Origin of the sequence: Agrobacterium tumefaciens, from assembly GCF_013318015.2 — a bacterium.
Classification (GTDB): domain Bacteria; phylum Pseudomonadota; class Alphaproteobacteria; order Rhizobiales; family Rhizobiaceae; genus Agrobacterium; species Agrobacterium tumefaciens.
In genome coordinates this window covers 114,882-164,530 of record NZ_CP115844.1, presented here as the reverse complement: position 1 = coordinate 164,530, position 49,649 = coordinate 114,882, and the positions used below count along the sequence as shown (strand labels likewise).

46 protein-coding genes are annotated in these 49,649 nt (G+C 55.0%); 31 read left to right on the top strand and 15 right to left on the bottom strand.

The features are described from left to right. Window positions 1-294 precede the first annotated feature (294 nt). The 3 genes from G6L97_RS26840 to G6L97_RS26830 all read right to left on the bottom strand — a co-directional run bounded on the left by G6L97_RS26840 (window position 295) and on the right by G6L97_RS26830 (window position 2,277). Window positions 295-735, bottom strand: coding sequence for a hypothetical protein (locus G6L97_RS26840; RefSeq protein WP_174004387.1), 441 nt, complete (start codon window positions 733-735; stop codon window positions 295-297). A 71-nt stretch (window positions 736-806) separates the two neighbouring features. Next, a complete protein-coding gene (locus G6L97_RS26835) occupies window positions 807-1,475 on the bottom strand; it encodes an acyl-homoserine-lactone synthase (protein ID WP_174004386.1) in 669 nt (222 codons plus the stop codon). 79 nt (window positions 1,476-1,554) lie between these two features. Next, a complete protein-coding gene (locus tag G6L97_RS26830) occupies window positions 1,555-2,277 on the bottom strand; it encodes a helix-turn-helix transcriptional regulator (protein ID WP_174004383.1) in 723 nt (240 codons plus the stop codon). Window positions 2,278-3,027: 750 nt separating this feature from the next. On the opposite strand from G6L97_RS26830, the gene trbB reads away from it, so the two are divergent. Genes trbB through G6L97_RS26770 form a run of 12 tightly spaced genes read left to right on the top strand, consistent with a single transcriptional unit; the run spans window position 3,028 to window position 13,224 of the window. Then, window positions 3,028-4,020, top strand: coding sequence for a P-type conjugative transfer ATPase TrbB (gene trbB / locus G6L97_RS26825; RefSeq protein ID WP_174004381.1), 993 nt, complete (start codon window positions 3,028-3,030; stop codon window positions 4,018-4,020). Then, window positions 4,010-4,375 carry a TrbC/VirB2 family protein gene (locus G6L97_RS26820; protein ID WP_174004379.1) on the top strand — a complete coding sequence of 122 codons (366 nt, stop codon included), beginning with the start codon at window positions 4,010-4,012 and terminating at the stop codon, window positions 4,373-4,375. Before trbB ends, G6L97_RS26820 begins: the two co-directional genes overlap by 11 nt. Beyond that, a complete protein-coding gene (locus tag G6L97_RS26815; protein WP_174004377.1) occupies window positions 4,368-4,667 on the top strand; it encodes a conjugal transfer protein TrbD in 300 nt (99 codons plus the stop codon). Before G6L97_RS26820 ends, G6L97_RS26815 begins: the two co-directional genes overlap by 8 nt. A gap of 3 nt (window positions 4,668-4,670) precedes the next feature. Beyond that, window positions 4,671-7,109, top strand: coding sequence for a conjugal transfer protein TrbE (locus G6L97_RS26810; protein WP_174004375.1), 2,439 nt, complete (start codon window positions 4,671-4,673; stop codon window positions 7,107-7,109). Continuing rightward, complete coding sequence (gene trbJ / locus G6L97_RS26805; protein ID WP_174004565.1) at window positions 7,084-7,872, top strand: P-type conjugative transfer protein TrbJ; 789 nt, start codon at window positions 7,084-7,086, stop codon at window positions 7,870-7,872. Before G6L97_RS26810 ends, trbJ begins: the two co-directional genes overlap by 26 nt. 4 nt (window positions 7,873-7,876) lie before the next feature. Continuing rightward, window positions 7,877-8,128 (top strand): DUF2749 domain-containing protein, encoded by a 252-nt coding sequence (locus G6L97_RS26800; protein WP_174004373.1) that lies wholly within the window; start codon window positions 7,877-7,879, stop codon window positions 8,126-8,128. Between the two features lie 16 nt (window positions 8,129-8,144). Continuing rightward, window positions 8,145-9,251: a P-type conjugative transfer protein TrbL gene (gene trbL / locus G6L97_RS26795; RefSeq protein WP_174004371.1), complete on the top strand. Its 1,107-nt coding sequence runs from the start codon at window positions 8,145-8,147 to the stop codon at window positions 9,249-9,251. Between the two features lie 40 nt (window positions 9,252-9,291). Beyond that, window positions 9,292-9,957, top strand: a complete 666-nt coding sequence (gene trbF / locus G6L97_RS26790) for a conjugal transfer protein TrbF (RefSeq protein ID WP_174004369.1) — start codon at window positions 9,292-9,294, stop codon at window positions 9,955-9,957. Window positions 9,958-9,975: 18 nt separating this feature from the next. After that, window positions 9,976-10,797, top strand: coding sequence for a P-type conjugative transfer protein TrbG (gene trbG, locus G6L97_RS26785; protein ID WP_174004367.1), 822 nt, complete (start codon window positions 9,976-9,978; stop codon window positions 10,795-10,797). A gap of 3 nt (window positions 10,798-10,800) precedes the next feature. Next, entirely contained in the window at window positions 10,801-11,256 is a 456-nt protein-coding gene (gene trbH / locus G6L97_RS26780; RefSeq protein ID WP_174004365.1) for a conjugal transfer protein TrbH, read from the top strand. A 12-nt stretch (window positions 11,257-11,268) separates the two neighbouring features. After that, window positions 11,269-12,606: an IncP-type conjugal transfer protein TrbI gene (gene trbI / locus G6L97_RS26775; RefSeq protein WP_174004363.1), complete on the top strand. Its 1,338-nt coding sequence runs from the start codon at window positions 11,269-11,271 to the stop codon at window positions 12,604-12,606. Beyond that, window positions 12,607-13,224, top strand: coding sequence for a hypothetical protein (locus G6L97_RS26770; protein ID WP_174004361.1), 618 nt, complete (start codon window positions 12,607-12,609; stop codon window positions 13,222-13,224). It begins immediately after the preceding gene. Window positions 13,225-13,275: 51 nt separating this feature from the next. Here the strand turns inward: G6L97_RS26770 and G6L97_RS26765 are convergent, their stop codons facing one another. Next, window positions 13,276-13,548 carry a hypothetical protein gene (locus tag G6L97_RS26765; RefSeq protein WP_174004359.1) on the bottom strand — a complete coding sequence of 91 codons (273 nt, stop codon included), beginning with the start codon at window positions 13,546-13,548 and terminating at the stop codon, window positions 13,276-13,278. A gap of 81 nt (window positions 13,549-13,629) precedes the next feature. Then, complete coding sequence (locus G6L97_RS26760; RefSeq protein ID WP_174004357.1) at window positions 13,630-14,001, bottom strand: thermonuclease family protein; 372 nt, start codon at window positions 13,999-14,001, stop codon at window positions 13,630-13,632. A gap of 122 nt (window positions 14,002-14,123) precedes the next feature. Between G6L97_RS26760 and G6L97_RS26755 the strand changes: the two genes are divergently transcribed. The 3 genes from G6L97_RS26755 (at window position 14,124) to G6L97_RS26745 (ending at window position 16,557) form a co-directional block, all read left to right on the top strand. Beyond that, window positions 14,124-14,405, top strand: a complete 282-nt coding sequence (locus tag G6L97_RS26755) for a hypothetical protein (RefSeq protein WP_174004355.1) — start codon at window positions 14,124-14,126, stop codon at window positions 14,403-14,405. 364 nt (window positions 14,406-14,769) lie between these two features. After that, the gene (locus tag G6L97_RS26750; protein WP_174004353.1) at window positions 14,770-15,474 is read left to right on the top strand and encodes an autoinducer binding domain-containing protein; all 705 of its coding nucleotides are present in this window, start codon (window positions 14,770-14,772) and stop codon (window positions 15,472-15,474) included. A gap of 240 nt (window positions 15,475-15,714) precedes the next feature. Continuing rightward, on the top strand, window positions 15,715-16,557 hold the full coding sequence (locus G6L97_RS26745; protein WP_236773701.1) for a serine hydrolase domain-containing protein: 843 nt from the start codon (window positions 15,715-15,717) through the stop codon (window positions 16,555-16,557). A gap of 68 nt (window positions 16,558-16,625) precedes the next feature. Here the strand turns inward: G6L97_RS26745 and G6L97_RS26740 are convergent, their stop codons facing one another. Further along, entirely contained in the window at window positions 16,626-17,864 is a 1,239-nt protein-coding gene (locus tag G6L97_RS26740; protein ID WP_174004351.1) for a D-alanyl-D-alanine carboxypeptidase, read from the bottom strand. A gap of 538 nt (window positions 17,865-18,402) precedes the next feature. Here G6L97_RS26740 and G6L97_RS26735 point away from each other — a divergent pair. Together G6L97_RS26735 and G6L97_RS26730 are read left to right on the top strand one after the other, a co-directional pair. Next, window positions 18,403-18,636, top strand: coding sequence for a hypothetical protein (locus tag G6L97_RS26735; protein ID WP_174004349.1), 234 nt, complete (start codon window positions 18,403-18,405; stop codon window positions 18,634-18,636). A 22-nt stretch (window positions 18,637-18,658) separates the two neighbouring features. After that, the gene (locus tag G6L97_RS26730; protein WP_174004347.1) at window positions 18,659-18,910 is read left to right on the top strand and encodes a hypothetical protein; all 252 of its coding nucleotides are present in this window, start codon (window positions 18,659-18,661) and stop codon (window positions 18,908-18,910) included. Window positions 18,911-19,256: 346 nt separating this feature from the next. On the opposite strand, the gene G6L97_RS26725 is transcribed toward G6L97_RS26730, so the two are convergent. Both G6L97_RS26725 and G6L97_RS26720 read right to left on the bottom strand, forming a co-directional pair. Beyond that, window positions 19,257-19,517, bottom strand: coding sequence for a hypothetical protein (locus G6L97_RS26725; RefSeq protein WP_174004345.1), 261 nt, complete (start codon window positions 19,515-19,517; stop codon window positions 19,257-19,259). Between the two features lie 166 nt (window positions 19,518-19,683). Further along, a complete protein-coding gene (locus tag G6L97_RS26720) occupies window positions 19,684-24,303 on the bottom strand; it encodes a non-ribosomal peptide synthetase (RefSeq protein ID WP_272438525.1) in 4,620 nt (1,539 codons plus the stop codon). A gap of 173 nt (window positions 24,304-24,476) precedes the next feature. Between G6L97_RS26720 and G6L97_RS26715 the strand changes: the two genes are divergently transcribed. From G6L97_RS26715 to G6L97_RS26665, 11 genes are all read left to right on the top strand, one after another. Then, on the top strand, window positions 24,477-25,250 hold the full coding sequence (locus tag G6L97_RS26715) for a TylF/MycF/NovP-related O-methyltransferase (RefSeq protein WP_174004788.1): 774 nt from the start codon (window positions 24,477-24,479) through the stop codon (window positions 25,248-25,250). 189 nt (window positions 25,251-25,439) lie between these two features. Further along, window positions 25,440-26,120, top strand: a complete 681-nt coding sequence (locus G6L97_RS26710) for a GntR family transcriptional regulator (protein WP_174004786.1) — start codon at window positions 25,440-25,442, stop codon at window positions 26,118-26,120. A gap of 70 nt (window positions 26,121-26,190) precedes the next feature. Next, window positions 26,191-27,549: a nucleotide disphospho-sugar-binding domain-containing protein gene (locus tag G6L97_RS26705; RefSeq protein ID WP_174004784.1), complete on the top strand. Its 1,359-nt coding sequence runs from the start codon at window positions 26,191-26,193 to the stop codon at window positions 27,547-27,549. Beyond that, window positions 27,546-28,223 (top strand): sulfotransferase family 2 domain-containing protein, encoded by a 678-nt coding sequence (locus G6L97_RS26700; protein WP_174004782.1) that lies wholly within the window; start codon window positions 27,546-27,548, stop codon window positions 28,221-28,223. The genes G6L97_RS26705 and G6L97_RS26700 overlap by 4 nt, the downstream gene beginning before the upstream one ends. Before the next feature lie 146 nt (window positions 28,224-28,369). After that, window positions 28,370-30,190 carry an ABC transporter ATP-binding protein gene (locus G6L97_RS26695; RefSeq protein ID WP_174004780.1) on the top strand — a complete coding sequence of 607 codons (1,821 nt, stop codon included), beginning with the start codon at window positions 28,370-28,372 and terminating at the stop codon, window positions 30,188-30,190. A gap of 152 nt (window positions 30,191-30,342) precedes the next feature. Continuing rightward, window positions 30,343-31,263 carry an NAD(P)-dependent oxidoreductase gene (locus G6L97_RS26690; RefSeq protein WP_236773751.1) on the top strand — a complete coding sequence of 307 codons (921 nt, stop codon included), beginning with the start codon at window positions 30,343-30,345 and terminating at the stop codon, window positions 31,261-31,263. 55 nt (window positions 31,264-31,318) lie between these two features. Beyond that, the gene (locus G6L97_RS26685) at window positions 31,319-32,587 is read left to right on the top strand and encodes a beta/alpha barrel domain-containing protein (RefSeq protein WP_174004776.1); all 1,269 of its coding nucleotides are present in this window, start codon (window positions 31,319-31,321) and stop codon (window positions 32,585-32,587) included. Window positions 32,588-32,650: 63 nt separating this feature from the next. Next, entirely contained in the window at window positions 32,651-34,534 is a 1,884-nt protein-coding gene (locus tag G6L97_RS26680) for a non-ribosomal peptide synthetase (protein ID WP_174004774.1), read from the top strand. Next, complete coding sequence (locus G6L97_RS26675; protein WP_272438524.1) at window positions 34,524-37,793, top strand: non-ribosomal peptide synthetase; 3,270 nt, start codon at window positions 34,524-34,526, stop codon at window positions 37,791-37,793. The genes G6L97_RS26680 and G6L97_RS26675 overlap by 11 nt, the downstream gene beginning before the upstream one ends. A 237-nt stretch (window positions 37,794-38,030) precedes the next feature. Then, window positions 38,031-38,936 carry a cysteate racemase gene (cuyB, locus tag G6L97_RS26670; RefSeq protein WP_174068957.1) on the top strand — a complete coding sequence of 302 codons (906 nt, stop codon included), beginning with the start codon at window positions 38,031-38,033 and terminating at the stop codon, window positions 38,934-38,936. Beyond that, on the top strand, window positions 38,936-40,018 hold the full coding sequence (locus tag G6L97_RS26665) for a pyridoxal phosphate-dependent aminotransferase (RefSeq protein ID WP_174004557.1): 1,083 nt from the start codon (window positions 38,936-38,938) through the stop codon (window positions 40,016-40,018). The genes cuyB and G6L97_RS26665 overlap by 1 nt, the downstream gene beginning before the upstream one ends. Here the strand turns inward: G6L97_RS26665 and G6L97_RS28285 are convergent. Further along, complete coding sequence (locus G6L97_RS28285; protein ID WP_407655373.1) at window positions 39,995-40,291, bottom strand: 4'-phosphopantetheinyl transferase family protein; 297 nt, start codon at window positions 40,289-40,291, stop codon at window positions 39,995-39,997. The genes G6L97_RS26665 and G6L97_RS28285 overlap by 24 nt on opposite strands. Before the next feature lie 9 nt (window positions 40,292-40,300). Here G6L97_RS28285 and G6L97_RS26660 point away from each other — a divergent pair, with 9 nt between their 5' ends. From G6L97_RS26660 to G6L97_RS26650, 3 genes are all read left to right on the top strand, one after another. Further along, entirely contained in the window at window positions 40,301-40,705 is a 405-nt protein-coding gene (locus G6L97_RS26660) for a hypothetical protein (RefSeq protein ID WP_236773707.1), read from the top strand. Window positions 40,706-40,965: 260 nt separating this feature from the next. Continuing rightward, entirely contained in the window at window positions 40,966-41,271 is a 306-nt protein-coding gene (locus G6L97_RS26655; RefSeq protein WP_323131709.1) for an MbtH family protein, read from the top strand. A gap of 229 nt (window positions 41,272-41,500) precedes the next feature. Next, complete coding sequence (locus tag G6L97_RS26650; protein ID WP_174004551.1) at window positions 41,501-42,517, top strand: TauD/TfdA family dioxygenase; 1,017 nt, start codon at window positions 41,501-41,503, stop codon at window positions 42,515-42,517. Between the two features lie 157 nt (window positions 42,518-42,674). On the opposite strand, the gene cysQ is transcribed toward G6L97_RS26650, so the two are convergent. The 6 genes from cysQ to G6L97_RS26620 all read right to left on the bottom strand — a co-directional run bounded on the left by cysQ (window position 42,675) and on the right by G6L97_RS26620 (window position 49,571). Next, window positions 42,675-43,451 (bottom strand): 3'(2'),5'-bisphosphate nucleotidase CysQ, encoded by a 777-nt coding sequence (gene cysQ / locus G6L97_RS26645; protein WP_174004549.1) that lies wholly within the window; start codon window positions 43,449-43,451, stop codon window positions 42,675-42,677. Next, complete coding sequence (gene cysN, locus G6L97_RS26640) at window positions 43,448-45,391, bottom strand: sulfate adenylyltransferase subunit CysN (RefSeq protein WP_174004547.1); 1,944 nt, start codon at window positions 45,389-45,391, stop codon at window positions 43,448-43,450. Before cysN ends, cysQ begins: the two co-directional genes overlap by 4 nt. Further along, window positions 45,345-46,253: a sulfate adenylyltransferase subunit CysD gene (cysD, locus tag G6L97_RS26635; protein WP_174004545.1), complete on the bottom strand. Its 909-nt coding sequence runs from the start codon at window positions 46,251-46,253 to the stop codon at window positions 45,345-45,347. Before cysD ends, cysN begins: the two co-directional genes overlap by 47 nt. 139 nt (window positions 46,254-46,392) lie before the next feature. Continuing rightward, window positions 46,393-47,475: a TauD/TfdA family dioxygenase gene (locus G6L97_RS26630; protein ID WP_174004543.1), complete on the bottom strand. Its 1,083-nt coding sequence runs from the start codon at window positions 47,473-47,475 to the stop codon at window positions 46,393-46,395. A gap of 27 nt (window positions 47,476-47,502) precedes the next feature. Continuing rightward, on the bottom strand, window positions 47,503-48,147 hold the full coding sequence (gene leuD, locus G6L97_RS26625; RefSeq protein ID WP_174004541.1) for a 3-isopropylmalate dehydratase small subunit: 645 nt from the start codon (window positions 48,145-48,147) through the stop codon (window positions 47,503-47,505). Then, window positions 48,147-49,571 carry a 3-isopropylmalate dehydratase large subunit gene (locus tag G6L97_RS26620; RefSeq protein ID WP_174004539.1) on the bottom strand — a complete coding sequence of 475 codons (1,425 nt, stop codon included), beginning with the start codon at window positions 49,569-49,571 and terminating at the stop codon, window positions 48,147-48,149. Before G6L97_RS26620 ends, leuD begins: the two co-directional genes overlap by 1 nt. Between the last annotated feature and the right edge of the window lie 78 nt (window positions 49,572-49,649).

The window sequence follows — 49,649 nt, the reverse complement described above, 5'->3', positions numbered from 1 at the left end:
TCACGGTAAACCCGATAATTCTCTGTAATCTCCGCAAATGATCTCATAGCGCACCTTTGGGTCAAGTTGTTTTTGGTTAACGTGTATTAACCCTTTTTATCACACCGGAAAATCATTTGACTCCAACTACTTAACGGAATTGTCAGCTGACAACGGGTTTTGCAGCCCCTTCGGGTTCCCGCTTGAAAAACAGCGATCAGAGAGAATCGGTCGAACTGCGCCCCCTAGACCAGCCACCACAATCGAACGTCGAGGTCGCATCGTGGCTCACACCGCTGCCTTTCTAGTGCCGCGTCAACTGTGGTGCTGAACGTCCTGAGGAAATTTTTCCCTATGTTCGTTCGATGGGTTTCCATGTTTGGCAAATGCTCGGTGTCGGTTTTTCGCGATCGCCTTGCGAGTGTATTCAATCAAGGCGTCTTCCGCATTGATGTGAAATTCTCTCGCTATTGAGTTTTGAGCTCGAGCCAGTGTCATCGTCACAAGACCAAGCGATTCCAGATAGCGGACGTGAGGAGCAATCGCATTCTCCGTCAAGCCTGTTTCTCGGGCAAGGGTCTGTCTGGTCACTGTCTCATCAAGCGCCCGGAGGCGAAGAATGACTGTGAATAGCCCTATGCACTTCAGGGACTTGCCGGGCGTATCGCTTCTTCCGCGGCCCTTCAGGATCAGATCGAATGCTTCCTGCAGACCGCCTCTGACGCCCAGATGTGTCCTTTTGACTGCTGTATCCATTGCTCGCGGTTCCGTCGTATCGATAATACCTACCCTTTGAAGGGCAGGGGAGGGGTCTCCACATTCCAGAGCTAAAAAGTTGAAAGTATCGAGGCGTCAAAAGCGGGAGCCTGCACCGGGACGAACGGTACAATGTTGCCGCGTTCGATGAGGTTGCTTCGGGATAATACGGCCCGCTTTTTAACTCCTTCGAAGGCCTCGACTGAGACTTCGAAATATGCGGGTACACACAGGACGCCGTCGATTTCGGCAGCATCCCCGATCACAGTGACCCGCCAACCAAACCGCTTCCACAGGGGCAACCAATAGATCTCCTGAATTCCGCCGATCTGCTCAATGCCCTGGTTCAAGCAATATTCCATGACGGCTGCGCAAAACTGCGCCTTGACTGTCACACCGGCTTTTTCGCGAAATTCAGGGATAACGAAGCCGCGGGTCCACTCAGCGACACGTTCGTGGCGAAGAACGCCGGGGCGGGTGCAAAGGTGAGGGAACACCTCGCTGAGGAGGTGTGGTTGCGTGGTCGGCACAAGCCTTGAGCCCGCAATGATCCGCCCGTCCTGGATTCCTACGAGATGAACAGCATGCTCGGTATCGAACTGGTCACGTTCCATCCCGTCAGGCGATGGCTCCCGCCATCGCTTTTCTTCTACATAAATCTTGTGGCGAATTCGGAACAGTTCGTTCAGTTCGTTCGCATACAAAGCGCTATTTGAAGAAGTAATGACATGAACCAACATCTGCGCGTCCTCATGATTGATGACGCAACTCTAGATGCCTGCTGGATTCGCGAAAGATAAGGTTCCTTATCTTGACAAGCTAATCTGCATTGATAAGGCCAAGCCGAATCGCTTGCGAAACAGTCTGCGGTCTGTTCGTGACATCCAGAATTTGTCGAATTCGGATGAGCCTCTGGGTCACGGAGCCTGCGCTCATACGGAGGATGATCGCGATTTCCGAATCCGTTTTCCCACGAGAAACCCATTGCAGAATTTCTTTCTCGCGGGCCGTTAATCGATGTTCCGCCTGTTCAGCACGTCGAAGCAGACTGTTTGCGGTCATCGCGCAATAGGAAGAAAGAAGATACAGGTCGCCAATGTTCTCTTTTGCCAATCCACCCTTGTCGTCGGTTGCAAGTGAGATCACCGATTGCCAGGAATTCGGGTCGAACATCGGGAAAACGATACCATCGCACAAGCGATACCTGTCCGCTTCCTGCTGGATCTCTTTGGTGCGCGTTGTCGCCTTCGTCTCTTGTCTTGCGGTTTTCCAGGTAAACGGTTTCGACTGGGAAAGAGACCATCGACTGACGGGATCATCGGCGAAGTAGTTAAGCCCCTCGAATTGCTCGGTCCATCCCGGCGGCCACGCATTTTTGACAACGTAATGCTTAACGTCGTCACCCACCGCTGGCAGCCCGGTGTAAATGTAAGAATGAAAGCCGCGTTTCGCGATGACCGTTCCAAAATCCGAAAACAGATTATCGACGCTCTTTTGATTGTCGCAGCGTTCCATGAATTCATAAATGTCTTGATTTTTCACCGCAAATTCCCTTCCTACATCGCACAACTCCCCGTGCCATTCTTACCTCAAATCTGCGCCATTAAAAGCTTCTAACGTGCATCAACTTTCGAGATGCTCGCACTGGTTCGATTAGTGCTCGGAGGGCCCGCATCTGGGCTGGGGGGTGTAGCCAAGGCGTTGGAGAAGGGTACACAATATCCCCCTCAATTCGCACATCTTGCGTTGCGCTTCCAGGAGCCGTTGGCAGGCGTCAGGTGGACAATCACAGGTCGCCTGTCGATCGCACGCAGCCTGCAGAGCCTCAACCATGACCAGCTGATCGGCATACTTATCCATGGCCCGTAGGACATCGTCTTCCAGCTGGGTCTGACTCAACCGCGTCCTCCTCGTCGAAATCGACAAATAACGCCCGGCCAGTGACGTTGGTTCAAGCCCACGATACTGTAAGGCCCTCCCGTGATCCAGCCAGTACACTATGAGAGACGGACCGTAGAGAGCTCAATATGAGAGGATAGCTTTCTCGATCAAATTTTATGTATCCCTGGTTGCGGTTGATTTTCGGCCGCAGCGTTCTGAGCCCTTGACCGCAGTAACCTTTGTCCAACGACGAAGATTTTTTATGTCGTTGTTTTTTATAGCATTTCAAGTGATTGACAGCCAATTTATCGTCGTCTAATCCGGGAACATTAGTTCTCTCCGGTTGTGCTCGTAAGAGTTCCCTGTGCTGTTTGATTGTTTACAAAGGTGCAGGGCGCGAAAGGTGGGTCCGTGCATCCAAGTCGCTCTGGTGAATCCGAAAGGCGGTTGATCGCCAATCTCCGAGACGCCCTTGGCGATGTCATTGTTGCGGCCCTGAATGACTTGGCTGTGGTCGAGGTCATGCTCAATCCGGACGGCAAGTTATTCATCGAGCGTATCGGAGAGGGAATCAGGCATGCCGGCACCATGATTGCCCATGACGCGGAAGCCGTGATTGGCCGCGTGGCCCATGCACTCAGCACCGAGATCAACCGCGAGCGACCCATTATCTCGGGCGAACTTCCCCTTGGAGGACATCGGTTTGAGGGACTTCTACCACCCGCTGCGCCGGCGCCGATGTTCACCATCCGCAAGCGAGCATCGGTCCTGATATCGCTCGATCGCTATGTGGAGGATGGCATTCTCACCACGGCGCAGGTCGCCGTCATCCGAGACGCCATTGCCCAGCGTCTGAACATCGTGATCTCTGGTGGCACGGGGACCGGCAAGACCACACTGACGAACGCCATTCTTCGCGAATTTGTCGAAGTCACGCCCGAACACCGCCTGGTCATTCTGGAAGACACCGCCGAAATCCAGTGCGCGGCGGAAAATCACGTCATCCTTCACACCACCGATACCGTCGATATGAACCGGCTCTTGAAGTCGACGATGCGCTTGCGGCCGGACCGTATTATCGTTGGCGAAGTTCGCGATGGGGCAGCACTTACGCTCCTCAAAGCATGGAACACCGGACATCCGGGCGGTATCGCGACGGTACATGCGAACAATGCCAAAGCCGCCCTTGCGCGTCTCGAACAGCTCGTCGCGGAAGTGAGTTCCCAGCCTATGCCCGAAGTCATCGGGGAAGCGGTCGATCTGATCGTCTCCATCGAACGCACCCCCAAAGGGCGCATCGTTCGCGAGATTCTCAGGGTCGATGGGTTCCGGAACGGCGCATATCAAATCACCCCGGTTGGTAATTCCAACTCAGACAATCAGGGAAAACTCCATGTCGCGTAGATTGCTTACATTTCTCGGCCTTGCAGCTATCTCGATGATGATAATCGAACCGGCCTTTGCTGCCGGGGGAGGGGGCGGCCTGCCATGGGAGGGACCGCTTCAACAGATCCAGCAGTCCATCACCGGCCCCGTCGCCATGGCAATCGCCCTGATCGCAGTCGCGGTCGCAGGTGGCATGCTCATCTTTGGAGGAGAGATCAACGACTTCGCGCGTCGTCTCGCCTACGTCGTTCTGGTCTGCGGTATCCTTCTTGGCGCGACACAGGTTGTCGGCCTGTTCGGCGGGGGAGGGGCCTCGATTGGTGTCCCTCTCGAGGCAACGCTAGGCGTGACGCTGGACAGGGCGCATGGCTGAAGGGACGGGCCGTTTGGACAGGGTGCGAATCCATCGAGCTCTCTCACGGCCGACCCTTCTGTTTGGGGCTGACCGCGAGCTGGTCCTGATGACCGGGCTGACTGCTGTCATTCTCATCTTCGTCGTCCTGACGATGGTTTCCGCCGCAGTCGGGTTCACCATCTGGGTTGTCGTCGTTGGCCTGCTGCGCATGATGGCGAAGGCAGATCCCCTTATGCGGCGGGTCTATCTCCGGCACATGAGATACCGCTCCCACTACCGGCCAACCTCCAGCCCATGGAGGAAATACTGAGCGATGGTTTCACTCAAGAAATTTCGCCACACGGGCGCGTCTTTCTCCGACCTCATGCCGTATGCTGGTCTGGTTGATAACGGCATCATGCTTCTTAAGGACGGCTCGCTTATGGCGGGCTGGTATTTTGCCGGCCCCGACAGCGAAAGCTCCACCGACTTTGAGCGCAACGAAGTTTCGCGTGCCATCAACGCTGTTCTCGCGCGCCTTGGCACGGGCTGGATGATCCAGGTCGAAGCAGTGCGCGTGCCCACGACCGAATATCCGACAAAGGATCACTCTCATTTTCCAGACAGGGTGAGCCAGCTGATCGACGATGAGCGTCGCCAGCGGTTCGAAGCCACTGAGGGTCATTTCGAGAGCCAGCACGCCATCATCCTCACTTACCGCGAACCGGACACGCGCAAATCCGGACTGGTCAGATACATCTATGCGGACCCGGAGTCTCGCACCACGAGCAATGCCGATCGAATTCTTGAACATTTCAAAACATCGATCCGCGAGTTCGAGCAATACATGCAGAACGTGGTTTCGATCCGCCGCATGGTTACACAGGAAGTGCCCGACCGCGGCGGCTATCGTGTCGCCAGATACGACGAGCTTTTCCAGTTCGTCCGGTTCTGCCTCGTGGGCGAAAACCATCCGGTGCGGCTCCCGGAAATCCCGATGTATCTCGATTTTCTGGCAACCGCCGAGTTTCACCACGGCCTGTCGCCCATGGTCGACGGCCGCTTCTGCCAGGTCGTGGCGATCGACGGCTTTCCAGCTGAAAGCTGGCCTGGGATTTTGAACGTCCTCGATCTTATGCCGCTGACCTATCGGTGGTCCTCGCGCTTCATGTTCATGGACGAGATCGAGGCCACCCAGCGGCTGGAGCGTACCCGCAAGAAGTGGATCCAGAAGGTGCGCCCCTTCACCGATCAGCTGTTCAAGACGAACAGTGGCTCGGTGAACCAGGACGCGCTTCAGATGGTCGGCGAGGCCGAAGACGCCATTGCAGCGGCAAATTCCGGCCTGGTTGCTTACGGCTACTACACGCCGGTCATCGTCATGTTCGGCGACGATGATGCCAAGCTGCGCCGCCAGGCCGAAAGTGTCCGCCGTCTCATCCAGTCGGAAGGCTTCGGCGCCCGTATCGAAACCCTCAACGCGACCGAGGCTTTTCTGGGCAGTCTGCCAGGGAATTGGTACGCCAATATCCGCGAACCGCTGATCCACACACGCAATCTGGCGGACATGATACCGCTCAATTCTGTCTGGTCCGGGGAGCCGGTCAATCCAAATCCCTTCTATCCGGAGAACTCCCCGCCGCTCATGCTGGTGGCCTCCGGCTCGACGCCGTTCCGGCTCAACCTGCATGTCGGCGACATCGGACACACATTGATTTTCGGGCCGACCGGCTCGGGCAAATCGACGCTGTTGGCGCTGATCGCAGCGCAGTTTCGGCGATATCAGAACAGCCAGCTTTTCGCCTTCGACAAGGGCCGGTCCATGTACCCGCTCACCCGTGCCGTCGGCGGCGATTTCTACGATGTCGGTGCAAGCGACAACCTCGCATTCTGCCCTTTACAGGATCTCGATACGGACGCCGACAAAGCGTGGGCAGCGGAATGGCTCGAAACGCTCATCGTCATGTCTGGCGAGGCGATGACACCTGACCATCGCAACGCGATCGCGCACCAGATCGATCTCATCTCGAACTCGGAACGTCGGTCTATCTCGGACTTCGTGTCGGGCGTGCAGATGAAATCGATCAAGGAGGCGCTGCGACACTACACGGTCGACGGTCCCATGGGCCATCTGCTCGATGCTGAGCGCGACAATCTCAAGCTCTCCAATTTCCAGACCTTCGAAATTGACGAGCTGATGAACATGGGCGAGCGCAACCTCGTCCCGGTTCTGCTTTATCTGTTCCGGCGCATCGAAAAGCGCCTGACCGGTTCACCCAGCCTTATCATTCTCGACGAAGCATGGATCATGCTCGGCCATCCGGCATTCCGCGACAAGATCCGCGAATGGCTGAAAACCCTTCGTCGGGCCAATTGTGCGGTCGTGCTCGCAACCCAGTCGATCTCGGATGCCGACAAGTCCGGCATCATGGACGTTCTCAAGGAATCCTGCCCGACCAAAATCTGCTTGCCGAACGGTTCGGCGCGTGAAATCGGGACACGCGATTTCTACGAAAAGATCGGCTTCAACGATCGCCAGATCGAGATCATCGCAACTGCCACGCCCAAGCGTGAATATTACGTCGTCTCTCCCGATGGCCGCCGCCTGTTCGAAATGGGGCTTGGTCCTATCACCCTGTCCTTCGTTGGCGTCTCCGGCAAGCAAGATCTCCAGCGCATCAGCGAACTTTACGATCACTACGCGGATGAATGGCCACGCCATTGGCTTCAATCAAGAGGAATCGAAAATGCTGCGTCGCTCTTTGCTTCGTAATGCTCTTGCCGGTCTGGTCCTCACTGTGAGCCCCAGCGCCGTCTTCGCCGGCGCTGCGACGGGTGGTGCGACCGAATGGACGCAGCTTCTCAACAATGCACAGCTTCTTGAACAGTCGGGGCAGGGGGTCGAACAGATCGCCAATCAGGCGCAACAGATCGCCCACCAGGTCACGCAGATCCAGAACCAGCTCGACCAGTACAGGACGATGCTGCAGAACCTCGAAAAGCTGCCTGACAACATCTGGGGCCAGGCTGAGAAGGATCTCAACCGGCTTCGTCAGCTAACCCAGCAGGGGCAGGGCATCGGCTTCTCGATGGGCAACCTCGATGATGTGCTGAAGCAGCGCTTCCCAAGTTTCGAGGAGTTCGCTTCCGTCGTCCAGGGCGGGCAGAACTTCTCGGAGCAATATGGGCAGTGGTCGAAAACCAATCGTGACACGATCGGCGGCACACTGGCTCAGGCCGGAATGACCGCGCAGCAGTTCGATACCGAACAAAGCACCATGAAGCAGCTGCAGGAGCAGTCGCAAACGGCCGTCGGCCAGATGCAAGCGCTACAGGTCGGACACTCGATTGCCAGCCAACAGGTCGAACAGATGCAAAAACTTCGCGGCCTCATCGCCCAGCAGTCGACGATGATGGGCACATGGTATCAGTCCGAACAGGCCGCCAAGGATCTTGCTCAGCAAAAACGGGAGGCATTTTTCTCAAGTACACCGCCGTCGACGTCAGGCGGTCAGAAAATGCAGCCGCGGTGGTAGTCGAATGGTACAGGTGAAACTTCCCATCGTCATCCTTGTTGCCCTTCTATCCGCCGTGGTCGGCGGCGCGATTTCCTATGTCGCGATCCCTGCCACTGATCCGGAAATGAAGGCGTTGCTCGCAAGACAGGTCGCGCTTGCGGAAGAGGAAGCGGCGGCGCGGGCAGCCGCGGCCGAGCGCACGCGCAAACTGATGAACTCCAACCCAGACAATTATCCGACGACAGGCGGACAGAAAATGGCCCCCCGTTGGTAATCTGAAAGGTGTCCTCATGCGTGCCGCACTGATTTTGAGATTGACGCCCCTCGCCATCGTCGCACTTGCCGTGGTGGAACCCGCCATGGCCGCGGATGGATCGATCCTTACAAGCCTCGAAAACAATGTCCGCTCGGCCGCTCAAGGGTGGCAAGACACCGTCATGAATGCGGCGAGGTCACTGTTCTGGATCCTGGCGGGAATAGAATTTGGTATTGCCGCCGTGTGGCTCGCCATTGCAGCGCCATCGCTCGATACCTGGGTCGCAGAGCTGATACGGCGTATTATCTTCATCGGCTTTTTCCTGTTTGTCCTGCAGCAGGGACCCGACTTCGCGAAAGCTGTCGTCGACAGTCTGTTTCAGCTGGGGGCGAACGGCGGGACGGCTTCGCCAGCCGATGTCTTCAATGCCGGCATCAAGGTGGCGAGCACGCTGTCGGAAAAGGTCAAGTTCGGCATTTTCGAAGACAACGCAATGGCGATCGGCATTATCATCGCCATGATTGTCGTGGTGATCTCCTTCTCGCTGGTGGCCGCGATTTTCGTTTCGGTGCTGGTGGAGATGTATGTCGGCCTGCTCGCCGGCATGATCATGCTCGGTCTCGGAGGGTCGAGCTTCACCAAGGATTTCGCGATCAAATATCTCATCTATGCCTTCTCGGTGGGCATGAAGCTGATGGCGCTCGTGATGATCGCGCGCATCGGCTCGGAGATCCTGATTGGCCTTTCCAACGATGCAAACACTGGAGAAGAGCTGCTGGCGAGCCTTGTCATCGCGGGCCTGTCGGTCGTCGTCTTTATGATCGCGATCTACGTGCCGAATATCATCCAGGGCGTCGTACAGGGCGTGTCGGTCAGCAGCGGCATGGAAGCCATGAGATCCAGCGCACAGGTCACGGCTTTTGCGGCATCGACGGCGGCGGGTGTCGGTGCTGGCGTCGCAGCGGCAGGTGCCGCGCAAGCAGCCGGCGCCGGCTTTTTGGGCCAGGCCTCCGCCGGCATGAGGGCGGGTGGTTCGGCATTGGCTGGTACGGCGGCAAAGGCCGCCATGGGTTCGCATGGCTCGGGCGCGGGTGGCTCATCGAGGTCGATGGGACTGCGCAACCACAAAACATCGAAATAGGCGGCATGGCTCGCAACTTGTCAGGAAACAGGATCAGGCCATGGCCAAAAAGCTGAAGCATCTCGACAACCCGTATCTGGCGGCACGTCACGAATGGAATGAGCGCATGGGCGGCGCTAACCGCGCGGCCAGGGCATGGATGACTGTCGGATCGGTGTCGTTGGTGATGGCGACGGTGGGTTTCGGCTTCGCGCTCTATCAGGCCAGCCAGGTCAAGCTTGTCCCCTATATCGTGCAGGTCGACACGCTCGGAAACTCGGTCACCGGCGGCTTCCCGGCACAGATCGAGTATGCCGACGAGCGCGTCGTTCGCAACATGCTCGGCCAGTTCGTTTACAACTTCCGATCGATCACGCCGGATAATGTGGTCCAGAAGGGCTATATCGACCGCACCTATGCGATGCTCAGGCGCACCGACCCCTCCACAGAGAAGGTCAACAACTGGTTCCGGAACAACTCGCCCTTCGATCGCGCCCGGACGGTGACGGTGTCGGTCGAGATCAACAACATCGTGGCCCTCTCGAACCAGTCGTACCAGATCGACTGGACCGAGATCGAGCGCGATCGTTCGGGCAAGGAACTGCGGACCCGGCGCTGGCGCGGCGTTGCCACGGTGACCCTGTCGCCGCCCCAGGACGAAGCAATCATTCGCCTCAACCCGATCGGTCTTTACCTCAAGGACTTCGATTGGACGGCCCAACTTTAAGACGCTCGCGGAGAGACTATGTTCAAATTGACGAAATCGCGTGCGAGCGTTGTGACCGCACTGGCCCTGCTAACTGCTGCGCCCTCCCTGGGCCGCACTGCCGATTACAACGCAAGCAAGGGCACCCGGCTTTCAGGCCAATGGCAAGATGCTGGCGCTGTCATGACACGCGGACCTGACGGGCAGGTCATCTATCTGTTTGGCGAAACGCAGCCGACCGTCGTCTGCGCACCCCTCCAGCTTTGTGAAGTTCAGTTGCAGCCCGGCGAGGCCGTGCGCGATGTTCTCGTCGGTGACACTGTTCGATGGCAGGTCGAGCCCGCATCTTCCGGTTCGCCACAAGGCCAGCGTATCAGTCTGATCGTTAAGCCTGCCGAAGCCGGTTTGAAGACGTCGATGGTCATTACGACGTCACGCCGGACCTATCATATCAATCTGCAGTCCGACGCCACACGCTATATGGCGCGCGTCGCCTTCAAGTACCCGGAAGACGTTCGCCAGCAGCTAGCGGCGGTGAACCAGAAGATCTCCGACAGCATCATTCCGGGCGCCGGCATTCCTGCCGAGAACCTCCGTTTTGATTTTTCCATGCGAGGCTCAGCCCGTTGGAAGCCGACCCGGATTTATACCGACGGTACGAAGACGTACATCCAGTTTCCGGGTCACATGGGCAGTGGCGATGCGCCGGTCCTCTATGTGGTGTCCGGAGGGCAAAACCAGATCGTCAACTACCGGATGAACAACAACATGATGGTGGTCGATTATCTGATCGATCGCGCCGTGTTGATTTCGGGCGTCGGCGGGCAGCAGCAGAAAATCACCATCAGCAGGAAAGGTTAACCTATGAGGGGAAACGCCACACTCGCGCGCGTCCTCGCGCTCGCTCTTGTCTCGGTCTCGCTTGCGGCCTGCACGACGTCGGGCGGATATTTCTCACCGCAAGCCAGCATGGACGCCGCCAATCTCCAGGCGCCGGCCGCCGATGCTGTTGCGGCCGACATGGTTGCTCGGCTTGCCGAGCAGGTGGGGCCGGGAACTGGCACCATTGTTCTCAAGGCGGATAAAACCGCCTTCGCGTCAGCGTTTGACAAGCATTTGCGGGAATGGGGCTATGCCGTCGATCCAGCCGCGACCGGCCCCAAAGCTATTGCGCTTGCCTATACCGTGGATTCGCTGGATGGCGACGTGATCGTGCGGGTTTCGACGCCGAGCGTCGAGCTGGCCCGCCAATACCAGGCAACGACAACAGGTGCAGTGGCCTCAAGCCCGCTTTCGATCATGAAGCACGGCGAAACGTGAAGAGGGCAGGGCATGAGTTCAATCGATCTTGGATCTGCCGAGGATGCTGAAGAGCGGCCAAAAATCCGCCGGCTGAACCGCCTCCCGATTTTCTTCTTTATAGGCCTGATTGTCATTCTGGTGGTTGTCGTGATCTGGGGCATGGCGCAACGCGGTCTGATCGGAAATCGTAGCGTTCAGCCAGAGCAATCGGCTGGCCAACCGGCGTCCGATTTTGCCGACGAGCTGAAGCGAAATATAGGTGACGGCGTCAATGAGCCGCCAAAGCAAGATCCGCTGATCATCACGCCCGGCGAGACACCGATTGAACGCCCGGAAGGCGTCAACCCGTTTCAGCCGGGATCTCGCCAGAGACCGACGACACAGCAACCGGAAACAGCGCTTGAGCCGGAAGCGGATTGGCGCGCACGCCTCATGCGCGAGAATCAAGAGGCTCTGTTGCGCGAACAGAACCGCCAGAGACTGGCGGCGATGCAGGCGCAAGCGAATGCCCGCAACAGCCCCATGGCCGTCGACGTCGGGAAAGTCACCCAGCAACAGGGCGTCGGCCAGCAAGAGCAGGGGCAGGCGAACGGCGTGACGAGCCCGAATGGTACGGCGGATCTGCTTTCGGCCGCGATGCGTGCGGCAGGTGCCGCTCCGGGCGGAATGGCCGATCCCAACAACCAGCAGGGCAAGATCTCGTTTCTGAACAAGGATATTGCCGATGCTGGCTATCTGCCCAACCAAGTCGTTCCGCAGCTGTCGCCCTTTGAGCTAAAACGGGGTTCGGTGATCCCGGCGACATTGATCACCGGCATCAACTCAGACCTGCCGGGGCGGATCACGGCGCAAGTACGCCAGCACGTCTATGACAGCGCGACCGGTCACAGGCTTCTGATCCCGCAAGGGACGAAACTGTTTGGCCGGTACGATTCCGAAGTGTCCTATGGTCAGTCGCGAGCCCTGGTCGTCTGGACCGACATCATCTTCCCGGACGGCGCGACCCTTCAGATCGGCGGCATGGCCGGCGTCGACACGCAAGGGTACGGCGGCTTTAAAGACAAGGTGAACAACCATTTCTGGCGGGTCTGGGGATCGGCAATTCTGGTCGCCGCGATCGGGACTGGCGTTGATATGGCACTGCCCGAGAGCAACAGAAACGCCTTCGGCGTCAGCCAGAACGATCCGACGGATGCGGCTCGCCGAAACTTTGCAGAGACATTCGGCCGCGTTGCTGACCGGACGATCGACAAGAACATGAATATCCAGCCGACGCTGGAAATTAGGCCCGGGTACAATTTCAACATCCTCGTGGATCAGGACATTGTTTTCCCTGGCGCCTATCAGACTGGCTATGTGGAGCGATAAATGCCAATCCTGTCGCGTAAGGGACTGCAGCTTCCTGTTATGATCGGTGTGGCCGCTGTCCTGAGCGGCTGCGTGCTGCCCGAACAGCTCGACGCGATCATTGTCGTGAACGGCTATCAATATAACGTGACCCTTGAGGGCAGGGTGGCCGAACCGCGCACCGTCGGTGCGCTGGCCAAAGGGCAGACCATTCCGCCTAACCACGAGGCGCAGATGAAGGCCCAAGAGGCTCCCGCATTAGCGCTCCCCGGCATGACCCGTTTTGCCTATGTCGGCGAGGGCCGGTACGATTTTGAAATGAAAGTCGACGGCAAACTGACTGAGGCCGCGCCTGTGGTCGGATTTCCAAACACCCGGGGCGGCAGCAGCAATTTTCTGACCATCCGACGCGAAGCCGATGGAACCGTGGTGATCTCGTCGCCGGAAGTGCCGCGGAAGGCTCTTGAGGACCTCAAGGAAATAGGTCTGCAGGCGAGCGGCAAAATCAGCATCGAGGTCGACGGCAAGGTTCTGGAAAGCAACGCTGATGAACAACCGGCCCGTGGGCCTCACGTCTGGAATCGTAAATCCTGGGGAGATCGAGTATTGCTGAAATTCGATCCTGATGGAAGCAAATGAAGATTTTCGCTGGACCAAATCAACAAGCTGATTGGAAAAGTTGCCGAGCGTTCACATCCAGCCAACGAAAACGCCGAATCCGCGCCCCTCGTCAACGATAGTTAGAATGATCCCAAGGAAGACGAATAGCGAAAGTAGTAAGAGCAGTTTGCCGAAATCGAAATCGGCGTAAAGTCCAAAGATAATGATCATCACCGCTGCAACCAAGCCGACCGCTGGCCACATGATCTGCCCAACCATCTTGTAAGCCATCGTTTGCGCGGTCCAATTGTCGCGCTTGCGAAGCTTGTATTTCCGAAAGCGCGGTGTCTGATCTTCCACCATGATTACGGCCTCAACTGCTAGGCATTATAGTCGTCAAGATATAACAACGTTTATCGGTTTAGCCAGTGAGGCCCCTATGAACTAGCACCATGGCTCCCGGCGACCGCTCCAGGTACGTGCCAGTCCCTCCCGCACGAGTTGGTCGCCGACACCACGACCGTCGACGCTGATCGCTGCCAGCGTTCGACCGTACCGATCTTTTTCCTGCTGGCGGATTTGAACACGTTGATTTTCCAACAGGTCTGCCATCCTCCGTTTGGATTGTTGCGCCAGATCGCTTTCATAGAGGCATCGCCCCTCGATCGCGGGCGCGTCGATGTTGAATATCCGGACGGACTCTCCGCATGAACTATCCACTCGGAAGGTGTCGCCATCCCAGATGTGCACCTCAGCGGGTTGCCATCGCAAGGCACAAAGAAGGCAGGGTGGCCGAACCGCGCAGCCTCGGCGCATTGGCGAAGGGGCAGGCCTTCCACCAAAGCGCGATGCGCAGATGAGGGCACAGGAAATACGGGCGCCGGCTCTCCCCCGAATAATCCGTTTCGCCTACGCAGGGAGGGGCGATATACTTCGCCGTGAAGGTCGGCGGTGAATTGGTTCGAAAGTACCCCGTTGTTGGCTTTCCAAATACGAAACGCGACAGCAACAATTTCCTCACCATTTGCCTCGAGACAGATGAAACTGTTGTGATCTCCTCATCTGAAGCTCCGCCGAAAGCTATCGCGGACCTCAAAGATGCTCGCCTTAAAGCGAGCGGTACAATCAGCATCAAAGTCGATGGGAAAGTGCTGGAGAGCAATGCCGATAATCAACCAGGGGACGGCCCGCACATCTGGAACCGTAGAGCGCGGAACTAGCGAGTTTTTCTAAGCGTTGATCCTGATCGAAGACGATAGACACCTGTTTCAACCTCGTCCTCTCCCGCGCTCAGCATTGTTTTTGGCTGCGGGAGGACAGCTTCGTGGTCGCAACTTTTGGTCAACTGAATACGGGACGCACAAATATAGTTAGAGTCCGTATCAACGAAGGTGACCATTCAAAAATACCGGCTGATTGAGCCGCCGCTGTGCCGGAAACATTGTTCTCCGAACTGCGACCCGAGGGGCACGATTCCAATACTTGCTGATCACCTCCGAGGGTCGCATCATTGGCACGATTGTACAGTAATATTAGAATCGCATGCATAGGTCTGCTTCTTCAATGTACTAATCGGAAGGTATCATGAGAAAACGGCTCCTGGATTTGATCGATGCCGTCGCCGCATCGAAAACTCGCGTCACATTAGAAAACTCCTTTCGGCAATTTTCGAGTTCTCTCGGCGTTGATCTGTTTGCGTTCGGGGTTGCAGCCCCCCCATGCCGTCTAGACGGCGTATCGTCATATCCTAAACCTTGGCTAGCTCGATATTTGGCGAAAAACTACATTTGGGTCGACCCAGTAGTAAAAGTCGCAAGAGGCGCCGAGGCTCCATTCGAGTGGTCATTTGACACGCTTCCTTCGATGACGCGAGAGGAGGCCCGGATTATGCACGAGGCGGCCGAATTTGGCATCCGGGCGGGTTACTCGGTTGCTGTAAAACTTCCTTATGGCGCATTTGGCATGTTAAGTCTCGCTGGTGAATCGACTTTTCATCTCGACCTCGAACCGTACGTAGGGCCACTCGCCGTCGCCATCTGCTTGGGAAATACGGTGTTGATAAATGAGCGGACAGCGCCAGTCGTTACGCATCCGATCAACCTAACGAAGCGACAGATGCAATGCCTCATGTGGGCCTCGTACGGCAAAAGCGCGAAGGCCACGGCTGCAATTCTGGGAATTTCAGATAACGCGGTGGCATTTCATATCAAGAAGGCGCGCCAACGATTGCAAGCTCGGACTATCTCCGAAGCTATCCGTACCGCCTACGACATGAATCTCCTGCTTTAATTGGAACTGTGCTTGCTTGGCATTTAATCCACTGACACAATCCGGTTCTGCCGTAGAAGATAGTGATGGGGATGCATTATAGTTAAGAGATATCTGCAAGCCTCGCTATTTCTGCTTCTGTTCACCGCCTCGGCGACTGCGCGGCCATGGCAAACCACCGATCCAGCATCTTCTGGCTGGTCCGTCGCGAAGTTGCAGGCGGCACGAGATTACGCGAGCAGTCTGAAGCCCACCGCGGTCATGGTGGTGCAGGACGGCAAAGCAATCGCCAGTTGGGGTGACGTGTCTCGTAAGGTGAATGTCGCCTCCGTCCGTAAGAGTTTGGTTAGCGCACTTTTTGGAATTGCGGTTTCCGAAGGTCGAATAAATCTCGGTAGCACGCTTGCCGAGCTCGGCATCGATGACAAACCTCCTGCCCTGACCGAAGGCGAGAAAAGGGCTACCGTGCGCGATCTGCTTATGGCGCGATCAGGTATCTACCATCCTGCAGCATATGAAACCGGTGAGATGCGGCAAAACAGACCGGAGCGGGGAAGCCAAGCACCCGGTAAATTCTGGTTCTACAACAACTGGGACTTCAACACGCTCGGCACGATCTATCGGCAGCGAACTGGGGAGGACATCTTCCAAAGCTTCGCGCAGCGCATCGCGCAGCCGACAGGCATGCAAGATTTCTCAGCGCACGATGGCACGTATGTATCCGAACGGCATTCCATTCACCCTGCCTATCCGTTTCGCCTCACCGCCAGAGATGCGGCCCGCTTCGGTCAGCTCTTTCTTGATGGAGGCCAATGGAACGGGCGGCAAGTCATTCCTGCATCTTGGGTGAGGGCATCGACCACTGCCTATTCCACCACAGACCGTGGTAGCATGGGGTATGGATATCTTTGGTGGACGTTGAACCCCAGTGTATTTGGCCCCGGTGCGGCACTGGCGTCCGGTTATGGCGGGCAGGCGATTGCTATCGTGCCGTCAAAACATCTGGTTGTCGTGCAGACCGTGGATCCTGCTCAAAATCCGAAGGGCATAAGGACAAGCCATTTCGTCAAATTGTTGCAGGACCTCGTTGCAGCGTCGCCGTAACGTCAATAGGGCAGATCGGCGCCAGGCGGGAAGCCAGTTTATGCAACTATTTGGTCACGTCTCGACGGTCAACCCTTACTAGGCAGTACTAGGCACAAATAGGAACGGCTTTTCAGCGTTTTACAAGCAGACATTGCCGAGGATCTGCTATCAAACCCACTAAACCGTGCTCGATAAAGCGGCGTAGCGCTGTTGTTGGTCTTTTGTGTATACGGAGAAATCGCTTTGTATCCCGTAAGAACCTCTGACTTTGCCTTGGCTAGAAGCCGTTGTGCTGCGGCGTCAGATTCGGAGGCAGCGATTTGGATCTCCCAACCGGCGCGAACAATTGAAGGCTGGTTTGCTGCGGCGACCTGAATAGAACCCGTCACCTCGTTGCTGACCGAGGCAACTTCGACCCCGCCGGTACGCTCAGCCGGGATTGGAAGCGGAACATTATCTTTTGGATGGACAGAATCTGCTGAGAGCGAGGCATCAGCGATTTGTGCCCCGCTACGAGTCGTTGCGATGGACATGTTTTTGTCCAGCAGCGCCGCCATTCGATCGTCCCGGCTACGTGCGGTTTTGCCGCCCAGAACAACCCCAACAACGCGCCGCCCATGGTCGCTCACCGCGCTGACAAGGTTGAAACCGGAAGCGTTGGTGTATCCGGTCTTAATCCCGTCCATGCCCTTGTAGCGGTACATCAAATTATTGTGCCCGGCGATCTTTCGCCCTCGGAACACGAAAGACCGCTCCGAGAACAGCGCGTACTCCTTGGGGTAGTCCCGCATTAATGCGACAGCAAGGGTCGCCATGTCTCGTGCAGTTGTCACCTGTTGCCCATCCGGAAGGCCCGAAGCATTGCGGAATCTGGTTCGCGTCATGCCAAGTTGACGAGCCTTGCGCGTCATAATCTCGGCAAATTGTGCTTGCGATCCTCCGAGGTAGTCACCCATGGCCTCGGCAGCGTCATTTGCCGATTTGATAATCATACCTAAAACGGCTTCACGCACAGTGAACGTTTTACCGGCCGGAACACCTAGTTTCGTGGGAATGGTGTTGGCTCCATTCTTAGTCATGGGAATGGCCTGATCCCACGCCAGACGACCATCACGAAGCGCCTCAAATGTCAAATAAAGGGTCATCATCTTTGTAAGAGATGCCGGGTGGTTCAAGGCGTCTGCATTATGGCTTTCTAGAACTCGACCGGAGTTAACGTCGAGCACAAAATCTGCACTCCCCGCAAGGGCAGGGGAGCACGCCGCAAAGAGCGAGCAAAGACTAAAGGCTGCTACCACAACCCGTGCGTTTATACGTGATTTCATGATGACATCTCAGAATTGTTTCCAAGCGTTTTAGTGCGACATTCTAATCACTGGAAGATATTTTCGTATGTTCATCAAAGTTTAGATAATTTTTCGTAAATTTTGCATAAAGATGAAGGCGATGTGAGCCTCGGGCGGACGATCGCCCAAAGCATGACCGTCAGTGTGCTTTGCGTCTTCCAGGTCGTGCAGGAAGCTGTTCACGACATACACCTTGTTAGCGTCAAACCATCGTGACGATCCCTTGCGGCAAACAGCGTTGGCCGTAACACAGCAGCCTTGGCTTCCTTTCGCCGGAGCTCGGTAGAGAGTGTTTTGTCTGGCGGGTTATTCCGTCCGCGTGGCGACAAGCGGTCGGCGCCATCGCCGAAGTTATCGAACTCGCTATCGCAACCTTGGAGCGCGAAATCGCTGCCGGTAAAAACCCGCGCTCGGTGGGGTGACATGAACTCCATAAACCGCGTCATCTTTTCAATTGGCGGCGCGGCGCCTGTTCGCGCTAAGGTTTTGCAGTTCCATTTCCGCAATTGAGGTCACCATGTCAGCCAAGATCACAGCCGCAGCCAAGGCCACAGAAACCATACAGAACCATATCGACGAAGCCGCTCTCGCGCTCAAGGTCACTACGGTAAACGGCCACGGCGTCTATTCTGACACATCGAGCCTTTACCGCGATCTCACGACAGCCCAAGCCGAAATCAGTGCAGCACTCGCCGCATTCACGGCGGCCCAATGGCCCACGAACGCCGACTATGAGGCCGAAGAGGCATAGTTAAGCAGGGGAGGGCGTCACGATGGTCGACAATTCGACATGGGCCGGCATGATCGCCATGACCCTGCAGATGCATATCTATTGCTCGCACTGCGATCGCCATGTGGAAGTAGACATGAGCAAGTTTCCGCCCGAGGGCAAGGCGATCGGCGCAACATTCAGATGCAGGGATTGCGGCAGACCGGGCGCAACGACGGTTTCCCATCGAAGCGCAAACCGATCGTATCCCGGCGCCAAACCGGTCAAAGAGCCTTACGACAGCGCCGGGCAATAAACGCACAAAGCCGCCCAGGGCGAACCATGGGCGGTTTTGGTAACATCATAAGATGATTAGGCGCACGACTATTCAAACGCAGCACTTATCGCAATTTCCGCGACACGCCGTAGATCAAGAGAGGCTATCTGTACGTCGCCCGGCTCGAACCAAGCGGTATCCCCCTCGATCTCTGCTTGCTGCGCGCGAGCAAATCCTTGATAGCGTCCAAGACACGGACAATCATCACCTCATCGATCTCGCACCTAACCCTCTCCAATCATTTCCGTTCATTGACAGCATACTACTCGCGGAGAGGCCCGAATAGCTCGGCGACCCCTTCATTTGACGTCAGCCCGGGGTCACTTCACATCGAAAGCCAAAGTTTGAGGGTCGATGTATCGTCGGCCACATAATTGGCTGCGCCCGTCGTATTGGCGACGTTGGCCATCCGCACGAACAGGTACGGATTGTTCGGCATCCCTGCACGGTGCGCAATCCTGCTAACGAAACGCCAAAACCCGTCTCGATCTTTGGTCGCCGTTGCACTCTGATGCACCATGTCCGTCCCATCGTTTCCGGTCATGCGGAAGATAGCGCCGGTATAAAGATCGATGGCGTATTTCATCGCGGCGTGCTTAGGAGCGCCAAAAACTGAGCTGGCACCGAGGCAGCGCCTTACAAGGGAGCGACGTGAATTCTAGTCGCGCAACGAGAGCGAGGCGAGCACAGAGTAGCTAGAATAACCTGACACGCCCTATCGATCAGGAGGTCGATTGGAGCTATCGTGCGCTTCAATGGACGGCGTACTGGTCTCGGTTCTGTCGGGACGCTTCAATCAGAATTTCCTTGACCGGCTTGTTCGGTCGCGAGCAAGCTTCGCTTAGGACAATTCTCCACAGGATGTCGGCACGCTCTGCCTCCTCGTGAGAAAACTTCCAGGCGTTAAAGCGTAAATTGAAAGAAATCTTGGTCCCTGTATCCACAAAACCTACGTTCAGCGCTCTCTTCAAATTGGGTGTTCCTGCATTTGAAAGGCGTTGAGAAACAACGCCTTCGAAACAAGGAAGCGGCTCCGCCGTTTGATAATTCATTGCCACATCGGCAATTGGTTGTGAAAAGACCCCGCTGGCACCCGCGATATCGTTATAGAGTTGCTCGAAGGGATATTCTTGATGGTCGTAAGCCTGGTTCATTTCCGTTTGAACCGTTGAAACGAGATCGCCGAAGCTGCACTTGTCGTCGAGCCTAACTATTATCGGGATATAATTATAGAGGCGCCCAACGACGGACGAGAGCGAAGAGTTTCGGCGATTTGCGGCCGCGAGGAGAATGACCAGATTGGCCGAGCTGCTCAGTTCTTTGATCAATAGCGCGGTGACCACTAGAAACACTGAAAGCGGCGTGGCCTGAGCGCGTTTCGCGATATCGTGAACGGCATCTCGAGTGCTGCTATCAATGATATGATCGAATCTTCGCTCTGGAACTGTTAAGCCATCAGGCGGCGGCTCTTTCGAAAGATTCCCAAAAGGTAAGCTTGGGAGATCCAGTAATTTCTTCCTCCAGAACTGCCGTTGTCCATTGAGTTCTTTGCGGACCTCTTCACTGCCGATCCAGCGGGCATAGTCAACAAATCCAATACCGCCGCTGGACGGATGTTTCGTTGGCACTTTATCGCCGTTGTAAAGCAACTCGAGTTGGTCGATCACCAGGCCCATAGACCAGCCATCAATTGCAATATGGTGGAAAACAAGGATAAGGATAACATCGCCGTTCGCGGCGCTCAGATATCCGCATCTGAACGGAGGCCCATTGCGTAGATCAAAGGGCTTCGCGCAAAATCTTTCAATGACAGAAGGCATTTTGTCGTCGCCAACCGGAGAAGGGTCGAGCTTGTCGAGTTCACTTGGGGGGTAGTTGAACGCGGCAATTTTTACTTCATCGCCATGCTCAATAAAGCGTAGGCCAAGGCTATCGTTCCGAACCTGGAGTTCGCGAATGGCGGCTCTGAGAGTTTCCAGATTCATTGCAGACGAGCATCGATATATTCGGGAAAGGTTTTCCGAGACATGATCCCGTAAAACAACCGCCTGTTTGAATATTCGGGTCTGCCCGGGCGTTGCATTGCAGTACGGTTCGCCGCTACTTGGAACGATGGGAGCTAGGAGACCTTTGGCCCCCGCCTTTTTCGTTGCCTCCAGGAACTTTGCCAAGCGGCCTATTGTTTGTCGCTGAAAAATGGTCTCCACTGAAAGCTGTGTCCCAAAGACCTGTTGAAGTTGAGCGACAAGTTGCATGGCGATGAGTGAGTGACCACCGAGATCGAAAAAGTTGTCGTCGAGCCCTATGGGTTCCACCTTTAGAACGTTCTGCCATATATCCACAAGCGCTCGCTCGGTGTCGGTTCGCGGCGTGACGTGCGATTTGCGCCCTTGGTGCTCAGGATCTGGCAAAGCACTCTTGTCGAGCTTTCCATTGACTGTCAGAGGAAGAGCCTGCAGCGGCACGATAGCTGACGGTATCATGTAGTCCGGCAGGATGGTCTGAACAAATACTCGGAGGTCTGCGATGTCGAGTTCAACGCCGGCTGCGGGGATAACGTAAGCGACGAGGCGAGACGCCTCGGCGCCGCCATAGATGCGCGCGATAACTGCGGCCTGCTGCACGGAGGGATGACGGGCCAGGGCGGTCTCAACCTCACCGGGTTCGATGCGATACCCGCGGATCTTGACTTGTTGATCGGCCCGGCCGAGGAAGATCAGCTGGCCGTCCTCACGCCAGCGGGCCCGATCTCCCGTTCGATAGAGGCGCTCGCCTTTCCCGAATGGACTCGCGACGAACCGCTCCGCCGTCAGATCGGGCCGGCCGAGATAGCCGCGTGCGACGCCAGCGCCTCCAATGAAAATCTCACCCGCAACGCCGATCGGTACTTCCTGCATCTCGCCATCTAAAAGGTACAAGGACAGGCCTGAGAGACGCTTACCGATGGGGCTCATGTGGCTTAGCGTTAAGTCGTCCTTCGTCATCTTTCTAAATGTCGCATGGACGGTGATTTCGGTAATTCCATACATGTTGATGAGCTCTGCCTTGTGACCACAGATATCCCACCAACGCTCGAGGTCGTGAGGCCACAACGTCTCTCCTCCAAATATAACGTAACGCAACCGATTGGAGGTAGAGAAGGCGGGGAACGTCTCAAGGTTTTCGCAGACCCTGCGAAAGGCGGCTGGGGTCTGACTGAGGATTGTAATTTGCTGGTCTGTGATGAGGCGCAAAAATCCTTGCGGGTCTCTTGTAGTCGCTTTCGGAACAATGACCAGTTTTGCTCCGGTGAGAAGTGCGCCCCACATCTCCCAAACCGAAAAATCAAATGCGAAAGAGTGAAAGAGGCTCCAGACGTCTGAGGAACCAAAGGTTATCTCGGTAGCTACCTCGTCAAGCAGACGCAGGACATTTCTGTGATCGATCGCGACCCCCTTTGGCTTTCCGGTTGAGCCGGAAGTATAGATCACGTAAGCGGTCGCGCTCGAGGGAATGGGGGGAAGCACCAGCCATTCTTTTACGGTCCCAGCGTTTTCGACTCTGGCTGGGATATTGATCGTTTGCTTGAAGGTCGGCTCGAAACGGAAGTCGCTCGGAACGACGACGAACAAGATCGCCGAATTCTCGACCATGTACGCTAAGCGCTCCGGCGGATGTTCCGGATCGATAGGCACATAGTACGCCCCTGCTTTGAGGATTCCCAGCATACCGATCACCGTTTCCACGTCGCGCAGGGCGAGGATTCCAATTGGGTCTCCTGGTCTCACCCCGGAACGAGTTAAGCGCCGCGCGAGATCATCAGAATACAGGTCCAGCTGGAAGTAGCTCAGTTCGTCGTCACCGCAGACGACCGCAGTCTTATCGGCCGATAAGGTCACTTGTGTTCGGAAGCGCTCATGGATGGATCCCTGATGCGCAGGGGGCCGTAGCGACAGATTTAGCTCGGATAGGAATTTCTGCTCGATCTTTGAGAGGAAATTGATTTTTCGGAAAGAGCGTGTGGGGTCGTCGATCGCGTTCTGGAGGAAGTTCTTGAAGTGCTCGACGAACCGTTCGGCGGTGGTGCGCAGGAAAAGGTCAGTCGCAAAGTCGAGCCGACCCTGATAGGTAGAGCCGGTTTTTTCCAGATATATGGCAAGGTCGAATTTGATGAACGGGCGCCGATTGATGGCGAACCACTCAACCGCAAGCCCATGCATGATCGGAAGCGGTTCGGGCTCGCCCTGGAGCGTAAGGGTGGTCTGCAGGAGAGGTGTGCGCCCGGCCGTCCTCGGCAAGTTCAGAGCCTCAACGATCTTCTCGAACGGGACCTCCTGATTGGCATATGCTTCAAGCGCAGAGGCCCGGACCCGTTCAAGAAGCTCCGTGAATGATGGGGCGTTACTCAAGTCGACCCGTATCGGCAGAGTGTTGACGAAAAATCCGATGACATTTTCCATCTGTTGATAGGTGCGCCCAGAAACCGGTGAACCCACGATGATATCGTCTGCTTCGGTCCATCGACTGAGCAAAGCTTGATAGACCGCGAGGAAGACCATGTAGGGTGTGACTTTGTGCTCCCGGCAGAAGGGTTCGAGTTTCTCCACAAGTTCGATTGGAAGGTCGAAGCTGACGCTGTCGCCTTGGAAAGTTGGGGCCGACGGGATCGAGTAATCTGTCGGAAGCTCGAGCGGCTCCGGCGCATGCGCAAGGGTCTGGCACCACGATTGAAGTTGATCTTCGAGTGCCTGCGATGAAAGCGCGCGCCGCTGCCAACTGGCATAGTCGCTATATTGGATCTGCAGATCCGGCAGCGTTGGTGGTACTCCACGCTGTAAAGCATCATATGTAAGCAGAAGCTCGCGAGCTAGTAGACCTGCGGACCACCCATCGAAGGCGATGTGATGGATAACCGCTAGAAATATGAATTCCTCTGGCGCGACCTTGATCACGGAAACACGCAAGATCTCCGAGGAAGGCTCCATGCCTTTCGCAAGTTGCCCGTCGATCCACCTGGCCAATTCCAAAGTTGCGTCGTGTCGTCCAGAGAAGTCAACGAACCCTACCTCCACCTCATGCTGGCACGCGCTGAGCATCGGCGTCCCGTCGGCAGCCGTCCGCACTAGGGTCCGCAACACCTCGTGGCGAGAGACCACACCACGCAATGCAGTCTGGACCAAATCCAGATCGACTTTGCCCACGAACCGAAGTGCGAAGGGGACATTATAGCTGGCACTGGCCGCAGGCTCGATCTGGTTATACAGCCACAATCGCTCCTGCCCAAAAGAAACCTCCTCTTTCGAAGCCGCTCCCCATATCGGCCCCGAAATCCCCGTAGATTTTTGCTTGTTTACGGCTCGAAGAAAAGTTTCAGCCACCTCAGAAAGTGCCATTTGTCGATGCCCTCAATCTGTCCATCTGGACTTGATGATAATCGACGGCCCCACCGAAGAATTAATATCGCGAAATATAATATAGAAAATTGCCAGTATTTCGGGAAATGTTTGTCTATAGTCGACCTACAGCAGCCAAAGTCTCCGTTGCACACATGTTGATAGGAGGTCGAATGACGCAGCAACCCGAAGGCTATCGACGCAAAGCTGAAGCTGTGGACCACGAACTGGCCGTCATTATTGACAAGGCTCTTTTTCGTCACCCCACCGAGACATTCCCGCCGAGCCATGAGCGAGAGGTTCGGCCATATGACTACTGGAAGTTCGCTCGCCTCAAAGCGGCCTTCGAAGCGGCTGATTTCATGGAGAATCATTTTCCTCTTGCCGCTAATTTGATAAACCGCGTTGATCTGCTTCAGCACGCGTGTTCGATAGTAAATTCTACCGGTGACGCTCTGGAGTTCGGGGTGATGGATGGCCGGACTCTCAAGGTCATTTGCGAGGCGCTCCCCCATCATTCCGTTTACGGATTTGATTCTTTCCTTGGTCTACCCGAGGACTGGAGGCATGACCGCCGAAAGGGCGAGTTCAGTCGAGGCGGGAGCGTGCCGGCCGGGCTGCCGCCAACAGCGACGATCATCCCTGGAATGTTCGCTGAAACGATACCGTCTTACCTCGCGGAAACGGCCTCGAACGATCTCAGTCTGCTCCATATTGACTGTGACTTGTATAGTAGTACCCGCGATGTCCTCTTCGGCCTCCGCACCCGGATCGGGCCCGGGACGATCATCGTCTTCGACGAATTCCTGAACTACCCTGGATGGCGGGAGCATGAGTACAAAGCACTTACTGAATTCGTCAGTGAAAGCGGAGCCGCTTTCGAATATGTGGCATTCGCCTCAAGCTACCTCTCGGTAGCGATCAGGATTACGAGAAGAGGATCATAGCCGCCAACTCCGGCTGCGGTGACCCTTATCTGAAGCGAATTCACTCGCCGGTTAGCAGGCTACTCCCATATATAGACTACTTAAAATGGTAGCTTGCGCCGTGCCTCAATCTGCGTTTTGTATATGAGGACATGATGAGGAACGACGCTGTTCAACGGATCGCCGCTATATTGCGGAGAGAGGATGCTAATGCCCTCAAATGCCTCCCATGAAGCTAGATCCAGCGCTGCTATTTACTCGCAGTTGAAGGAGATGGTGGTCAGCTACGCATTTTCGCCTTCACAGCAACTGCAACCGTGGAGCCTGGCCGATGCATTTAAAGTCAGCGCCACACCTGTACGAGAAGCCCTCATTCGCTTGAATGCGGAGGGGCTGGTACTGACCCATCCCAACAAGGGCTTTTTTATGAAGCCTTTGAATGTATCGGAAAACTGCGAACTCTACATGCTCCGTTCGCAATTGGTGAAATGCTCGGTGGAACACATTATTGAGCATGCTAAGACTGCGACACTTAATCGGCTGACCGAGGGGTGGCTATTTCACCTCGATGCAATCCGAGAAGGGGGTGCTTCTGCCCTTTCCAGCCTCGAGCTTTTTTTCGAGGACTGTCTTCGAGCCGCAGGTTCTGGAGCTTGCTTCGAAGTAGTCCGCGGCGTCCACGAGAAAACGCGCTATCTCCGGTCGCTTTTCATTGAGCAAGAATCGCAAGCAGCCGTCTATATCGAAATTCTAGAGGCGCTCGTGCACGCTGTACGCGAGAGGAACAAGCAGGCGGCCGCGGCAAAACTGCACGACGAACTAGAATTGAAACTCAAATGTGTCCCGGGGCTTTGCGATGCAGGACTTATTCGGGCCTTTAGGTGCCAGTAGCTCCTGCTACCGGGTTACCCCAGCCGGCGGCGCGAGGCCCGAACCACGGGTTACTCATTCTGAAACAGAGGTGAGAGCCAAGCGTTTTGTGTTTGTTATCGACCGGTACATCGGCCACCTCAACGGAACTCTGGGTCTCGCCCAGCGCCTCTACGAAGCCGGCAATCAAGTTACCTATATAGTCTCCCCAAGCGCTGCTCATCATTTCCGCGGGCAGCCCTTCGGTGTTGTTTCCTTTAAATGGCTGGAGGGCACCAAAAAGCAACGAAGCATCGCCGATGCCTTCTTTCGCCGGGGTACCATTGCCGACCGTCGCAATGCTCGATTGATGGCCATACAGTCTGACATCGCACTTTTCGTGGAGCGTAATGCTCCCGACCTCATAGTATTTGACCCGTTCCTTCTGAAATATCTGCCATTCTTCGATAAGACGGGAGCAAAGTGTGTGTCCGTCAGCACCAAGCCGCTGTTGACACGTTCACCGATGACACCTCCCTACACGTCCACGCTAGTGCCTAAAGCCGGGAAGGCAGGTCAGCTACGCGTCGCTTTAGCATGGAAGAGACAAGAACTTTCCTATTTTTGGTACTGCCTAAAGGAGTCAGTAAATCATCTGATTTTTGCAGATAATCGTTGGCTCGAAGAGGCGGCTATCGAAAAACTCGCGGGGGGCAAATTCCGCCGCATGGATCGTCCTGTTCGTTTCGATATGCGATACGCCGGCGTGCCCGAAATTGTCCTGCAGGCCAGAGAATTTGATTTCCCAAGGGAACCGGAAAATCTTGGTCCGGCAATTTTTGTGGGACCGTGCGTGCGGCAATCTGCTGACACTTCGGATATCTCCGAATTTGTTCCTGAAGGGGATGGTCCCTTGGTTCTCTGTTCGCTTGGAACCGTGCGGCGCGCTTCTCATGCACATATCGTGCCCTTCTATCTCGATGTGATCAAGGCTCTCGGGAACTCAGAATACCGCCTCGTTATCGCGGCGGGTTCTGCGGAAGATGTTGCGGCAATCCAAATGAGCGATCATTTGTCGTACAGTAACGTGCGAGTACATCCCTGGATACCACAGCAAGAAATCTTGAAGGCCTGTTCGCTGCTGATCACACACGGCGGCGGCGGATCCCTGAAGGAAGCATTCGCGATCGGAGTACCTGTTTTGGTCTATCCCATGCGCGCCGACCAACCCGGCTGTGGGGCTCGGGTTAAGTTTCATGGCCTGGGCGAATCTTCAAGCCTTAAACGGGCGACGCCGCGAAGCATACGACGGGCTGTTGAGGCCATTTTGCAGAATGAACGTTACAAAGCAAACTGCGAGAAACTTGCCGAAACCTACCGTCGTTACGACGCCGAGCGCACTGCCGTAACTGTTCTTACAACGCTCGCCACTCCCATGTGTGATCATAACTTCGACGGAGAGAGGATATGACGGGTTCAATTGCGATGCCGTTTAAACGGGTCTACCCAATCAAACCAGAGCAACGCGTCATTTTTATTCATATCCCTAAGTGTGGGGGCACCTCTGTGCACGACTTTCTGGAGGCATCGACGCCTCTGCGACAAAAGCAGTCGGCTGCAGCACAGCTGTCTCAATATTGTGAACACCGCCTACACAAACATATCAAAGCTCGTGATCTTTACACAATTGTCGGAAGCGACCTTTGGGAAAGCACCGGCCGGTTGGCAGTTGTGCGCAACCCGTGGGACCTGATGGTTTCCAGTTATTGCTGGTGGCTTGAGAAAGCGCATCGTTTTTCCAGCTTACGCAACGACGCGTTTGTGGTCGCTAAACTCGGCGACTTCTCAAGCTTCATCATGTCTGAATATGGGGGCAATCGTATCAACGAATGCGAAGGAAATCCGCAGGACTGGTTCATGGACGAGAAAGGGGCGGACATGGTAACAAGTGTCGCTCGGTTTGAAACTCTGGAAGAAGATCTGGCTCTCTTTTGTAAAAAGGCGGAAATTGTTCCGGGAAAAGCATTGGCGCGGCTAAACTTCACTGTTCGAACTGGCTACCGAGATTACTATAACACTGAAACGCGCAATATAGTAGCCAAGCGGTTCGACTATGTGATCGATCGTTTTGGATATGGGTTCTAATCGTATCTCTCGGCAATAAACTGGAATATATTTACCATTCCACTTTCCACTCCACCCTCGGTGTGACCAAGTATCTCGTCATATTCAATCACCGCGGTGCTAGCCCTGTGAATCTTATCCGGGAATTCATCGATCGACTACAGTTGATGGTCGACATCACGCCAGAGAGCGATGAGGTTTCTCTTCCTCCCGACCTTAAGAGCTTTTACCTTTTTTTTATCCGCCAGACTTGGCGCCCTTTGGCCGCTATACTGGTACTAGGAACCATAACAGCTGTGATCGATACGATGATACCAGCGGCGATAGCCTATTTCATCAGGACATCACTAAACGGCGCAAACCAGTTATCCTCCTATACGGTTCCCATCATCGTGTTCTTCGTGGCGTTTCATCCGGCCGTTTCGACGCTGCATCGCTTGTTTACGAACCATGCAATTTCAGCAAATCTGCCGACCCTTGTTCGCTGGCAGAGCCACACGCATATCGCTCGGCAACCCATTTCGTTCTTCCACAGTGACCTTTCCGGCCGGCTGGCTAGCCGAGTTTTGCAGACCGGTCCAGCTTTAAGAGATACCATCGTAACTGCGACGACGTCTGTCTGGTATATCGTCGTCTTCGCGGGAAGTTCGTTGTTTATGTTGGCAAACGCCGACTTAGTACTCGCAGTGCCTGTAACGATCTGGATACTGATTTATACGAGCCTGCTGGCCTGCTTCCTCCCTCGTCTGAAACAACAATCGCGAGAGATGTCAAAAATGCGGTCGTCTGTTACGGCGAGGCTTGTTGACACCTACGCTAACATCCAGACTATAAAGCTGTATTCTGGAGCGGGTGCTGAGAATGATTTTATCCGGGAGGGGCTCCGTGAGCACAACCAGACCTATCAAGCACTGCTCACGCAGAATAGCATATTTAGCAGTTTATTGGCATTTCTAAATGGCGGGCTGATAGGCAGCACATTGGGTCTATCGTTATGGCTCGCTGGCAAAGGCGAGGTGGAGCCCAGTCAGTTCGCGCTAATCATCCCGCTCGTGTGGCATATCGCTAGTGCTTCTGTGAACGTCACTCAACAGCTGTCGTCGATTTTTGAGAACATAGGTGTTGTTCAAGAAGGCATCCGATCCATAGCGCGACCCATTCCGCCCGAGAACAAAAACACGCAAACGCCGTTGGATTTAACAGACACATCGATCAAATTCGATCGAGTCTCCTTCCGCTACCCTTCTTCTGACTCACAAGTAGAAGACATAACATTTGTAGTGCCCGAAGGTAGGCGCCTGGCAATCGTTGGCCCATCAGGAGCCGGGAAATCCACCATTATAAACCTCCTGCTCCGGCTACATAAAGCTGACTCGGGGTCAATTACTATCGGCGACCGATCAATTACCGATATCACCAACGGTAGCCTGCGTTCCACGATGGCAGTGGTGTCGCAGGAAACGGCCATTCTGAGTCGGTCAGTTCTGGATAACATTCGGTTCGGAAAGCCCGGCGCGAGCCTCGCCGCTGTTCAGAATGCCGCGAGCCTTGCCGGTGCTTGCGAATTCATTGAGGAGCTACGGGATACTCAGGGGAGATGCGGCTATAACGCCCATATCGGCGAGCGCGGAGTGAAGCTTTCCGGTGGACAGAGACAGCGGCTCGCGCTTGCCAGAGCGTTGCTGAAGGACGCGCCGATCCTTATTTTGGATGAGGCTACGTCGAGCTTGGATGTGTTGTCCGAAGCTGGGCTGCGCAAAAAGTTGGAAAATCACCTGCAGGGAAAGTCGGTCATCGCGATAGCCCACAGAATAGAGACAATAGTCGGCTACGATGAAATTCTTGTTCTCAAGGACGGTCGCATTGTAGAACGCGGCGCGCATGCTGATCTGCTGGCCCATCAGGGCACATACCACGCGATGTGGATTGAGCAAAGTGGCCGCGGAGCGGGGTCGGGCCTAATTGTCTCCGCTGAATCGCGCATGTAGGGACATAATTTTACGGAATATATTCGGAAATATTCCGGCCCCGTCACTTAACAAGAAACACAACTGAACTCTATTGTCGGTTCACCTCGTATTATTGTGTCAAAAATTCCTTCCTGAAAGAAGATGTAATGTCTTGCTCGGCAGCAAACGGATTGAACATCGGAATCGTTGGAGCAGGAAAAATGGGCGCGCCAATCGCCCGGCGACTGGCAGACGGCGGCTACAATGTCACAATCTGTGATATCGATCCGACTGCCACTGAGTTATTGAAGAGGGCTGGGTTCCGAGCCTTATCGAGCGCACGTGATCTAGCTACAAGTTGTGAAGTCATACTAGGATGCGTGAGTGGCCCCGGTTCTTACTGGAGCGTGACCGGTGGCCCAGACGGTATTTTGCACGGCGATCGTGTGCACACATACATCAACGTCGGGACGACCGGCCCCGAGCTGGCCGCCAAAATAGAAGGGACGCTCGCTGAGCGAGAGATCCAAACATTGGATGCGCCTGTCACAGGCGGGCCGCGACGAGCTCAACGCGGCGAGCTCGCTGCAATGGTGAGCGGCCCTTCTGCGCTCGCGGAGAGCCTGAAACCCATCCTCGAATCCTACGCATCCAAGATCGTTTACGTTGGCGATGCCGTCGGTCAAGCCCAATATCTGAAGGTGGCCAATAATCTTATTACCGCCGGTAATCTGGTGATAGCTCTTGAAGCCCTGACGCTCGCCAGCAAAGTCGGTATCTCGCCCGGTGTATTCCTTGAGGTAATCAACGCTGGATCCGCAGCGAGTGATGTCACCCTCGTCAAACTTCCCAACCATGTTCTCACGAGAACGTTCGACTTCGGCGCCAGCCTTGCGCTGGTCGACCATGATGTGTCGGCCTGCCTTGCCGCCGCAGAAACCGCGGGGGTCGAAATGGCGGTGGGACAGGCCATACAAGCTATCTACCGCGAGGCAATCGCCAGCAGCGGTCCTTTGGCAGACCTGACGATCGTAGCGAAACTCTTGGAAGAACGGGTCGGCGCCGGCTTTCGCAACGAGGAGTCGCCTGGCGGTTGGGACGGGGTTCCTTAGACCGGTTCGGCGTTTGAGGACATTAAATTCTATCGCCGTTCAAATGGAGGGCAGCATGTCTGATTTGATCCGAGAAAGCGCTCAAAGGAGCCAGGTGATCATTCATGAGGAGATAGCGCGCGACGGAGCTCAGGGCAAAACTCTCCTGAATGGGGATCAGCGAGTGCAGATCGCAAGACGACAATCCGCATTGTTCGGCACCGCGGCTATGCACCATCTCGTCTTCAATGCTGGTTTCCCGAGCGCAGGTAAAGAGGAGTTCCGCGCAACCCGCCAGGTCGCGGAGGAGGTTGAAGAATGCTACATTGGCGCCGCCGGGCGCGCTATCCGCGAGGATATAGATCTTCTCTTATCAGCAGTCGATGGGGCGAAGTTTCCCCGAATATTTATAGCCGTTCCAGCTTCCGACCGAATGGCTCAGACTATGATGCATTGCGACGGAGCACAGGCAGCAAAATCAGCCGTCGACATGGTGCGGTATGCGAAAGATAAGCGGCCCGAGCTATGCGTCGACGTAGCACTTGCGGATGCCTGTCGTAGCGACCCAGGTCGCGTTGCCGATACTGCCGTGGCGTTGACTGGAGCAGGCATGTCCATGGCTATAGTATGTGACACCGTTGGCTCCTTGTATCCATCAGAAAGTAGGACTTACTATCGTGACCTTGTCGGAAGTGTTGGCAGCGAAGTAGGTTTTGTGGCGCACATGCACAATGACCTCGGCTTTGGGCTTGTGAACACGCTCGAAGCCCTCTCCGCTGGCGTTTACGGTCTTACAAGCTCGTGGCTCTCTCTTGGAGAAAGAGCAGGGATGGCGGCCACCGAACAATTGCTATTCATCCTCGGGTTTCAACCTGAGGCTTTTGCTAAGAGGTTCGGAGTTCGAGCGCCTTTGTGGCGCCAGGAAATTAACCTAAAAATGCTCCCATCTTTGGCTCGCTATGTGAGCGACGTTTCCGGGCGGCCTCTAGGAGCGACCGACCCAATTGTAGGTACAGGCGTGAACTCGATCTCGACTGGAACGCCATTCACGAATCCAGATTTGTTTCAACCGTTTAATCCGCAGACGGTTCTCGGTATCCCGCCACAAGTCCATCTTACTGCCCTTGCAAGCACACGTGTTATTGCGGCCGTGGCGACAGAGCTCGGGTTCTCGCTGAGTAATGACGAAATTTCGTCGTCACTAAACTGGGTAAAAGCTGAAGCTTTTAGCCGCGGATCAGGAGTCTTGGGAAAGGAAGATTTCCAAGCATATCTGCACGAACAGGGGTTCGGAAGAGGCTCAGACCAGAACGACTTAAAAGAGCGAAAAGTACTGTTCGCCTGATCGGAGACTGTGTTGTCTGAGACGGATATGAGCGAGTAATTCAGTAAACGGGAGCAGTCGATCATGTCAGACATTGAAGAATTCGGATCGTCACGGTCTCTTACAGATCTGCGGGACAACGTTGCTCAGGCAAGTTGCCTTTACGATCTCGTCCGGAGAACAGCTGATACTGTGCCTGACTCTCCCGCCATCAAATTTTCCGGCAGACACCTGACCTACGCAGATCTGGTAGCTCAAGCTGAAAACCTCGCGCAACGCCTCGCTCGCATAGGCATCGAACATGGCGACGTCGTCGCTGTCGCCATTCCCCGGTCTTTCGACATGATCGTTGGCCTTCTTGGGATCTTGGCCCGTGGAGCGGCATTCGTTGCGATCGATCCTCAGTTTCCGCGCGAGCGTATCAACTTGATGCTCACCATCTCGGCCGCGAAGGCAGTGGTGACCATCGGAGACACAAAGGCGGCATTTCTTTCGGCGGGCCTGCTCGTCGTAGATTTGGGGGAGGGCTTGGACGAGCTAAATTGTTCGATAGATGTTGGTGGAGACCGCGTCGCGGCCGCTTATGTCGCATTTACATCTGGCTCGACCGGTCAGCCAAAGGCTGTAACGGCGTCGCATGGGGCTGTCCTCAATTATCTTCAATATCTTATATCGGAATATGGCGTGAACGACCGCGACACCGCCTTGAACATATCCGCACTGACATTCGATGCGGCAATTCGCGATATTTTCACTCCGTTGGCGGTCGGAGGTACTTTGGTAATCCCAGCCCAAACCTCTACTCGGGATATTGAACCATATGAAGACGCGTTGCGGTCCGGAGAGATATCCGCGATCCTCAGCATAACGCCGTCGCTCCTTGGCTTACTTTGTGACCAGCTCAGCCAAGAGGACTGGTCAAGATCGGTTAGGCTGATCTTGGTCAGCGGCGAGATCTTCGAACCACGGCTCCTGGAGAAGGTTCAGCGTGTTTTCGGCACCGATGCAGTTATCGTAAACCAGTATGGTCCAACCGAATGCACAATGACTACGACCTATTTCCCAATCCCTAGGGATTTCCAAGGGGAAATCATTCCAGTCGGAAAGCCAATTAACAATGCATTCGTCCACCTCGTTGACGCGGAAATGCGGGAAGTCCCCAACGGCGTCGTCGGTGAGATCTACATTGGAGGGGCAGGCGTCGCACGCGGTTATCTCGGTCGCCCCGACCTCACCGCCGAGCGATTTGTCGCCAGCCCCTTCCATAAAGGCGACCTTCTTTTCCGGACTGGAGATCAAGCGCGCATCCGCGAGGACGGACAATTGATCTTCCTCGGCAGAGCCGACCAACAGATCAAAATACGGGGTAACCGTATTGAGCCCGGCGAGGTTGAAACCGCCTTGGCGCGGCACCCATCAGTGGATCATGCCGCAGTTCTTGCGCGCGTCTACGGCAATGCCGATTCGGCTCGCCTTGTTGCCTATGTCGTGCCAGCTGGGGACTTCAAAGTTGACACTGACGGTCTCAGAGCATTTCTTCAGGACATTCTGCCGGACTACATGATTCCGTCTGCTGTTGTTACAGTTCAGGCGCTCCCCCTCTCCGTTAATGGCAAGCTCGATCGTAGCGCTCTGCCTGATCCTGAGAACCCGAGCGGGATTGAACAAGTTCTCCCACGGACCGACATCGAGAGGGTAATCGCCGAAATATGGCAGGACGTTCTTAAAGTCGCTCCGATCGGAGTCCATGAGACTTTCTTCGAGCTTGGCGGTCATTCTCTTATGGCGATGCGGCTTCACTCTCGCATCCAGCGGGACTTTCAAGTCAAACTCCCTCTGCCGACAATATTCGAGTTTCCCACGATCGAGAAGTTGGCCGCTGTCGTTGACGCATATGTCACTAAGCGAGAGCAGGACATCTTTGCCCGAGCGCAGTTGCTTGCTAGCGAGGAACAGAGTGGACGATAGCGCAACCGATTCGGAACGAAACGCTCGTCTCAGAGCACTGGTCGAACAAGAGACGGCGGCGTTTTCCGAGACGATTTCGGGGCCGATATGGGGAGCGGCTTCGAAAGAGGAGGTTTCTTTTGGGCAGGAGCGATTGTGGCTGTATAACCAGATCGAGCCTGCGGCCAGTGCCAGCTATAATGTCCCCTTCGCACTTCGGTTCGTGGGCAAAGTCGATCTGGATTTGGTCCAGACTGCATTGCGTGGTGTGGTCTCTCGCCACGAGGTGTTGCGGACCCTAGTGCGGACGGCTGCCGACGGGACGCCGATGCTCAGCGCGTGCCAGCATGAGGTGGAGGTAGGGTTCGTTGACTTCTCTGGACGACACGACGCAACTTTGGAATTGGCCAGGTGGATCGACGGGCAACTTGCGAAAGGCATGGAGCCTTCCTCGGAGATCTTGCGTGTTTCCGTGATCAAGGTCGCGCCAGAGGAATTCATATTTCTAGCGGTTATCCATCACATCGCCTTCGATGGGTGGTCCGCAGGTCTACTAGCTCGCGAGCTTCTGCTTACATATGATGCTTTACAGCGTGGAGTACCACCAACGCTGCCGGATCTGCAGATCCAATATAGCGACTATGCCAGTTGGCAGCGGCGCGCGCTTTCATCGCAGGCACTCGAAGATCAACTTCAATCGTGGTGCCAGACCCTTGCGCATGCGCCGGAGCCGCTCGAGCTTCCGACAGATTACTCGATCCCGTCGGCCCCAACTTTCCAAGGCGACAGCGTCAGCTTCGACCTTCCAATCGAACTTGTGGAGAAACTCGAACCCTTCTGCCGGGAGCACAAAGTCACACCCTACATGGTCTTCCTCGCGGTCTATCAAGCTTTGCTCAGTCGATGGACCGAAGCAGACGATATCATCGTGGGTTCACCGGTTTCTGGGCGCACCTATCAACAGATGGAAAATGTCATCGGATTTTTCGTCAACACTCTGCCGATACGGGTCGACTTGAGTAACGCCCCATCATTCACGGAGCTTCTTGAACGGGTCCGGGCCTCTGCGCTTGAAGCATATGCCAATCAGGAGGTCCCGTTCGAGAAGATCGTTGAGGCTCTGAACTTGCCGAGGACGGCCGGGCGCACACCTCTCCTGCAGACCACCCTTACGCTCCAGGGCGAGCCCGAACCGCTTCCGATCATGCATGGGCTTGCGGTTGAGTGGTTCGCCATCAATCGGCGCCCGTTCATCAAATTCGACCTTGCCATATATCTGGAAAAAACCGGCTCTACCTATCAGGGTCGGCTCGACTTTGCGACTGACCTTTTCCTGCGCACCACCGCCGAACGGTTCGTCGAGCACTTCAAGAACTTCCTCCAGAACGCGATCGACGACCCCACACGCTCTTTCCGAAAAATCAATTTCCTCTCAAAGATCGAGCTTGAAATACTCAAAAGCTACTCTGGGAGAGCTTCCTTGAGCGAGGCTTCTTCATTTTCCGTGGTTGAAAGAATTTATCACTGCGCTCAGGTGCACGGGTCGCGTCGAGCTATCGATGATGGAACACAAGCACTAACATACATCGAGTTCATGGCTCTGGTCGGCAAGATTTCAGGTCGCCTAGTTTCACTGGGGGTGCAGCCAGGCGCAATAGTCGGCGTAGAAACCATTCGATCTGTGGTGACCGTCGCCACGATCGTCTCGCTCATGCAGATTAAAGCGGTTTACGTCCCTTTAGACTCCCGACTGCCCCAGGCACGCATCGAAGTAGTTCTAACAACCGCTCGATGCGGATTGGTCATCTGTGACAAGATTAAGGTTTCCTCGGAACGTGAGTACATCCAATTCGAAGAACTCATATCCTGTCGAAACGCCGATGGCCGCCCTAAACTTCTCTCCCTTTCTGAGAGAGACGTCGCGGCCATCTACTTCACCTCAGGATCAAGTGGCCAGCCCAAGGCCGTGATGTCAACTTTCACCGGAATCGCGAACTATTTCCGGTTTCTGGACCAAAGTTTTGGCCTCGATCATAGTGATGTTATAGTACAGATCCCGACAATGGGTTTCGATGCGTCGCTCCGGGACCTAATTTATCCTCTTACGATTGGCGCGAGCTGCATCCTACTCGATCAAGAATCTGCACGGGATCCAGAGCATCTTTTCGATAAGATTGCTTTCTATCAACCGAGCGCCCTGTTGAGCATAACTCCGTCGTATTTGCATGCATTGATAGAGTGCTCCTCTTCCAATCCTGAAGCTCTCGGGAGCCTTAGGATCGTGCTCACCTCCGGCGAGCCGCTCCTTCCCAAGCTCGCGGTCAGCTTGCTTCGTAGCGGGCGAGACCTCAAACTCGTCAACTTGTACGGGCCGACAGAATGTACCATGACGACGACATACTTTCCGATCGTCCAAACTTGCGATGAAGCCTCTATTCCTATCGGCAAACCAATCGGCAACGCCGTCGTTCAGTTGCTCGACCGTGAGATGCAGGAAGTACCGATCGGCGTTGCGGGTGAGATTTTCATTGGAGGCGCTGGCGTCGCACGCGGCTATCTCGGCCGGCCCGATCTGACGGCGGAGCGGTTCGTCGCGAGTCCATTCGGGAAAGGCGAGCGCCTCTATCGAACGGGAGATCGGGCCCGCTGGCGTGAGGACGGCCAGCTGATCTTCCTCGGCCGGGCCGATCAACAAGTCAAGATCCGCGGGTATCGCATCGAACCCGGTGAGGTTGAGACCGCCCTGGCCCGTCATCCCTCCGTGCAGCAGGCCGCAGTTATCGCGCGCATCTATGGCGGCGCCGAGGCGTCTCGCCTCGTCGCTTACGTTATCCCCGCAGCCGGCGTTGAACTCGACATCGCAGACCTCCGAGTATTTGTTCAGACCATCCTGCCGGACTACATGATACCGTCAGCTATCGTGCCGCTGCAGGCTCTTCCTCTGACAGTCAATGGAAAGCTCGACAAGAGTGCTTTGCCGGATCCTGAGCACCAAGGGCGCAAATCGCACGTCCCGCCGAGGACTGCTTTCGAGCAAGTGGTAGCGAATATTTGGCAGGAGATCCTGAACGTTCCCTCGGTCAGCGTTGATGACAGCTTTTTCGATCTAGGGGGCCACTCACTCAGTGCCGCTCGCATGCTATCAAAATTGCGAAGCACTTTAGGAGTTGAAATTCCGCTCCGCACGATCTTCGACAAGCAAACGCTCGGTGCCTTTTCCGACCACAATATCTCTTATTTACCAGCAGAGCTCCGGGATCTTGCAGCTCGGAGAGTTTGAGCGCTCACATAATATATTTAATAAAATAGCGCGCACATTACTTTCGCGCGGGCAATATGTTGCTAACATCTCTCAATGGTAATCGTTGTCACATATTAGCCTAGTGACTGAAAGTCCCCTCCAGATTGTTATCCTCATCAGGGTCGCAATTCCCGAATCTCGTTGGGTGCGGCATCATCCCGCCATGCTTCAGAGAAAGGAGGGAGACATTTGGTGACGCTTTGATTTACGGAGTCCATGATGGGAACAGATTACTGCACTGACCCCCATCTGCGAGAACCGGAAGGTTATCTCGGCATATGCAATCGCGATTGTTCGAACTGCGGGCGGATGGGAGCTGAATTCGAAAGCAAGATTGTAGATGAGCAGAAAATCCCCTCGGTCGAGTTCGTTGGTATCTTAGGAGGCATGGGTCCGTTAGCAACACTCGACCTTCTCAAGAAAATCGCGGACCAAACAGAGGGAGATCGAGATCAGGATCACATTCCAATGATTGTTCTTGCTGATCCCTCAACACCAGATCGGACCGCCTCTATTCTAGACGAAAATGCTCCCTCGAGCCTTCCATTCATTTTGAGCGCGATCGAAAAGCTGAATCGATCCGGCGCCAGCGTAATTGCGATGCCATGCAACACCGCTCACCATTGGCTCGCCGAGATTAGGGAAATATCCAAGGCTCCGATTTTGAACATGGTCGAGCTTACGTGTCGCCACATCACCGGGATGCTGCCTCGAGGGTCGGTTGTCGGTATTCTCGGAACGCAGGGAACGATCTCCGCCGGAATCTATCAGCATGGCTTAAGCGAAGTCGGGCTGCAATCGATTGTGCCTTCTGAGAGCGCGTGCGCTGGCGTTTCAAATGCGATCGACGCGGTTAAAGCTAATAGGGTCGACGAGGGCAAAGAGGCCTTGTCCCTTGCATTAACTGAGCTCGCTGACGCTGGAGCCGCCGCGTCGGTCTTGGCTTGCACAGAGTTGCCCCTAATATGGGATTTGATCGCCGCGTCAGCGACGGTCGACATGCACGTCGTTGACCCCACGGCAATCCTGGCGCGAGAGTGTCTCAGGGCTGGAGAAGAGCTCAGATTGAAAAATCGCTCCCGTTTTTCTACGGATTGTTCACATGGTCTCGGGGAACGGTGATGGCTGACGGCACCGGCAAGTCCACCAATTACCCCTTTTTGAATCGAATGGCACGGCGAGCTCCCGATCGTCCACCTATGGACGAACCCTTCATCAATATGGCGTTGAATGAGAACCCAGCCGGCTCTGATCCGAGGGTGGTCAAGGCCCTTCTAGACTTTAACGTGGACATGTCTCGTTATCCGGATGGCGGCTGCTCAGCGTTGAAGGATGCGATAGCCAACAAGTTCTCGGTCTCCCGTGCGTGCATCGCGATCGGAAACGGCACCGACGATTTGCTGGACCTCGCAGCCAGAGCGTTGCTCTTGCCTGGACGCAACGCCATATTTTGCGAGCACGCCTTCACTGCGTATCGGAAGGCGACTGAACTCGCCGGCGCGCGCAGTATAACCGTCTCCGAATGTGGATGGGAGACGGATCTGGCGGGCATCGCACGCGCGGTAGATCCGGATACGTCTATGATATTCATCTCGAACCCCAGCAACCCGGCACCAGGCTTCTTCACCGAGGCCGCCTTCGTCGCATTTCTCAAGGAAATCCCAAGCTCGGTTACGGTCGTTCTTGATGAAGCATATGTTGAATTCGTTGAGCCTCTTCGACGAATCGGGTCCGCGCGGCTGGCGCAACGCGCTTCAAACCTTTTGGTGCTGCGAACTTTTTCGAAGGCCTACGGTCTCGCAGGGCTTCGGCTTGGTTTCGGAATTGGATCAGAGGCGCTGATAGAAAAAATACACGCGGTGCGGCAGCCATTCTCGATCGGGTCGATCAATCAATACCTTGGCGTAGTCGCTCTGGAAGACGACCAATTTGTTGGAGCATCTTGCGCTCGCAATCGCAACGCCATGGCTAAGCTTGTCGAAGGCCTCGCAGCACTAGACTTCAAAGTTGAGGCATCGGACGCAAATTTCATCATTCTTCAATCTGACCTAGCCGAAGCCATCCAGCGATTTCTCCTCGAGCGCGGCATTGCCGTACGCGGTCTTGCGTCCTATGGGTGGCCCCAAGCTCTGAGGATCACCGTTGGATTAGAACACCAGAATATGAGGCTCATTGAACAACTAACGAAGTTCAGAGCCGGATAGGCGAAATGATGGCCTCGTCCGCCGACAGGGGTGGTCAAGCGTGGTCCCGATTCCGGGTTCTAAGAAAGTCTCCGCGACGGTCGCTTTCCCTTGGACATACTGGAGTTCGAAGTCACGAAGGTGTTGTAATCCGACACCCAGAGCTTTGAGATAAGCCTCCTTCTGCGTCCACACGTGGAGAGTGGCATCAGATTTTGAGCAGGAGTACTGCACCATCGTTGCCTCGACCAACCGCTGCTCAGAGCGCGAGAAGAAGGCAGAAGCAATCGACACGTCATCCGCTTGGCCTACCGCTTCGACATCAACTCCGATTTTTGGATGTCTGGTAATAGCGACGACCGCGATCTCTCTCGAGGAGGAGCAACTAAAAAAGATACCGTCGTGACTGTTGATGTACGGCTTGCCACTGCTACCGACATGAATTTGGACTGTATTTGCGGGTATTCCAAGGTAGATGCTCAGGACGGATCTCAGGAAACCTTTACGGACCAGGAATGCACGACGGTCGACGAGGTGGCGAAATCCGTCGGCCCTCGACCGTTCACCAACGGTCGTGAGAGCCAATGCCCACGTTTCATGGCGCGCCTCATGCTGGTTGATAAACCAACATTCCACGCTTTGATCGGAAAGCTTCCTCATACAGTCCCGTCCTCGGAAATCGAACCTGTTCGATGTTGGATTGCATGATATCGGTGACTCGCTCATCTCAGTCAGCTTCAGCTCCACCCTAGTTGAACAACATCAGCATGACTCGGATCAAGGGGATGGGCTGATAATGGAGAAAGGCTCAAGTAAAGATGGTGAGATACTTCTGTCACTAAAGCGATCCTACGCGACTTTATTTTCTATTATATATCTTTCTCTAACTTGGATTTGTATCAGGGCTTGCATATCATCCTACGCGAATGAGGCCCTGCTCCCTATATTTCTGTGGCTTCTAAAGGTACATGGTCCCTCCTCATCCATCTATAATGGCGCGACCGCCGTATCGGAACTGTGCGCCACGAACGAAGGCAGTCTCGATGAAGAACCCATTTGAAGACGACGCCCGCGAGTTTTTGGTGCTCGTCAACGATCACCGTCAGTATTCGCTTTGGCCAAATTCATTTTCGATCCCTTCAGGCTGGAAAACTGCCTGTGGCCCTGGCAGTCGTGCGTCCTGTATTGAGTTTGTGAACGTGACTTGGGAAGATCTTAGGCCAGGGAACACGACTGGCATTAACGCCGAGAGCACGGGACGCTTAGATCATTAACAGCATGACGCTCGTCCGCTTTGCTCGTGCCAGGTAGTAATCCTCGTTCGAGCAGGTTGCCTGATGACATCAGAATATGATCGCATGGCTGAAGGACGCGCTTAGTCGGCAGCAGATTAAGAGCATGCCATGGACATCGAGATCGGAAAACGGCAGGGCCTCAAATTTCAAGCAGAACTCAGCACTTGACTGCGCCTCGCGAACCCCGGATCAAAATGGAGGAACCCTCATGGATAGCCACCACCAAAAGGCAACGAAAGACCACAGCACGTCGCCATTCGGGCTTGGCACCTTTTCCTCAGGGGAAATCGAGGTTCTATGCGTTTCAGCTAGTGTGGGCAATCCAAACACTATATCCGATGCGATCGCGTCATATCACGAAGTCGAGGCGCGGGTCATAGCGCATCTGAACAAGTCTGGGGCCATCCTTTTTCGTGGCTTCTCAATGACTGATGCTCCCACGCTGCGGAGGTTTGCTTCTGAGACTTCCGATGGGCTATGGGGATACGTCAATGGTAACTCCCCAAGGACAAAACTCGGGGACGGTATCTATACTGCATCAGAATACCCACCGCATCTTCCAATATCGTTGCATAACGAACTATCTTATTCCGCGACTTGGCCGGGAAGGATCTATTTCTCTTGCCCTCAACCTGCCGCTGTTGGCGGTATGGCGTGCATGGCGGACTCAAGAACGATATTCGAATGCATGCCCGAAAAAGTCATTGACCTTTTCGAAAAGCATGGCGGTGTCCGTTACGTGAGGGTTCTGCCAGGTAGTCCGGGCTTTGGGGCAACTTGGCAGCAGACATTTGATACGGAAGACCTGTCAGAGGTTAGACGGTTCTGCCAGGAAAACGAAAACTTGCTCGAAATTCTTGACGGCGGCTATATTCGCGTGAGCAACGTCACGCCGGCGTACCGGGTTGACCCTGAGAGTGGACGGCGGATCTGGTTTAATCAGGCCGATCAATTCCATCCTTCAGGACTTCCCGGGGACACTTATGAAGCTCTCCTGGATATATACGACGGTAATGAGTCCCTCTTCCCGCAAAATGCATCCTTCGGCGACGGCACTGCTTTCCCACCGGAGCTGCTCGCGGATATCCGTTCGATACAAGAGACTTGTCAAAGAACCTTCCCATGGGAAGCGAATGATGTGCTGATTCTCAATAATTCGCTCGTGGCCCACGGTCGACTACCATTTGAAGGTCCGAGACAACTGTATGTGGCGCTTACACGCTAGGGGACGGAAGGTCGATCCGGTATCGGGATGAGCGTGCCGGCCTTGACCGTTACAAAGGCGTACAGAGCGGATTGGTTTAATCCGTGCGACTAGATCGGCCTCGCGCCTCGGTCCCTGCATCCCATTCATTCATTGGCTTTTAAATTATGCCACTAAATTATGCCGCGCCCCAGGCAACGAAGGGCGGGTTCGAAAAGTCGTGGCCGCTCTCCTGGTACCGCTTGCCATAGAGTAATGGTGTACCATCCAGCAACGCAGTAGTGCCTCCAGCCGCCCTTAGAACAGCATCTCCGGCAGCGGTGTCCCATTCCATAGTTCGACCGAAACGGGGATAGACATCAACTATACCCGAAGCCACTAAGCAGAACTTTAACGACGACCCTACCGTTCGGCATATTTCGACGCCATTTGCGTTTAGAAACATCCGGGTATCTGGGCTATTGTGAGAGCGGCTCACGGCAGCAACTGGCGGGTTCTTTCGTGGACGAACTTTGATCGGCGCTCGGCGCACAATTCGCTCATGTTCGGCGATGTTTAAAGCTTCCGCCTTTCCCCGCTCAGCTGAAAACGCGATTCCCAGGGCTGGGGCATACACGACGCCCCCGACAGGTTGACCGTCATCGATCAAAGCTATGTTTACGGTAAATTCGCCGGTGCGGTCGACGAACTCGATGGTCCCATCTAGTGGATCCACGAGGAAGAAGCGTCCACCATGTATGTTGGGAATTTTTCCGGTCGAGGCGGCTTCTTCAGCCACAATGGGAATGTCTGGAAATGGACCAGCAAGCAGGTCTCGAATGATAATTTCGGCCTGTAAGTCAGCCTCCGTAACAAGTGAGCCATCGGCCTTCTCTTGGACCGAACACCCACTTCGATATAATTCGAGAATTGATCGTCCCGCGTTTAACGCGGCGGCTTCAAGAGCCTCTATCATGTGAACGATCTAGCCTGAAGGTAAGAGAACAGCTGCAATGCGAGGTCGTTGGCACTGTGGTCGACGGTCTCGAGCCGAATATCCGGGCTCTCGGGCACTTCATAGGGTGAGCTAAAGCCAGTAAAGTTGGCCAACTCTCCGAGCATTGCCTTTTTGTACAGACCCTTTGGGTCGCGCCTGACACATTCTTCGATCGGCGTATCGACGAACACCTCGATGAACTCGCCGTGGACCATCAAGCGGCGCGCCATTTGCCGCTCTGAATTGAAGGGGGAGATCAGCGAGACCAAAACAATCAGGCCCGCGTCCGCCATCAGATTGGCGACTTCGGCCACCCTCCGAATGTTCTCCACCCTGTCCTCCGCAGTAAAGCCGAGATCCTTACTGAGACCGTGACGGACATTGTCACCGTCTAGAACGTAGGTGTGCCGGCCGGCTGCATGTAGCAGCTTCTCCAAGGAGCCAGCGATCGTAGATTTTCCGGAGCCTGAAAGGCCCGTAAACCAAACGACTGTCGACCGCTGCTGTTTCAGCTCAGCTCTTGCGTTGCGATCAACTTCCATCGCCTGCCAGTGGACGTTGTTCGCCCGGCGTAGCGCGAAATCTATCATGCCGGCGCCAACGGTGCGATTGCTTATCCGATCGATCAGGATGAAATTGCCGGTGCTCCGGTTATCGGCATAGGCGTCAAATTCGAACGGGGCCTGGACGGAAAAATTGCAAACCCCGACCGCGTTCATCTGCAGCGCCTTTGCGGCCAGATGGGCTAGGCTGTTTACGTCAACGGCATACTTCAGGGCGGTAACCGTCGCCTCTACACTGTGGGTCTCCGTTCGAAGGATATAGCTGCGGCCTGGAATCATTGGATTTGCATCGAACCAGATGAGGTGTGCTTGAAATTGATCAGCCACGTTGGGCCTATCGTTGGGAGCAACCAGTAGATTTCCCCGCGAAACATCCAGCTGATCCTTCAGAACTAGCGTTACCGCCTGTCCCTCGACTGCGCAGTCAAGCGGCCCGTCCAGAGTAACAATCTCCCTGACCTGCGTTGACCGGCCGGACCTCGCGACGGTTACGACGTCACCCACTGCGATGCAGCCCGAGGCCACTTGACCGGCGAAACCGCGAAAATCGGAATTTGGGCGAGATACATACTGCACCGGAAAACGGAACGGCTTTCGCCCATTGACCCGTTCAATCGGAATGAACTCCAGATGCTGGAGTAGATGAGGTCCATTGTACCAGGGTGTGTTACGAGAGTGACAAGTTACATTATCACCATTCCGGGCTGATATCGGGATGGGCTGGATCGTGGAGAATCCGAGACGCTCAGCGAATGCATGAAATGCGGTGACAATGGCATCAAAAGTCGCCTTATCGTACGCGACTAGATCGATTTTGTTTACAGCGAGGACAATGTGCCGGATGCCGAGCAACGAAGCGATATAGGAATGTCGCCGGGTTTGAGGGAGAATGCCTTGGCGACTGTCGATCAGCAAAACGGCGAGCTCAGCCGTCGAGGCGCCTGTCACCATGTTCCGGGTGTATTCCTCATGACCGGGCGTATCCGCAACAATGAATTTTCGTTGGTCAGTTGAAAAAAAGCGATAAGCGACGTCTATCGTGATGCCCTGCTCTCGTTCTGCTTCCAGTCCGTCAAGCAAAAGCGCGAAGTCGACCTCGCCTCCCGCAGAGCCATGAGTGCGACTGTCGCGCTCAAGGGCGGCGTACTGATCCTCGAAGATGAGTTTGGTGTCGTAGAGTAGGCGCCCAATCAGAGTCGACTTCCCGTCATCCACCGAGCCGCAGGTTAGAAATCGCAATAGGGGTTTGTTTTCCCGCGCGCGAAGGTAGTGAAGGATATTTTCGGAAGTAGGCGCCCCCCACGTTTCATCAGAAATATCCTTCACGCTTCTTTTTCTCCATAGAGGCGGCCTCATCGCCGTCGATCAACCGGCCCTGCCGCTCAGACGTCCGTCCCGCGAGCAATTCACGCAAGATATCTTCAGACGTCGTCGCTTCGGATTCCATCGCGGCCGTTAGTGGATAGCAGCCGAGCGTGCGGAAACGGACCATCATTTCCTTCACTGTTTCGCCTTTGTTTATTGGCATGCGCTCATCATCCATCATGATCAGCAAGCCATCACGCACTACAACCGGCCTCATCGCAGCAAAATACAGCGGCACGATCGAAATATTCTCCGTGAATATGTAATTCCAGATGTCAAATTCAGTCCAATTCGACAGCGGGAAAACCCGAACGGTCTCCCCGGCGCTGACGCGAGTGTTGTAGGTTTTCCACATTTCCGGTCGCTGGCCTTTCGGGTCCCAGGCATGAGACGAATTGCGAAAGGAGAGGATGCGCTCTTTGGCGCGCGACTTCTCTTCGTCGCGCCTGGCACCACCAAAGGCCGCGTCAAAGCCATACTTGTCGATCGCCTGGCGTAACGCGACTGTTTTCATCACGTGCGTATATGTTGTCGAACCGTGCACAAACGGCGAAATGCCCTGCTCGATGCCGTCCATATTGGTATGTACCAAGAGATCGAGACCTAGTTCGGCCGCAACGCGGTCACGAAAGGCGATCATTTCTTTAAATTTCCATCTGGTGTCGATATGCAGGAGCGGAAATGGCGGTCTTGCAGGATAAAATGCCTTCCTCGCCAGATGCAGCAGCACCGAGGAATCTTTACCTATTGAATAAAGCATGACTGGATTGGAAAACGTTGCCGCGACTTCGCGCAGGACGTGTATCGCTTCAGCCTCAAGCCGATGACAATGCACGGAGTTTGTAATATTCATCATCGTCTCCGACCATAGCTACGAGGCAATCTACGCTCTTCGGAATCTATTTGTTTGCGAAACTGCCGCGAGACCATAACGGTATTCGCGGTTGGTTTCAAAAATGTCCATACGGTTTGGGCCCTGCAAGCCCCCTGGCTCACCGACTCATATGGTGAAGACCAGCCATGCGTTCTTGATATCGGTCAACAGCGTCAAACTTCCCATCCCAGAGGCGCACACCGCCTCTAACACTGCCAGCTTTAGTCTTGCCCCATACGTCAGCGAACTCGGCAGGCAGTTCGCGACTGCCCGGAACAGAAAACCAAAATCGAAAAAGGTGGCGGCGCCTGTCAAAGTCGTCGTGATCTTCATACGCGGTGCGGGAGTGATAGACGATATGGTTATTCACCAATTGGAGATCGCCCGGCTCGAGTTGCATTTCCATGTGCATCTCCGGATCGCTGGCCATCGCTTGAACAAGATCGACCGCCGCTCTCTGTTCGTCGCTCAGCGCCACCGAAGGTAAAGACGATGCCTTGATAATTCTGGCGCGATAATAGTGGCTAGTAAACGCACCTTTATGCCAGCCGAAGACAGGAACGTAGTAAACGTTCGCACTATCCTGACCGGCACCCAATGCTGCAAAAGGTATAATAGACCGAAGGTGCTCAAATAGCCGCGGTTGTTCGGCTGCTATCCGTTTGCAAATTTCCACCGAACTGCAAAGCTTACTGCCCCCACCCTTGGCTGCCGCTCGCCGGCAAAATAGTCCAACGACATCGCAAGGATCAATATGGAACTGAATCTCTTCCGAGCTGCCGTTACCACGCAACGTTTGCTGGCTGGTTTCACCTCGGTCCCGAACATCATGGATAAGCGTTCCACCGTCATTCTGCGGAAGCCCAATGCCGACATACAGACCTATTCCCCACGATATTAGGCGCGCCTCATCTTCCGTTTTGTCGACAATTGGCAAGCCTTTTATCACAGTGAAGCCAAGGCCACTTTCGAGGGCATCGGTAAGCTCGCGAAGGCGCTTCCCGAAGGTTGGAAGCGGGAAGTCACTGGTCGTGAGATCATGAAATGATTTGTCGAGGTTACGGGCGATTTTGACCGCCGTTTCGATCTCATCTTCCTCTTCACTCGTGATCTGATACGTCCAAACTTTCGGATCTGCGACATCTCGACTACGCCAACCGACTAACGTTTCAAACGGTTCGTTGATCGATGTGTGCTGCATTGGCTTGCCTCCTCAGTTGCATGAGATTCAAGTGGGGGTAGTGGGAGCCTCCGTCGGGTATTTCCATGGTCTGCTTGTCTGATCAGCTCGTTCGAAGGCGGTGACGGCAGACGAATATTCCGAGACGAATGTGATCTCGTCGATGCCTTCCAAGAAGATTCGCCGCTGCATCTCGGGAAGCTCAAACGGGAAAGATCGTCCCGACGGAGAAACGATGACTTGACTCTCGACGTCAATTGCCAAGCAAGTGCCGGCACCGCGGTGGCTGATTTCTGAAGCAAGCAGGAACAAAACATCTGTCGGCAGCTCTACCGGCAACACGCCGTGACGAAAGCAGTTAGCAGCAAAAATCTCTCCGAAGGACACGGCCAAAATCGCGCGAAAGCCAAAGCCGCGAAGGGCCTTGACTGCCCACTCACGCGAGGATCCGCAACCGAAGTTCTTCCCGGTTAACAAGATTTCAGCCCGACCCCATTGCGGATCATTTAAAATGAAGCTTGGGTTAGGGGTGCGGTCAGGGAGATATCTCTGCGTCGCGAACAATGCCTCGCCCCACCGGGCATATCCATCATCGGGAGATCGCATAAGCTCTGTGCCGGGGCTTATTTGGTCCGTATCGATGTTGTCTTCGAGCAATGGAACTGCGGCTGCAACGATGTAAAATCTCGTCATCAGATGATCTCCACGGGCGAGATCTTGCGTACGTCAGCAATTGAACCAGCAACGGCCGATGCTGCCACTGTTGCCGGGCTGGCTAAATGAGTTCGTGTCCCAGGCCCCTGCCTTCCAATGAAATTTCTGTTCGTGGTGCTGATGACTCGTTTGCGCTCCAGGCGATCATTCCCCATGTGCCCGCACAAACCACAGCCCGCGTCATGCCACTCGAAACCGGCAGACTTGAAGACGATATCGAGTCCCTCCTTCTCGGCCTGGGCTTTTGTCTCCATCGAACCAGGGACGCAGATGGCGGTGATTCCGTCAGCGATCTTACGTCCCCTGAGGATGGTTGCCGCCGACCGCAAGTCGGACAACCGGGCATTCGTACATGCACCGATGTAGGCGGCGTTAATTTGAATGCCTTCGATTGCCGCGCCAGGAAGGACCTCCATATATGAAAGTGCTCGTATCATATCCGCTCGTTGCGCAGCGTCACCGATACTCATCGGATCCGGAATTCGCTCACCGATTGAAATTACCTGCTGCGGAGTTATTCCCCACGAAACCTGCGGATGCAGATCGGAACAGTCTAGAGAGAATTCCTTATCGAAAGTCGCCTCTGGATCAGAGGTGATTGACTTCCAATACCCAACCGCATCCTCCCAAGCCTCGCCTTTTGGTGAAAATTCTCTGCCATACAGATATTGAAACGTTGTGTCGTCGGGCGGGACAAACCCGTACTTGGCTCCGAGCTCTGACGTCATGTTGCAAAGCGTCAGCCTCGCTTCAATATCCAAACCCTCGACGGCTTTGCCGGCATATTCGATTGCATGGCCAATGCCACCGTTCACGCCAATCTTGCGAGTTAGTAGGAGCACGATATCCTTAGCCGAGACGCCGAGAGGAGGCGCCCCTGTTATCGTTATACGCATTGATTTTGGCCGCTTCATTGCAAGCGATTGAGTAGCAAGAACCTGCTCGCTATCGGTTGAGCCTATTCCCCACGCGAGTGCTCCTATTCCCCCAACTGTGCAGGTGTGACTGTCCCCGCAAACGACTGTGAGCCCAGGGAGAGCAATTCCAAGCTCGGGTGAGATTACATGTACGATGCCTTGCCGCGTGTCGCCGACATCAAACAGCCGGAACCCATGCTTCTTGGCAGCAACCCGCGTTTCCTCGATCAACCGTGAACCCAACGATGCTGGAGATTGGTTCTTTGTACGCCCTTCTTGTGTGTCTACGACGTGATCGATCGTCGTAAATACCAAATCGGGCCGTCGCGCTGATCTGTTAGCGGCCTCCAATTGTCGGATAGTAGCTGCACCCGTCAACTCATGTAGAAATAGTCTGTCAATATACAGAAGGTCGGTGTGGCGATCTATCGGGCTGACAATATGGCTCGCCCAGGTTTTCTCTAGGAACGATTTCGGAAAGGACATCGAGGACCTCGGCGGCGTATACTCCGTATAAATATGCCGTACTCAGAATTTATACAGTTACCAGCGAATCGCCGTCTA

What these genes read in the sequence shown, in the direction of transcription:
- G6L97_RS26810 (WP_174004375.1), top strand. Translation starts at nt 4,671, where the DNA reads ATGGTTTCACTCAAGAAATTTCGCCACACGGGCGCGTCTTTCTCCGAC.
- leuD (WP_174004541.1), bottom strand. Translation starts at nt 48,147, where the DNA reads ATGACGAGATTTTACATCGTTGCAGCCGCAGTTCCATTGCTCGAAGAC.
- G6L97_RS26695 (WP_174004780.1), top strand. Translation starts at nt 28,370, where the DNA reads ATGGTCGACATCACGCCAGAGAGCGATGAGGTTTCTCTTCCTCCCGAC.
- G6L97_RS26800 (WP_174004373.1), top strand. Translation starts at nt 7,877, where the DNA reads ATGGTACAGGTGAAACTTCCCATCGTCATCCTTGTTGCCCTTCTATCC.
- cuyB (WP_174068957.1), top strand. Translation starts at nt 38,031, where the DNA reads ATGATGGGAACAGATTACTGCACTGACCCCCATCTGCGAGAACCGGAA.
- G6L97_RS26840 (WP_174004387.1), bottom strand. Translation starts at nt 735, where the DNA reads ATGGATACAGCAGTCAAAAGGACACATCTGGGCGTCAGAGGCGGTCTG.
- trbH (WP_174004365.1), top strand. Translation starts at nt 10,801, where the DNA reads ATGAGGGGAAACGCCACACTCGCGCGCGTCCTCGCGCTCGCTCTTGTC.
- cysN (WP_174004547.1), bottom strand. Translation starts at nt 45,391, where the DNA reads ATGAGGCCGCCTCTATGGAGAAAAAGAAGCGTGAAGGATATTTCTGAT.
- trbL (WP_174004371.1), top strand. Translation starts at nt 8,145, where the DNA reads ATGCGTGCCGCACTGATTTTGAGATTGACGCCCCTCGCCATCGTCGCA.
- cysQ (WP_174004549.1), bottom strand. Translation starts at nt 43,451, where the DNA reads ATGATAGAGGCTCTTGAAGCCGCCGCGTTAAACGCGGGACGATCAATT.
- trbG (WP_174004367.1), top strand. Translation starts at nt 9,976, where the DNA reads ATGTTCAAATTGACGAAATCGCGTGCGAGCGTTGTGACCGCACTGGCC.
- G6L97_RS26630 (WP_174004543.1), bottom strand. Translation starts at nt 47,475, where the DNA reads ATGCAGCACACATCGATCAACGAACCGTTTGAAACGTTAGTCGGTTGG.
- G6L97_RS26725 (WP_174004345.1), bottom strand. Translation starts at nt 19,517, where the DNA reads ATGAAATACGCCATCGATCTTTATACCGGCGCTATCTTCCGCATGACC.
- G6L97_RS26655 (WP_323131709.1), top strand. Translation starts at nt 40,966, where the DNA reads ATGGTCCCTCCTCATCCATCTATAATGGCGCGACCGCCGTATCGGAAC.
- G6L97_RS26715 (WP_174004788.1), top strand. Translation starts at nt 24,477, where the DNA reads ATGACGCAGCAACCCGAAGGCTATCGACGCAAAGCTGAAGCTGTGGAC.
- G6L97_RS26650 (WP_174004551.1), top strand. Translation starts at nt 41,501, where the DNA reads ATGGATAGCCACCACCAAAAGGCAACGAAAGACCACAGCACGTCGCCA.
- G6L97_RS26745 (WP_236773701.1), top strand. Translation starts at nt 15,715, where the DNA reads ATGGTGGTGCAGGACGGCAAAGCAATCGCCAGTTGGGGTGACGTGTCT.
- G6L97_RS26720 (WP_272438525.1), bottom strand. Translation starts at nt 24,303, where the DNA reads ATGGCACTTTCTGAGGTGGCTGAAACTTTTCTTCGAGCCGTAAACAAG.
- G6L97_RS26700 (WP_174004782.1), top strand. Translation starts at nt 27,546, where the DNA reads ATGACGGGTTCAATTGCGATGCCGTTTAAACGGGTCTACCCAATCAAA.
- cysD (WP_174004545.1), bottom strand. Translation starts at nt 46,253, where the DNA reads ATGAATATTACAAACTCCGTGCATTGTCATCGGCTTGAGGCTGAAGCG.
- G6L97_RS26685 (WP_174004776.1), top strand. Translation starts at nt 31,319, where the DNA reads ATGTCTGATTTGATCCGAGAAAGCGCTCAAAGGAGCCAGGTGATCATT.
- G6L97_RS26735 (WP_174004349.1), top strand. Translation starts at nt 18,403, where the DNA reads ATGTCAGCCAAGATCACAGCCGCAGCCAAGGCCACAGAAACCATACAG.
- G6L97_RS26730 (WP_174004347.1), top strand. Translation starts at nt 18,659, where the DNA reads ATGGTCGACAATTCGACATGGGCCGGCATGATCGCCATGACCCTGCAG.
- G6L97_RS26740 (WP_174004351.1), bottom strand. Translation starts at nt 17,864, where the DNA reads ATGAAATCACGTATAAACGCACGGGTTGTGGTAGCAGCCTTTAGTCTT.
- G6L97_RS26665 (WP_174004557.1), top strand. Translation starts at nt 38,936, where the DNA reads ATGGCTGACGGCACCGGCAAGTCCACCAATTACCCCTTTTTGAATCGA.
- G6L97_RS26770 (WP_174004361.1), top strand. Translation starts at nt 12,607, where the DNA reads ATGCCAATCCTGTCGCGTAAGGGACTGCAGCTTCCTGTTATGATCGGT.
- trbI (WP_174004363.1), top strand. Translation starts at nt 11,269, where the DNA reads ATGAGTTCAATCGATCTTGGATCTGCCGAGGATGCTGAAGAGCGGCCA.
- G6L97_RS26815 (WP_174004377.1), top strand. Translation starts at nt 4,368, where the DNA reads ATGGCTGAAGGGACGGGCCGTTTGGACAGGGTGCGAATCCATCGAGCT.
- trbJ (WP_174004565.1), top strand. Translation starts at nt 7,084, where the DNA reads ATGCTGCGTCGCTCTTTGCTTCGTAATGCTCTTGCCGGTCTGGTCCTC.
- G6L97_RS26820 (WP_174004379.1), top strand. Translation starts at nt 4,010, where the DNA reads ATGTCGCGTAGATTGCTTACATTTCTCGGCCTTGCAGCTATCTCGATG.
- G6L97_RS26765 (WP_174004359.1), bottom strand. Translation starts at nt 13,548, where the DNA reads ATGGTGGAAGATCAGACACCGCGCTTTCGGAAATACAAGCTTCGCAAG.
- G6L97_RS26620 (WP_174004539.1), bottom strand. Translation starts at nt 49,571, where the DNA reads ATGTCCTTTCCGAAATCGTTCCTAGAGAAAACCTGGGCGAGCCATATT.
- G6L97_RS26760 (WP_174004357.1), bottom strand. Translation starts at nt 14,001, where the DNA reads ATGCGCCGAGGCTGCGCGGTTCGGCCACCCTGCCTTCTTTGTGCCTTG.
- G6L97_RS26750 (WP_174004353.1), top strand. Translation starts at nt 14,770, where the DNA reads ATGAGAAAACGGCTCCTGGATTTGATCGATGCCGTCGCCGCATCGAAA.
- G6L97_RS26710 (WP_174004786.1), top strand. Translation starts at nt 25,440, where the DNA reads ATGCCCTCAAATGCCTCCCATGAAGCTAGATCCAGCGCTGCTATTTAC.
- G6L97_RS26680 (WP_174004774.1), top strand. Translation starts at nt 32,651, where the DNA reads ATGTCAGACATTGAAGAATTCGGATCGTCACGGTCTCTTACAGATCTG.
- G6L97_RS26835 (WP_174004386.1), bottom strand. Translation starts at nt 1,475, where the DNA reads ATGTTGGTTCATGTCATTACTTCTTCAAATAGCGCTTTGTATGCGAAC.
- trbF (WP_174004369.1), top strand. Translation starts at nt 9,292, where the DNA reads ATGGCCAAAAAGCTGAAGCATCTCGACAACCCGTATCTGGCGGCACGT.